We start from the raw sequence: 57,671 nt of genomic DNA on the forward strand, positions 1-57,671 counted from the left end.
GCCATCAACAACATTTACTTTCGAATATTCACCAGCCCATCCTGCAGTAGTAATATTCTGTGCTGTCTCGCCATCTGCTAATGCTGGATTAGGAGTAAATGTAGACCCAGGCCATTGTCCAAACTGATCTACCAAACATCCAGGTTCTGATAAAGACTCTTGACTAAAGTAAATATTGTCTACATAAACATCGAACGGAGTAGTGTTGGCAGAACCATCACCATTAAATTGTCCATCGAATTTTAATTGAAAAACTGAATCCCAAGTCATTCCTCCAAAATCAGCTTTAGGCAAAGCAACGCTATTCCAAGAACCAGGTGTTAAAGGAATTTCAACCAAAACTTCTGTTGGTCCTGTTCCATTGTTAATTGGAGTTACTTTTACTTGACGGTCTGTACCATCTGCAACCCAAATATCTACATGTAAAAAATCCATGGCTGATAAATCTAAATTTGAGCCAATATCTGTACCTTGGTAAGTAAAGTTTGGATAAGCTAAAACAAAATCGGTTCCGCTTCCAGTTGGATCAAAAGTAGTGTTTACCAATGTGTGGCCTGGTTGACCCCAGTTTGGATCGTAATTAGCAACAGCTTCATCTGTGTAAGCATCTGAATAAAAAGACACTACATCTGCAGCTTCTGCTGTTGGAGTTGGTGCTGATGTAGTTGGGTTTATAACTACATCCTCATTAACTAAATTTCCTGTCGCGCTCCCTACATCTGAGTTAAGGTTTTGTGCAAAAAAATCTGAAAATCCAAAGACAGATAACACAATGCATGTTAAATACCGAATTGAATTTTTTTTAAGTAAATAATTCTTCATGTTAATTATTTTAATTGTTCAGCGTAAATTTATACTAAATTAACTTAACATGTAAAGAATTATTAAAAAAAATATACAATCAATAAAATAATTAGTATTAACAAGTATGTAGAGATATCAAATTTATTATTATTAAGAAACCAAATTATATAAAAAGCTTCTTACTTCTTTAGGTGAGTTTACATAGTATTTTGCTTTAGTTTTGTTGAGTCCTACTTTTAAACTGATTGTTTTTTCTGGTAAATCTTCGAACATAAATTCATCAGTCCAATCATCTCCTAAGGCAAAAACATGGTCATATTTTTTTTCATTGTAAATTAATGAGCTAGCCCGACCTTTACTTACTTTACTACTTTTTAATTCAATAACTTTATTTCCTTCTAATAAGGTTAAATCGGTATTCGAAATAAAGCTTGTTAAAACGGTTTTAATTTCAACTAATCGGCGCTGTGCAAGTTCTGGGTCTGCTTTTCTATAATGCCAAGCTACAGAAAACTTTTTCTCTTCTAAAATAGTTCCTGGTGTATTATCTACAAATTTTTCAATTACAGGAATTACATTTTCTTTCCAATCTGTTTTTAAAGTTTCAAGATTTTTCCATTCTTTTCCTTTTGGTAAATAAGAAACACCGTGATCTGACACTAAGCTAACGGGCAAATCGCCTAACCAAGTATTTAATGTTTTTTTATCTCTTCCACTTATAATAACTATATCTGTATAGGGTTGTTCTGTAAGTTGTACAATAAGCTGTTTAAGTTCTTCATCGGGTATAGCATCTTGTGGATTTTTCTGAAAGCTAACTAAAGTACCATCGTAATCTAGAAACAAAACTTTACTTTCCTTACTTTGCATTATATTTTTGAACTCATTGGTTTTTTGACTAGTAATAGCCTGCGCATCAATAACATCAGCTAAATTCTGTTTTACGTTTTTCAAAGAATTTATAAATTCTCCTGCCCATTTTTCTACACTGTAGCGAGAAACACGTTTCTGCAAAGCTTTCATTCTACGTTTTTGCTCTTCTTTTGGCATTTCTACAGCTTGCTTTATCGTGTTGGCTATTTCACCAAAATTATAAGGATTTATTAGCAAGGCATCATCTAATTCTTTTGATGCTCCTGTCATTTCACTTAAAACCAAAACACCATCTTCTTTTGTTCGCGTGGCAATATATTCTTTAGCCACCAAATTCATTCCGTCGCGAACAGGTGTAATTAAAGCCACATCGGAAGATGTATACAAATCGATTAAATTTTCGAATGGCATGGTTCTGTAAAAATACCAAATAGGCGTCCAACTTACTGTGGAGAATTCTCCGTTGACTCTCCCCACCAACTCATCGGTTTCTTTTTTTAATAATTGATATTGTGGCACTTCAGAACGGGATGGAACTGCTAGCATTATCAATCGGATTTTCTCTTTAAATTGTGGATATTTTTTTAAGAAAAATTCAAATGCCCTAATTCTATTAGGTATTCCTTTGGTATAATCTAAGCGATCTATGGAGAGAATCATTTTTACACCAGCTTCTTCCTTTAGATGCTGATCTAATCTTTTTTGAATTTCAGATTTTTCAACTTCTGTTTGTTTTTGATGCTGTAAAGCTGCATTTTTAAATTTATCGTAATCAATTCCCATAGGAAAAGAGTCTACCTTTATTATTCGATTTCCATAAGAAATTTCATTAAAGTTAACTTCTAAACTTAAAATTCGTTTAACTGAACTCAAAAAATGACGTTCGTAATCGTAGGTATGAAAACCGAGTAAATCTGCCCCTAGCATCCCTTCTAGAATTTCTTTACGCGCAGGAAATGTTCTAAAAATTTCATAAGAAGGAAAAGGAATATGCAAAAAGAATCCGATAGATACATTAGGATTTTTTTCTTTCACCATAGCAGGTAAAAGCAACAATTGATAGTCATGTATCCAAATGGTATCGCCTTCTTCAGCTTGAGCAATCACTACCTCAGCAAATTTTTTATTCACCTCAACATAACTTTCCCAATATCCTTTATCAAATTCGGTATACTCTAAAAAATAATGGAACAAAGGCCACAATGTACGATTACTAAATCCGTAATAATAATTATCTAAATCATTTTCATTTAATTTAACCGCAATACATTGCTCCTTTTCTATAGCTTGATTAACTTTTGTTTCAATTTCTAATGTTAAATCTTCATCTTTAACGCCAGACCAACCAATCCAAATTCCATTGCTATCGCGATGTACCGATTTCATTCCTGTTGCTAAACCACCAACACTAGGCTTTGCAGTAACTTTTCCACTTTCGTTTACTTGAACTTGTAAAGGCAATCTATTTGAAACAATTATTGTTTTATTCATAATAAAAATGGATTTTTTATGTATTATTTTCTATACTTTAGCCAAATGTATAATTTTATTATCGAAAAAACCGAATTACATGAATAATCTTAATTATGGAATTATAGGCAATTGTAGAACGGCTGCATTAATCTCTGAAACTGGCTCTTTAGATTGGTTTTGTTTACCCGAATTCGACTCTGCATCGGTATTTGCCAAGCTTTTAGATGAAGAAAAAGGTGGACAATTTTCTTTCGAAGTCGATTCATCGTACAGCATAAGTCAAAAATACCATGAAAACACCTGTATATTGGTAACTACATTTGCTTCAACTGAAGCATCTTTTGAAATAATTGACTTTTTACCTCGTTATCAAAAAGAAAATCAAAAATACCACTCGCCACCAGAAATTATTCGATTGATAAATATTTTGAAAGGTGAACCTACACTGAGCATCAACTACACCCCAAAATTAGAATATGCTTTTGGTGAAACGAAGACCTATTTAAAGAATAACTTTATTGTGAGTTTAACCGAAGAAGAAAAATTCGATTCGCTTTTTTTATATACTAATTTAGATAAAGAAAAAGTAATACAAGGGAGTAAAATTAAGCTCACACAAAACACTTTTTTCTTATTGAGTTACAATGAAAAAATTGAGTTACCTAATTTGGAAAGTCTACAATTAGAATTGGATCGCACAAAAGTGTATTGGTACAATTGGATAGAAAAAACACCCCAATTTTCTTACTACAACTCAGAAATTAGAAGAAGCGCCATGACCTTGAAGCTTTTGAGTTACGAAAAGTCAGGGGCTATTTTAGCAGCGGCCACCACATCCTTACCCGAAACCATTGGCGAAGTGCGCAATTGGGATTACCGTTTTTGCTGGATTCGCGATGCTTCTATGGTAGTTAAAGTAGTTTCGCAACTCGGACATAAACGCATGGCTAAAAATTTCTTAGACTTTATTGTAGACTTAGTACCAGACAAAGATGAGAAGTTGCAAATTATGTATGGTATAAATAAAGAAAAGGAACTTACCGAAAAACAACTTACCCATTTAAGTGGCTACAAAAATTCTAAACCTGTTCGAATCGGAAATGCGGCTTATGCGCAAAAACAAAACGACATTTACGGTATTTTAATGGATGTAATTTACCAAGAATTTGTCAACTTAAATCAGGAGTTAGAAAATATAGAAGAACTCTGGAACATTACGAAAGGAATCGCTTGGGTAGTTGGCAAACACTGGCAAGAACCCGATAAAGGCATTTGGGAATTTAGAACCGAAGATAGGCATTTTACCTTTTCAAAAGTTTTATGCTGGGTCGCTATAGATCGAGCTATAAAAGTTTCAAAAATTCTAAACAAAGAATCTAAGCTAGAAAGATGGAGTAAATTAGAACAAGAAATAAAAACAGACATTTTAACCCATGCTTGGAACGATAAAAAACAAGCTTTTACCCAATCGTATTTTTCAAGCGATTTAGATGCATCAGTATTATTAATGCAAACCTATGGTTTTATTGAACCTAAAGACCCCAAATTTGTAAGTACAGTAAAAGCCATCGGAAACGAATTGATGAACGACGGACTTTTATACCGCTATAAAAATCAAGACGATTTTGGTTTGCCAAGTTCATCCTTTACCATTTGTACCTTTTGGTACATCAATAGCTTATTTAAAATTGGTGAAGAAACCGAAGCCAAAAAGCAATTCGATAAGCTGCTCTCCTACTCCAACCACTTGGGTTTATTTAGTGAAGACATCGATTTTAAAACCAAGCGATTACTCGGAAACTTTCCACAAGCTTATTCGCATTTGGCTTTAATTGAAACAGCAATGAATTTTGATAAAGGATTGCTGGTTTAGGATTGTTGATTATTGATTTGAGATTGCTGATTTGGGATTGTTGATTTGGGATTGCTAATTTAGGATTTGGAAATTTTGATTACTGATTTGCTGTTCTCGCTTTGCGAAGATTGAATCTTGACTGATCCTGTTTTAAGTCAACGAAAATTGTAATTGGTTAAGCCTGAAAATGAATTTTAAAAACTAATATTAAAAATTTTCTACTTAAATTCGATTTATGGAAATTGATGAATACAGAACCTACTGCCTAAGCAAAGCTCAAACCACAGAAAGCTTTCCGTTCGATGAAGATGTTTTGGTTTTTAAAGTAGCTGGTAAAATGTACGCCCTCGCTTCGCTTAAAAAATGGGAAGCTGGCGAGCACAGAATCAATTTAAAATGCAACCCAGATGAAGCAATTCAACTTAGAGAAAAATATCCAGACGAAGTTTTCCCGGGCTACCATATGGATAAAAAACATTGGAATACTGTGGTGGTGAATGGACCTAACTTATCGCTTCAACAAATTCAAAATTTTATAGATCAGAGCTATGATTTAGTGGTGAGCAAATTGCCGAAAAAGAAGCGAGAAGAAATTCAATTAAAATAAAGATAAATATATGCATACGCTAACTAAGTTTTATCTTTACACATTCAATTTCAACTTATGTCTAATTACATAGATGTTATCTTACCGCTTCCCTTAAAACAACTATTTACTTATGAAGTAAACGATGAAGAAGTAGATAAAATTGAATTAGGTATGCGCTTAGCGGTTCCTTTCGGAAAATCGAAAGTTTACACGGGCTTAGCCATACAACTGCACAAACAAAAACCACTACACTACGAAACTAAACCCGTCGAGCAAATTTTAGATGAAGCGCCTTTGGTTACCAAAAATCAAATGCGTTTTTGGAAATGGATTGCCGACTATTATATGTGTAGTTTGGGCGAAGTAATGAAAACAGCCTTACCAAGCGCTTTTTTATTAGAAAGCGAAACCGTAATAGAATGGAATAAAGAAACTGAAATTAAGGCTGAAGCTTTAGACGATGAAGAGTTTTTGTTATATGAAGCACTTCAAAAACAAAATGTGCTAAAGATTCATGAAGTCATGCAAATTTTAGATAAAAAAACGGTTTTGCCTATGGTAAAACGCATGGCTGAAAAAGGAATTTTAATTTTAAACCAAGAATTAAATATTAAATATAAACCCAAACTTAAAAAATATATTCGCTTAACTGAAGCCAATTCAACTGAACAAAAACTACCCGATTTATTGAACACATTAAGTTCTTCTCCGAAGCAAAAAGAAGCCTTATTAAAGTACTTTAATTTTTCAGCTAAAACAAAAAAACCTATTACGAGTAATGATTTAAGCGAAAAAGCAGGGGTTTCAACATCGGTAGTAAAAGCTTTAATTAAGAAAGATATTTTTGAAGAATACCTCATCAAGCAAGACCGTATTGACTTTGCAGTTGCAAAAACAAGAGCATCTTTTCAACTTTCGGAAGCGCAGCAGGATGCAATGCAACAAATTGAAGAAGGTTTTGAAAACAGAGAAGTTTGCTTATTGCATGGTGTAACTTCTTCTGGCAAAACAGAAATCTATATTCAGTTAATCGAAAAAATGCTTCAACAAGAAAAGCAAGTTCTTTTTTTACTACCCGAAATTGCATTAACTACGCAACTCATTAAACGCTTGCAAGCCTTCTTTGGAGATGAAGTTTTGGTTTTTCACAGTAAATATTCACAAAATGAACGCGTTGAAGTGTACCGACATGTACTGCAGCAAAGCAAGGGTAAAATTGTAATTGGTGCACGTTCTTCTTTGTTTTTACCTTTTAAAAATTTAGGATTAATTATTGTAGACGAAGCCCACGAAGTAAGTTTTAAACAATTTGACCCAGCACCACGTTATCACGCACGAGATGCAGCCATTGTTTTGGCTCATTTTTTTAAGGCAAAAACCTTGTTAGGGAGTGCAACTCCTAGTTTAGAAAGTCTGGCTAATGTAAAAGACCAAAAATACGCTTATGTTCGATTAAATAAACGCTTTGGTAATGTAATGCCTCCTAAAATTGAGTTGGTCGATTTAAAAGAATTAGGCAGAAAAAAACAAGTGAAAGGGCATTTTTCAAAACCACTTTTACAAGCTTTAGAAACCTGTATTGAAAATGGAAAGCAGGCCATATTATTTCAAAATCGTCGTGGATTTTCGCCTATATTAGAATGTAAAACCTGCGGACATTCTCCACAATGCCCAAGTTGCGATGTAAGTTTAACCTACCACAAACATAATAACTCATTACGCTGCCATTACTGCGGCTACAGCATGGCGATGCAAACCAAATGTTTGGCCTGTAGCAGTCCAGACATTTCTACTAAGGGTTTTGGCACCGAACAAGTCGAAACCGAATTACAAGAATTGTATCCTGATTGGCGCATACAACGCATGGATCATGATACCACAAGAAGAAAATATGCATACGATAGAATTATCTCCTCTTTCGAAAATCATGAAGTAGATGTGTTAATCGGTACACAAATGCTAACTAAAGGACTCGATTTTAGAAATGTAGATTTAGTAGGTGTAATGAATGCTGATAGCTTACTCAATTTTCCAGATTTTAGAGCTTTTGAGCGTTGTTTTCAGTTACTTGTCCAAGTAGCAGGTCGAGCAGGCAGAACCGAAAATCAGGGATCTGTATTAATACAAACCTATAATCCGTATCACCAAATTTTGCAACAAGTTACTACCAACGACTTTAAAAGTATGTTTAAAGAACAATTGTACGAACGCAAAAATCATGCATATCCGCCGTTTTATAGATTGGTAAAATTTACCTTAAAAGGAAGGGATTATAACCGTGTAAACGAAGCATCAGATTGGTTGGCAACCTATTTAAAACAAAGTTTTGGAAAACAAGTTTTAGGCCCTGAATTTCCTGCAGTATCAAGAATTAAAAATAAATATCATAAAAATATTCAATTAAAAATTGCTGCAAATCAATCCATAATCAAATCTAAAAAAATTATACAAAAAGTATTAAGTAGTTTTGAAGCTGTTGGTCAATTTAGAAGTATTAGAGTAGTTGTAAATGTAGATCCCTATTAAATTTCCTGTAACTGACGTATTTAATAAATAATTAAAAGTTAAATATATAAATTTCTCTTATAGTTTTTTATTTTTGTATCAAACTTTTGAATTATGACCATTACGCAACTACATTATGTTTTAGCAGTAGCTGAATATAAAAATTTCACCAAAGCAGCAGAAAAGATTTTTGTAACGCAACCTACCCTGAGTATGCAGGTACAAAAATTAGAAGAAGAGTTAGGAGTAAAGATTTTTGACCGATCTAAAAAACCCATTTTACTTACTCAAGTTGGTAAAAACATAGTTCAACAAGCAAAAAATATAGTTAACGAAAGTAATCGCATTAAAGATATTGTAGACCAGCAAAAAGGCTTTATTGGTGGCGAATTTAAGTTAGGAATTATTCCTACAATTATGCCTACTTTGCTTCCTATGTTTCTAAAAAACTTTGTAAACAAATACCCTAAAGTAAATTTAAAAATTGAAGAAATGACAACGCAAGCCATCATAAATGCCTTGCGAGATGGACATATTGATGCAGCTATTGCAGCCACTCCCTTAGACGAAGATGATATTTTTGAAAAACCATTATACTACGAACCTTTTGTAGGGTTTATTCCGCAATCGCATCCGCTGTTTAAAAAGAAAAAAATTACACCAGAAGATTTAGACCCAGACGAATTGCTGCTGTTAGAAGACGGACACTGTTTTAAAAATAATATTTTAAACATTTGTAAAAGCAATAAATTACTGCAAAATGATTCTTTTAATTTAGAAAGTGGAAGTTTCGAAACTTTAATTAAATTAACCAATGAAGGTATGGGTATGACGCTTCTACCCTATTTACACACCTTAGATTTGTCTGAAAAACACCAACAAAATCTCCGAATTTTTGAAGCACCTAACCCAGCTAGAGAAGTAAGTTTAATTCATCATAAAAGTGAATTAAAAATGCAAATTATCGATAAATTACACGAAGTAATTAGTGGAGTTGTTCGTGGAGCTATTGCTTTTCAAAATGTAAAAATTGTGAGCCCAAAAACCAATTAATTAGTTTTTTATGCATCTAACAGAAGCTCCACCAGCTTGTGTGTGACTGGTTACTTGTGCAGAATTTTGGTTAATTCCCATATCAAAAGCGTTTGTATTGTTGCTCTCTGAAGACCAATAATAGCCAAACAAAGCTTCAGATGCAACCACAGCGTTAGTATGACCACGATAACCTGGCATAGTTAACTTTAAAACACTTTGCAATGCTCCATCTGCATTTTGAGAATTCCAAGAATTAATTTCTTCAGCAAATTCATCTGGCGTAGGCAACCTAAAACCACATGGACATGGATTATTAGGCGAATCGATATGCTGCCATACTTGATCATTTCCAGACGTATTCCAAACTAGCATTCCCATAATAAAATCTCCGTGTTCTGGCTGTATTACTTGAGCTTGTTGGTCAGTTGTATTTGCATCTCTTTTTTGATGTCCATCAGCTCTTCTTCCCCATTGATACAAATCGCCATAGGCGCGATTATCGTTCCTTGAAACCGCACTTCGCTCAGCTCCTAAATTTCGATCCATCCATGTTCTTCCGGTTATTGGATTGGTCACTTCAATTACTTCTGTTAACTGGTCCATTCCAACGGAATCAGTTTCAAATACAAGACTATTTCCTTCGATTGCTCTATTGTTTAAATTGGCGAAAATCTTGGCTTGATAGGTGGTTTCCATGCTTAAATTGCAAAGTGAATTAATTTCGTCTGCAGCTACATCAAACCAGATTTCTTCTCCTTCTACAGTAGACAACTTTAATTGAAAAATTGCATCGTTGTTTGCCGATTCTATTTTGGCAAACGCTCTTGTTTGGCTAATGGAATATATTTCTGTTAATTGAAACTCAATAGCAGGTTCATTATTTAATGCATCATCATCAGAATTGCAGGAAATGAAAATTAAACAGCAAATAGATACAACAAAACTGTGTATTATAAATTTTAATTTAGGTTTAAGCAAAGCAATTGTTTTTTATGAACTGCTAATTTACATTAAAAATTTTGAGTAAAGTGAACATCATATAACTGCAAGCCAGAAGCCGGTGCTATATATTCTAATTTTATTTTTTTACTACCATCTAAGCTTTGCTTTACAAAATTTAAATCGATTTTCCCTTTTCCTAAATTAATTAGTACTCCCATCATTAATCGTATTTGATTTCTTTTAAAACCTGAAGATTTTACGCGCAATACATAGGATTTTTCAGGAAAAAAATTTGCTGTATAGATCGTATTTGGTTCAATTCTACAATACGTAATATTTCCCAAAGTTTGAGTCGTGGGTTTGGGTCGAAAAGCATAGGAATAAAAATCGTGTTCACCTTCAAATAATCGGGCGGCTTCTTGCATTAATTCCAAATTTAAATCATCTTGAATTAAGGTTATGAATGGCGCACAGAATGGATGAATTTTTTCTGGGAAAGTAAAAAAATAAAGGTACTCTTTTTGTTTAGGATGTTGAATTATGTTGAATTTTTCGTCTATTTTTTTAATTGAAACGGCTCTTATGTCGCTTGGCAAATTATAATTAAATAATTCAAAAAAATCTTGAGGTAAATCAGCTTCATACACAAACAACTCTACGTAAGTTTTATGTACAGAAACCATGGCGTCTGTTCGCCCAGCTGCAATAACTTTGGTCCTGATGTTTGGTAATACAAAACCTAAAGTTTTTTGAATTTGGTTTTCTACTGTTTTTACTTTGGGTTGTTTTTGCCATCCATGATAGCGAAAGCCAAGGTATTGTAATTCGATTAAATAATAATTCATTAAGCGTTTCATAACCTAAACATTTAAGATGCAAGCTACGTTTTTTACAAAAAATGATCCTACTAAAATTTGGCTAAATTTTAAAGATAAGTTGGACTTAAGCAATGTAATTTTGACCAAAAAAATGAAACTTACTTTACAAATTGCAGCTATCTATAATTTACTTTGGGGAGCTTGGGTAGTTTTGTTCCCAACTCATTTTTTTGAATTAGTAGGTATGGAAATCCCAAACCAATTACTTATTTGGCAAGGCATGGGGATGGTAATTGGCGTCTACGGCTTAGGATATTGGTGGGCTTCTTATTCACCTTTACAACATTGGCCCATAGTTGCCGTTGGGTTTTTAGGGAAAATATTTGGACCCATAGGTTTTGTAATGAATTACGTACAAGATTTAGTTCCTTTTGAGTTTTTTTATACCTTAATAACTAACGATTTTATCTGGTGGATTCCTTTTGGTTACATTTTATGGAAAGTGCATACTGAATACCACTGGAAATTAAAGCATGATTAATTTTAATATCGAAGAAAAAAGCTTCAAATGGATTTGAAAATTTATTTAAACATAATCGATTTTGGATTAGTAGTTCTTATTTTTTTAGTTCAATTATGCATTTATCCTGCTTTTAAATACTTCAATAAGGAAGGTTTAAAAATTTGGCATCGCATTTACACACCTAATATAACTTACGTAGTTTTACCCCTAATGCTAAGTCAACTAAGTTTATCTGGGTATTTAGCTTTTTTTGAAGCTTCCCTTTTAAATGCTGTTCATTTCGGTTTAGTTGGATTAACATGGATTAGCACTTTTGTTTATTTTGTTCCGCTACATCAAAAAATAAATGCAGAAAAATATAATGCTACGTATTTGCATAACATTGAAAAAGCAAACTGGCTTCGGTTGGTTTTATGGACATTAATTTTTATAATTGGCTTGTTAAACACTAATCTTTTTCATCATTTAGTTATCTAATATAAACTGCATATAAGATTACTAGTCAAATGATTACAAATTTTACTTAGTATGAAACCAATAACACTATAAGAAAATATGATGCTAAAATTTGGAATATTGATATATTTTATGTATAATGTCAAACTGTAGTAGAACTATATAAAAAATTTATGAGACAGCTAAAAATTACCAAGCAGGTTACCAATAGAGAATCTAAGTCTTTAGACAAATATTTACAAGATATTAGTAAAGTAGATTTAATCACCGCCGAAGAAGAAGTAGAATTGGCGCAGCGAATTAGAGAAGGTGATCAAGTTGCTTTAGAAAAGTTAACCAATGCTAATTTACGATTTGTTGTTTCTGTTGCAAAGCAATACCAAAACCAAGGTCTAAAATTACCCGATTTAATAAACGAAGGAAATGTAGGTTTAGTAAAAGCAGCTAAGCGCTTTGATGAAACTCGCGGTTTTAAATTTATTTCGTACGCAGTATGGTGGATTAGACAATCTATTTTACAAGCACTTGCAGAACAATCGCGTGTAGTACGTTTACCACTTAATAAAATTGGCGTTATCAACAAAATTAACAAGATGTATTCGCATCTTGAGCAAGTTAATGAACGACCACCTTCTGCTTCCGAAATTGCAAAGGAATTAGAAATGAGTGAGTCGCAAGTAAAAGTGGCTTTAAAAAATTCAGGAAGACATTTATCTATGGATGCACCTTTTAAAGAAGGTGAAAACGATTCGAATTTATACGATGTTTTAAGTTCAGCAGAATCACCAAATCCAGACGACAAGCTAATGCAAGATTCGTTGAGCATCGAAATTAACCGTGCTTTAGATACACTCTCGCAACGTGAAGCCGATGTTATTCGTTTAAATTATGGAATTGGCAATCAGCCAGCCATGACACTCCAAGAAATTGGAGATACTTTTGATTTAAGCAGAGAACGTGTCCGCCAAATTAGAGAAAAAGGAATTAGACGCTTAAAGCATCAGTCTAAAAATAAAATGTTAAAAAAATATCTCGGATAGATTTTTGATTTGTTCCGATGAAAAAGCCTTTTGTTATTTAAACAAAAGGCTTTTTTGTGGAATCTTAGTAAGCAAAAAACTTATTTTAAGTCTGGTCGAGTCGGTCTTACTTCAACTTTACTCGGTAAAGTTCTTGGGTTAATTTTAAACAAATCTACTACCAATTCGCCAATATCTTCGGGTTGAATCTTCCATGCATCCGTCTCATCGGGTGTATTTCCATTAAAATGTGAAGCTACCGAACCAGGCATAATCGTCGAAACTTTAATTCCGTGTTCGCGTAAATCTAACATTACTGCCTGCGTAAATCCAGTGACACCAAACTTACTGGCGTTATAGGCCGAGCCTTTAGCAAAAAAGTTAGTTCCGGCTAAACTCGAAATCGTAATAAAATAACCTTGCGTCTTTTTTAAAGCTTCAACTGAAGATTTTATAGAATAGAAAACGCCTGTTAAATTTGTATCAATTACTTCATTCCATTGTTTATCGGTTAAGTCAATTATATTTTCATAATGTCCTAAACCTGCGTTGGCAATCATATAATTTAGTTTTCCGAATGTGTCTACACATTTTTTAACCGCTATTACTTGATCGGCTAAATTGCGAACATCTGCTTCAGCTCCTATAGCCTTTGCTGAAGTTGTTGAAGCTTCATTTAAAGATTTTGCAGCTTCATCTGCACTGCTTTGTGTTCGGCTAGTTATCAATACATTTACTCCTTGATTTAATAATTCTAAAGCAATTCCGTAACCAATTCCTTTGCTTCCACCAGTTACTATGGCTGCATTTCCATTTAATTCTTGCATAATTTAATTTTTGAATAAATGTACTGCTCAAACAAGAAATGAAACAGCGTTTAAAAAAGATTTAACCTTCAAATGGCTTAACTAAACTTATTGACTAATAAAAAGCAAAATCTAAGGCCTAAAGGTTTTAAAAACTGTTGGGGCTAATAGTGTGAAATTTTAAAATTCAATAGTTCATTAGGCATTAATAAATTTTAAGGCTTTTAATGGATAATTATGAATTTGAATAGCAACATCTTAATCAGTAAAGATTGAATAGGAAATTCATAAAAAAATTTGTATACTAGAGTTGTTTGATGAGATAATTAAAGATACGAAATATGACTATAATTGGAAATATTATTAAGGGTGTAATTAACTTAGGAAGTTCAATTTCTTCTAAGGCAAATCACGTTCAAAATCAAAAAGAAAGTTTGCGATTTTTACTTGAAAAAGCAAAAGAGACTGAGTTCGGAAAGCATTATCAATTTAGCAAAATTCTTCAAAAAAACTCTACTTATCATCATTTCAAAAAACGTATTCCTTATTTTAGTTACAACAAAATGCATACTGAATGGTGGCATAAACTTCACGAAGGAAAAGAAAATATTACTTGGCCAGGCAAACCAGAATATTTTGCATTAAGTTCGGGAACAACAGGAAAAACCAGTAAACGCATTCCTGTTACTGAAGCTATGGTAGAAGCCATTCGCAATGCAGGTATTAAGCAAATTTTAGCCATGAAAAACTTCAACTTACCAGCAGATTTTTTTGAAAAAGAAATTATGATGTTGGGAAGCTCGACTCACCTAGAACAAAACAATAATTATTTAGAAGGCGAAATTAGTGGAATTAGCGCAAGTAGAATTCCATTTTGGTTTCGTGGATTTTATAAACCTGGCGAAGAAATTGCCAAAATAGATAATTGGGATGAGCGCGTTCAAAAAATAGCTGAAAATGCAAAATCCTGGGATATTGGCGCTTTAAGCGGAATTCCTTCGTGGATGGAATTAATGATGCAAAAAGTAATCGATTACCATAATGTAAAACACATTCACGAAATTTGGCCAAATTTAAAAGTATATACTACTGGTGGTGTAGCTTTTAGTCCATATGAAAAAAGCTTTAAAAGATTAACGGGAAAACACGTTGAAGTAGTAGACACATATTTGGCTTCAGAAGGTTTTATTGCCTTACAAACCAGACCTGAAACCGATAGCATGCAATTGCTTACCGATAATGGAATATTTTTTGAATTTGTCCCATTTCAACCAGAACACATCGAACAAGATGGTTCGCTAAAAGCTGACGCACCTTGTATTGATATAGAGCATGTTCAATTAAACACCGATTATGTGTTATTAATAAGCACAGTAAGTGGTATTTGGCGTTACAGCATAGGCGATACTATTCAATTTACGAATATTGAAAAAGCCGAAATTAAAATTACTGGAAGAACAAAATTTTTCTTAAATACAGTTGGCTCCCAACTTTCAGTTCATAAAATGGACGATGCCATGCGAAAGCTAGAAAATGTATTTGATATAGAAATTTCAGAATATACCATTTGTGCAAAACGTGCAGAAGATGGCGAATTTTACCACTTTTGGTATTTGGGGGTATCGAATACGGAACTAGACAAAACTAAAATTGCTGAAAAATTAGATGAAGTATTAAAAGCAGCAAACAAAAACTATAAAGTGGCGAGAACCAAAGCGCTGCATGGTGTAAAAGTAAAATTAATTAAACCAAATGTCTTTTATAATTGGAATGCCAGAAACAAAAAGAAAGGCGGACAGGTTAAAATGGAACGAGTTATGAATGAAGATAAGTTTGCAGAATGGGAAGATTTTGTTTAAAATTAAATTATCGATTTTGAACAATTTGCATAATTTCTTCGGGAGATAAATAATATTTTTGAATGCGTCTTTTGTAATCTTGTTTAACATCAGCGTGATTCAAAATAAAATTTTTGGTCTTTAAAATGTAATCTTCCATTCCTTGAATTACAGCGTAAGTATCAGCTACACGTTCAGCTTCAACAATATGTTTATCGAATAATAAATATTTTATACCAAACCAGATTAAATTTAGTTTTCCTCGATGCTGGTAATCCATTACATGACCCAATTCATGCCCTAACCATCCAATTAAAACATCAGAAGGAATATTTTTTGTAGAAAATTCTTGATCTGATATTTTAAACTTTTTACTGATTAAAATAAAGTAAGAACGATTTTCTCTTGATTTTAAAAGACTCCAAAAACTCGGCTGAGCTTGCATTGTAGACTTTTTAATATCTTTTTTGAATTTAAATGTAATTGCTACGTTTTTAAGTTGTGGGTAATAACTTAAAGCCGTTTCTACTTCGCTTGATATTAAACTTGGATAAATATACTTTTGTGCCATAATAGTGATACTGAAATTAAATAGAAAATAAAATAGAATCCATTTTATAGGAAGCTTCAACAAATTAAATTGAATATGCTTAAACAACTTAGAAACCATATTTCAATGTAAAGTTTTGTAAACCATAATCCATTCAATTTATAAAACATTAAGAAAAAACGGCAGGTATTTTCAAGGCTTTTCTTTCCAAATTAAATCATGCGCTTTTAAATAATTAGGTAAAGTAGCAGAACCATAATAAGGAAAATATTGAGCTGATAAATAATTCTGTTGAATAGCAGCATCGTTTTTTAATAAGGATTTTGCTTCATCTAAATTGGTTGTACTTAAAATAAAAATCCCCCGTAAATCTGAATCATTTTCACCCACAGGACCAGCCACTACCAATTTTTCGTTTTCAACTAACCTATTTATATTTTTCATGTTCGAAGCAAAAGCTAAACTCCTGGTTTCAGTAGTATCTGTATTTTTGCCCGAATGTAATAATACCAAGGTATACATCTTCATTCCGTATGCATCTGCATCAAGCTCTTTGGCTAATTCTGAATTGTAATTTGGATTTGTTTTTTGTGCTGTTAATTGTATAGCAAAAAGAACTACCAAGGTAAAAACATAAACTTTTAAACTATTCATCGGTATACGTTTCGTTTAAAAATTGAATGCTATTTAGACAAATTTCTTTTAAAACAGAAAGTTCGATATCTTCTAAATATTTGATGTTTATACAAGATTTTCCCATTTTAAATTTACCTAATTTTTCTAGCAATTTTTTGTTTTCAGGTGTGTTGTGGTAGACATAAAGCGAAGTATAAGCTTTTCTGGGCGAATAGCCTAATTGAAACCAATCGCCTTCTCTACCACTTTTGTATTTATAATGATAATCGCCATATCCAATAATCACAGAACCCCAAAGTGTAGGTTCTTTTGAAGATACTTTTTTAAAAAAATGATTTAATTTAATACAATCTTGCTTTTGAGTATCGTTTTCTATTTGATTTAAAAAATCAGAAACAGATGCTTTTGTTGGTTGGGTTTTATTACTCATTGTATGTTTTAATTTATGTAGACGAACTTATTAAATTTAACCGATAAGTTGGATTTATAATTCTAACTTAACTTATTGTTCTTTTTTCTATTCCTTTGTTCTTTGTTTCAAGTTTTACATTTAACTAGAGTACCAAAACTAGCGTTTTCCAAAATCAATAACAGCTAAATTCTCAATTTTAGTTTGATTAATTTCAAATTGAAGCATAGTTCGTTTCTGGTGAAAACCATGAATACCAACAGCACCAGGGTTCATATGCAATAAACCTAATTCTTTATCATTCATAACTTTCAAGATATGTGAATGTCCGCTAATAAATAATTTTGGTGGATGGTGATAAATTTGCTTTTTAACTTTGGGTGAATATCGTTTAGGATAGCCGCCAATATGAGTAATCCACACATCAACACCTTCAACTACAAAACGTTGATTTTCGGGAAATTCATTTCGAATAGCATAACTATCAATATTACCATAAACAGCTCGTAAAGGTTTCCGTTCGCGAATAGCATCAGTAACGCTTAAATCGCCAATGTCTCCTGCATGCCAAACTTCATCGGCTTTTTCAACATATTTCAATATGTTATCATCTATATGCGAATGTGTATCGCTAAGCAATAATATTTTCATTCTTATATTTTCAACAAAAATAAGTAAACAGGTTAAGCTATATTATAATGTCAATAGTATATCTAGCTTTAAATTTAGATATTTGCGCAAAAATAGTTTATGCCTCAAGTAATCCTTATCACAGGTGCATCATCTGGAATTGGTAAAATCACAGCTGAATTTTTAGTCGAAAAAAATTTCAAAGTTTATGGTACTAGTAGAAATTCGAATATAGAAAGTCAAAATAAAGTCGAATTTATTCAACTTGATTTGAATGATTCGGTAAGCATTAAAAAAGCAGTAAATCAAATTATACAGAAGGAAGGCAAGCTGGATATTCTTATTAACAACGCTGGAGTTGGTATTACAGGACCTGTTGAAGAAACACCAATTGAAGCAGCAAAAGAACATTTCCAAACTAATTTTTTTGGAGTTATGGAGCTCACCCAAGAAGTTTTACATTATATGCAAAAGCAGCCTAATGGACAAATTATTAATATTACTTCAATTGCTGGCTATATGGGTTTGCCTTTTCGCGGGTATTATTCAGCAAGCAAATCGGCTTTAATTACCTTAACGGAAGCGCTGCGTTTGGAATTAAAAAATACTAAAATTAAAGTTTCATGCCTAGCACCTGGCGATTTTGCTACCAATATTGCTTCTGGTAGATTTACGGTAAAACCGAATCAGGAATCTACTTATTACAAAGCCTACGCAGAGTCTTTAAAACTAATGAACGCCCATGTAAATGAAGCTAACGACCCAATTGAAGTTGCAAAAACCATTTATACAATTATTCAAAAAGAACACCCTAAAGTAAATTATAAGGTAGGAAGCACATTACAGAAATTTTCTGTTTTTTTAAAAGGAATTTTACCGAATAAAGTTTTTGAAAAGATGTTAGCTAAGCATTATAAATTGTAAATTTGTTCAAAATAAAATCAAAATTAAATGAAGTTTTTTATCGATACTGCAAATTTAGACCAAATTAAAGAAGCACAAGCTTTAGGTATTTTAGACGGTGTAACTACCAACCCTTCGCTTATGGCGAAAGAAGGTATTAAAGGTGAAGAAAACGTAACTCAACATTATATTAATATTTGCGAAATTGTAGATGGCGATGTAAGTGCAGAAGTTATTTCAACCGACTTTGATGGAATGGTAAAAGAAGGAGAAGCTTTGGCGAAACTACACCCACAAATTGTAGTTAAAATACCTATGATTAAAGATGGTGTAAAAGCCTTAAAGTATTTTTCTGATAAAGGAATTAAAACCAATTGCACCTTAGTTTTTTCAGCTGGTCAAGCTTTATTAGCAGCTAAAGCAGGAGCCACTTATGTTTCACCATTTATTGGAAGATTAGACGATATTTCTACAGATGGCTTAAATTTAATTGCTGAAATTAGAAATATTTATGATAATTATGGATTTGAAACTCAAATTTTAGCTGCTTCAGTTCGCCATACCATGCACGTAATTGATTGTGCAAAAATTGGTGCTGATGTTATGACTGGGCCTTTATCTTCTATCGAAGGATTATTAAAACATCCACTAACCGATATTGGTTTAGAAAAATTTCTAGCAGACCATAAAAAAAATCAGTAATTTATATTGAATTGATAAACGATAAGCTAGCATAGAATTGCTAGCTTTTTTTATGTTGTACCATCAAGCTATTTATATTCAATAGGCTTTAAGTCTTGCAGTTTCGATTCAATTGTCGTAAACTTGACAACAATTGTAAAAGCCTATGGATAGTCAAACTTCAGATTCTAAAAATCAAGATATTATTCAAAATACCAATTTAAGTACATATAGTGCATTAATTCCTGTTTTTGCATTAGTAAGTATGCTGGCTTATAATGTTTTTGTATTTGGAGATGCTGCGTTAGAAGGCTCCAATCAATTTATTTTATTAATGGGTGCAGCAGTTGCAGTAATAATTGGTTTCATCAATAAAGTTCCCTATAAAAATATGGTAGCCGAAGTTTCACAAAATGTAAAGTCTACTTCTACGGCACTATTAATTTTATTAATGGTTGGTGCACTTTCAGGAACTTGGCTTATTAGCGGAATTATTCCAACTATGATTTATTATGGGTTACAAATTTTAAATCCTACTATATTTTTGGCAGCCTGCGTAGTAATCTGCGCTGTGCTTTCAATTTCTATCGGAAGCAGTTGGACTACTTCTGCAACAGTTGGAATTGCATTAATTGGCATTGCTAACGCATTAGATATATCCTTAGGGATGACTGCTGGTGCTATTTTGTCGGGAGCTTATTTTGGCGATAAACTTTCTCCTTTAAGCGATACTACCAATTTGGCTCCAGCTATGGCAGGAACCGATTTATTTACACACATTCGATATATGACCCTAACCACAGTACCGAGTTTTGCGGTGGCTTTAATTGCATTTATTATTATTGGATTCACACAAGATAGTACTGGAAAAGCTGATACAATTGAAATTTTAGCAGCATTAGATACTACTTTTCTAATTTCTCCATGGTTATTTTTAGTTCCTGCTTTTGTTATTTTCTTAATCATAAAGAAAACACCCCCATTAATCGCATTGCTTTCAGGTACACTTACCGCAGCAGTTTTAGCTTTAATACTACAGCCCAATTTAATTTTAATTGCCGCAGATGAAACAATTTGGAACACAGCAAACGCTTACAAAGGAATTATGAATGCTATTACAGTCGATATTAAGATTCCAACTGATTTAAAAATATTAGAAGAATTATTTGAAGCTAGCGGCATGAAAGGAATGTTACCTACTATTTGGCTTATTTTATGCGCCATGGTTTTTGGAGGCGTAATGGATGCAATTGGTGCATTAACGAAAATTAGCGAAGGATTATTAAAATTATTTAAGTCTACATTTGGTCTTTTTGCTAGTACAGTTTCTAGTTGTTTAGCTATTAATTTAACCGCATCAGATCAATACTTAGCCATTGTAGTGCCTGGGAAAATGTTTAGCAAAGCTTATGAAGAAAAAGGCCTAGCGCCCGAAAATTTAAGTAGAACATTAGAAGATGCTGGAACCGTAACTTCTGTACTTATTCCTTGGAACACTTGTGGTGCCTACCATAGTGGTGTTTTGGGAGTTCCTGTAGCAGATTACTTTTTTTATGCCATTTTTAACTATGTAAGTCCGTTTATGACCTTACTTTTCGCAGCCTTTAACGTTAAGATTAGACAACTTAAAAAAGCATAATATGAAACTAGATATTTTAGCATTTGGCGCTCATCCGGACGATGTGGAATTAAGTTGCTCAGGAGTTCTAGCTAAAGAAATTTCGCGAGGCAAAAAAGTGGGAATTATTGATTTAACACAGGGCGAAATGGGAACTCGGGGTAGTAAAGAAATTCGTACTAAGGAAGCAAAAAATGCTGCTGAAATGCTCGGTGCAGAAATACGAATAAACCTGAACTTTAGAGATGCATTTGTTACTAACGACGAAGCGCATAAACATAAAATTATTGAAGTAATTCGAAAATATCAACCAGAAATTGTGTTTTGTAATGCAATTGAAGACCGCCACATAGATCATGGTAGAGCTAGTGAATTGGTAAGTAATGCTTGTTTTTTAAGTGGATTACGAAAGTTAATAACAAAAGAAAATAGTTCTATTCAAGAAGCTTGGCGACCAAAACAAGTATTACACTATATTCAATGGAAAGAAATTAAACCCGAAATTGTAATTGATATTTCAGGATTTATGGAGAAAAAACTCAAGGTTGTAAAAGCTTATAAAAGCCAATTTTACACACAAAACACAAACGAACCCGAAACACCAATTTCTTCATCTAATTTTTTAGAAAGTGTAACCTACCGTTCGCAAAATTTAGGTCGGTTAATCGGAACTGAACATGCCGAAGGCTTTACCCTTGAAAAATATCCTGCAGTTGATTCTGTTTTTGATTTAATTTAATCAACAAATATTTTTTTCAATCCGAAATTAATTCTAAATTTGCAATCGCTAAGAAGCAAACATGGTGGATGTAGCTCAGTTGGTTAGAGCGCTGGTTTGTGGTACCAGAGGTCGTGGGTTCGAGACCCATCTTCCACCCTTAAAATGCCCCTTTTTTTTTTATAGAAAGGGGTATTTTTTTTACAGATGAAATTCTACACATACATTCTATTTTCTGAAAAATTAAACAAGCACTACATAGGTCAAACTAATCATGTTCAAAACCGATTAAAAAAACATAACAATAGATACCAAAAATTCACTAAAAAAGGTGTTCCTTGGATGTTGATTGCTGCAGTTGGATACTTTATTTTGAAGTTATCCTAAATATTTAATTTTATGCAGGAACGCTTTCGTACATTTTATTCCGTAGTTCTTTAATGGCTTTATCCGACATATACTCGTCGAATGTCATCATTTTATCAATTACACCGTTAGGGGTGATTTCAATAATGCGATTAGCTACCGTTTGGGCAAATTGATGATCGTGGGTGGTAAATAAAATATTTCCTTTAAAGTTTTTCAAGGAGTTATTAAAAGCTGTAATCGATTCTAAATCCAAGTGATTGGTTGGTTCATCTAAAATTACAACATTGGCTCTCATCATCATCATTCTACTCATCATGCAACGCACTTTTTCTCCACCCGATAAAACTTTACAGGTTTTTAATGCTTCATCTCCACTAAAAAGCATTTTTCCTAAAAATCCACGAATATATACTTCTTCGCGTTCTTCATTGGTTTTTGCATATTGTCTTAACCAATCAACTAAGCTTAAATCAGTTTCAAAAAAGGCACTATTATCATTAGGTAAATAGGATTGTGTGGTTGTAATTCCCCACTGGTACTTTCCAGCATCAGCTTCTTGATTTCCTGTTATTATTTGATAAAAAGCAGTTGTAGCTCGAGAATCTCGAGAGTAGATTACGGTTTTATCTCCTTTGTTTAAATTGATATCAATTTTACTAAAAAGCAATTCGCCATCTAATGATGATTGTAAATTTTCAACATGTAGTATTTGGTCTCCTGCTTCTCGCTCACGTTCAAAAATAATAGCTGGATATCTTCTGTTAGAAGGCTTAATTCCTTCAATATTGAGTTTTTCGATCATTTTTTTTCGCGATGTAGCTTGTTTCGATTTCGAAACATTTGCACTAAATCGTTCTATAAACTGCTGCAACTCTTTTTTCTTTTCTTCAGCTTTTTTATTTTGTTGAGCTCGCTGTCTTGCTGCTAATTGAGAAGACTCATACCAAAATGTATAGTTACCAGAATAATGGGTGATTTTTCCGAAATCTATATCTGAAATATGTGTACAAACCGCATCCAAGAAGTGACGGTCGTGAGAAACTACAATAACACAATTATCGTAATTGGCTAAGAAGTTTTCTAACCAAGAAATGGTTTCATAATCTAAATCGTTGGTAGGCTCATCCATAATTAACACATCGGGATTTCCAAATAAAGCTTTAGCCAATAAAGTTCTTACTTTTTGTTTCCCGTCTAAATCTTTTACTGCTGTATAATGCAAACTTGCATCTATTCCTAAATTAGATAGCAAGGATGCAGCATTACTTTCGGCATTCCAACCGTCCATTTCTTCAAAATCTACTTGTAAGACTCCAACACGTTCGCCATCTTTTTCATCAAAATCAGATTTGGCATAAATTTCATCCATCTCTTTTTTAATTTTATACAGGGGTTCGTTTCCCATTAAAACGGTATCCAATACTGTAAAATTATCGTATTTAGAGTGGTCTTGGTCTAATACAGACATACGTTTACCGGGTTCTAAATGCACATTTCCAGAAGTAGGTTCTTGTTTACCTGCTATTATTTTTAAAAAAGTAGATTTTCCCGCACCGTTTGCACCGATAATACCATAACAATTTCCATTTGAAAATGTGGTGTTTACTTCGTCAAACAAAACGCGTTTTCCAAATTGAACCGATAAATTAGAGACTGAAAGCATAGCTAAAATTTTTTGCAAAAATAGACAATTATTTTGGGTTATAGAAACTGATAACAAACTTGTCTTTTAACGGCGGATTAACAACCTTAACTTAATACTAAACATATATTTGCTTTGCTAATAAATTTATATGCGGTTCTTTTTAGTTTTCATTTTATTCCTACTCACGGCTTGTATGGCAGATAATAACGAGCCATCTTCAACAAAAATTTATGGTGAGATTGTTAACCCATTAGACCATACTTTAATTTTTTACCAAAATGGAAATTTATTAGATACTGTTGAACTCCAAGCTAATGGAAAATTTTTTTATGAATACACTCAAAAGAATGAAGCCATGTTTTCTATCAAGCACGGAGCTGAAACACAAATGTTTTATGCAAAACCAGGAGACAGCATTGCATTGCGCATTAATACGCTAGAATTTGACGAAAGTTTAGTTTACGATGCTGACTCTGCCGTTGAAAATAATTTTTTAATAGATAATTTTTTATTAAATGAAAAAAACAACGATTTAATCTTATCCTATTATAAAATTGAAGTTGATGAATTTTTAAACATCACAGATTCCCTTAAAAACATCCAATTACAAAAGCTCAACGAATTACAAAACAAACATGCATTAAGTCCTATGTTTGTTGAAATTGCTCAAAAAAGCATCAATTTTGAGTTTTACGACATGAAAGAACGGTATGCCTTTTTAATTCAAAAGTACTTTAGTTCTAAAGCGCATCAACTCGATGAGTTTAACTTTTTTTCGTTTAGAAAGGAAATCAATTTTAATGAAGAAAATTTAAGTTCTCACTTTGGATATCTTCGTTTTTTAGATAATTACTTAAAAAACAAGTCGATTGAAGATTGCGCTCAAAGTGAAAATAAAAAAGATTGTTTTGAATTAAATTCATTTCAAAATTTGCATAAACGCATAGAATTAGCCAACAAAATTTTTGAAGACAATGAAGTCCGCCGTCAATTTTTAAAACGATTTGTTCGTAGAGAAATTATTCAATCGAACACAGCAAAAGAAATTGAAACAACACTTCGAATTATTGATGGTATTAATCTAGATGAAGAGAATTTGAAATACTATCATCGTTTAGCCGACTTTCAAAAAAATTACCTAATCGGAAACTCGTTAAAAAACCATTCGGTGTATGACGCAGATTTCAATAAAATTAATTTTAAAGAAATAGTAGCTAATAAACCTACCATTCTTCATTTATGGACGGCTAACTCAACTTCTCTTCATCAAAAAAGGTTAACTAAAATAAAAGATTTACGAGCAAAATTTCCAGAAGTTCAATTTATTGGTATAAACGTAGATTACAACAATAGAGAATTATGGGAGCGAACACTTACACAATATAAGTATAATAGAAAATATGAATTTCAGGTCTTAGGAAAAGATAAAGATCGAGATTTATACATTAATTATTTATCGAAAGTATTTTACGTATCGCCAGAAAATACAACTATAAAAAACTGTACAAATTTGTTGTACAGTAACGATCTAGAAAGCAGCATCCTAGCTTTTTTAAACCAATAAAAAAAATCCCAAGTTTACACTTGGGATTTTCACTAACACACTAAGATTAATAGGTTTATCGGAATCGGTCTACAGATTTTACAAGGTCTTCATCCTTTTTAATGGCCTTATTAGCTAAGGCTAAAAAAACGATAGAAACCAAAGGAATTAAGCCCCCAATACCTTTCTCTGAAATTTCCATTTCTCCAGGTAAGTTTAGCGCCGAATACACAAAAAATCCTATTGCAAAAAAGTTTATAAGAATATTTAATCTTCCTAATACAAATTGAAGTTTTCTATTTTTATATAAGAATATACTTATGAAAGCAAAAACAATTGAAACTGATATAGCAATTGTTGTCTCTAAAAAGTTAAATGCATACACCCACTCCATTTCATGGTTTTTCCATAAAGGGATAAAATTGCTTATTAAAAGCCCATTTAAAATAACAACAAATAAAAGATAAAGGCTTTGCTTGCGTTGTATCATGCTTATTTACTAAACTTATTTAGATTGGTGCAAAAATAATAGAATATTTAGGATTACTTGAAAAAAAAGAAAATAATGTTGTATAATTGCATCAGCATGATGGTCGAAAACTTTCAATCATCTCATTCACAAATTATAAGACTCCTTATTAAAGTTTAATACTATTCATTTTCATACATGTTAGAAATATCAGAATTAAAGTCTAAAAAGCTTCCAGAGCTTCAAGCTATTGCACAAAAACTTGAAATCCCAAAATACCGTTATTTAAAAAAGCTAGATTTAGTTTATCAAATTTTAGATTATCAAGCAGCAAATCCTGAAGTGGTAAAAGAAGCAGTAAGTAACTCTGAAGAAAAGCCAGCCAACAAGCAGAAACCTTCGAAACCAGCTGAGAAAACTAAGATTGAACAAAAGCCTGAACATTCTAAAAAAACAGAATCAGCCGATAACAAACAAGCTAAAAGTAACAGGCAGAATCCTTCAAAAAGACCAAGAAAATCTAAAGAAAATACAGAAGGAACAACAGGAACTGATACTAATAAAGGCAATCCTAACAAGACTAAGCCTAGCCCACAAAAATCGGTTTCTTCTAACAAAGCGGAACATCAAAACCAAAGCAACAGAACTGGACAAGGCAAAACACCACATAGTAATAATAATAATAAGCCAACTTCTGAAAAACAAAATCAAGCTACTGCTTCAAAACACAACCCAAAAGATAAAAGGCAAGCACACAAATCTAGCAACGAACAGCAGCCAAAACCACAGCACAAAGAACAAAATAAAAACACCAACCAAAAGTCGAATCAAAACCATTCACAGAACAATCATCAACAAAAAAACAAGTATAAACAACCTGAATACGAGTTTGATGCTATTATAGAAAGTGAAGGTGTGCTAGAGTTAATGCCAGATGGATATGGTTTTTTACGCTCTTCAGATTATAATTACTTATCATCTCCAGACGATATTTATTTATCGCAATCGCAAATTCGATTATTTGGTTTAAAAACAGGTGATACAGTATTAGGTCAGGTGCGACCACCAAAAGAAGGCGAAAAATATTTTCCGTTAATTCGAATTGTAAAAATAAATGGGCTTGACCCGAAAGTAGTTCGCGATCGTGTATCGTTTGAGCATCTTACACCTTTATTTCCAGACGAAAAACTTAACTTAGATGGTAAACGTGCGAGTATATCAACTCGTGTAATGGATTTATTTGCTCCAATTGGTAAAGGCCAGCGTGGCATGATTGTTTCTCAACCTAAAACGGGTAAAACCATGCTTTTAAAGGATATTGCCAATGCCATAGCATCTAACCATCCTGAAGTTTACCAGATTGTTTTGTTAATTGATGAAAGGCCTGAAGAAGTTACCGATATGCAACGTAATGTTCGTGGAGAAGTAATTGCTTCAACCTTCGATAAAGAAGCGCACGAGCATGTTAGAGTTGCTAATATTGTAATTGAAAAAGCAAAACGATTAGTTGAATCTGGACATGATGTAGTGATTTTACTCGATTCGATTACGCGTTTAGCAAGAGCTTACAACACGGTACAACCTTCTAGCGGAAAAGTATTAAGCGGTGGTGTAGATGCCAACGCACTGCATAAACCAAAACGATTTTTCGGTGCCGCCAGAAATATTGAAAATGGTGGTTCTTTATCTATTATTGCTACTGCTTTAACCGATACAGGTTCTAAAATGGATGAAGTAATTTTTGAAGAGTTTAAAGGAACTGGAAACATGGAGTTGCAACTCGATAGAAAAATTGCAAACCGTAGAATCTTCCCAGCAATAGATTTAAATCTTTCTAGTACACGAAGAGATGATTTATTATTGGATGATAACACCATTCAGAAAATGTGGGTGCTACGTAAATATTTAGCAGACATGAATCCTATTGAAGCAATGGAATTTATTCAAGAACGTATTAAACAATCTAAAAACAACGTAGAATTCCTATTTTCTATGAATAATGGTGGTTAATAAAGTTTTTTTTGAAAATACAACCCGATACAAACAAAAATACCGACTCAAATTTGAGTCGGTATTTTTTTGAAAAATTATCAACTAGCAGAAGGTTTTATACATTTTCATAAATATAAACTTCGGTTGCTCCTAAACCGTAAGTTTTATAGTCTGCATCGTAAAAATTAACTTCTTCATCTCTTCGCAAAAGGCTTTCTAATTCAGCTTTTAAAACACCCTGCCCTACTCCATGAATTAAAATTACACGTTTAATGCGCTTTTGTTTAGCAAATTGAATTTGGCGTTTAGCTGTATCGAGCTGAATGTTGAGCATATCAAAATTCGACATGTTTTTTGTGTTGTCTATCAATTCGTGAATATGCAAATCTACTTCTAAAGCTTCTTGTTTACTTTTTTTGTGTTTAACAATCGTATGAAGTGTTTTTTTCTGTTGAAGTTCACTTTTTTTTACATCCTGTAAAGCCTTATTATCAATCTCAAAGTTAATTTGAGCAGGAAGTAAAACCAATTCATTTGCATTGGCATGCATCTCGAAACCTTCGTTCGTTTCAACAACAAATCCATCATTTTTTGAAGCTAGAACTTTACCTTTTAAATCTTCATCTATCCAAGCTACAAGATCGCCAACTGCAAATTTTTTATTAGTCATGCATATCTTTTTTAGGAGATGAAGCTTCTACTTCATCAAATTTTGCTTCATTTGAAGATGTATCATTTTCATTTTCAATTCTATTTTTGTCATTATCACTTGCCCATTGTCGTGTAGATGAATATAAACCAAACATTAAAACAACCAAACCAATCACCTTTAAGTAAACCTCATCGGTTTCAACAGCCAAATCGTAAATTAATAAAGCAGCACCAATAATAATAAAGGCCGTATAAACCATTTGTTTTTTTGTATTGATCATGAAAATATTTTTTTTTCAAAAGTAGTATTTATCTGTTGAATTCCAGACTTACAAATAATGATTGACTATTTTTTTGATTTTATTAAGAAATAAGCTAATTTGGCAAACTAACAAAACTCAAACTCTAAAACATGGAACCCAACAACCCACAAATTCAACCTAAGCCAAATAACCATCTTGCATTAGCAATTATTACAACCATATTATGTTGCTTGCCAGCTGGTATTGTTAGTATTGTATATGCTACTCAAGTAAATTCTAAATACAACGCAGGTGATTACGAAGGTGCGTTACGATCATCAAAGAATGCAAAAACTTGGTGGATTGTTTCAATTATAACTGCCTTAATTATAATAGTTGGTTACTTTGTTGTTGTTTTTATTATAATTGGAGAAAACCCAGAAATAATGGAAGAATTCCAAAAAGAAATTGAACGTCAACAATCGCTGCAAAATCAATAAACATGGAAATTCAAAAGCCTCCACATCCACCCAATCATTTAGCCATGGCAATTATTACCTTGGTTTTATGCTGCCAAATTACAGGCATTGTTAGTGTGGTATATGCAACACAAGTTAATTCTAAGTATGCAATGGGCGATTACGAAGGAGCTCAACGCGCTTCTGAAAATGCTAAAACATGGTGGATTATTGGTCTTGTATTAGGCCTTATTATTTACGTAGGTGCTTTTTTAGTATATGGTTTGGCCTTATTTGGAATGGCTAGCGGAAGTTTTTAAAATGTCTAAAACTTTAAAAATAACTTTATATACAAGCTTAACATTAGTAGGAATGCTTTTGTTAAGCTTGTATTTTTTCTTCAGTCCAGAAAATGTAAGCTTTTTTCCGAAATGTCCATTTCATAGCTTAACTGGTTTACACTGTCCTGGATGCGGTTCTCAACGTGCAATTCATGCCATATTACATGGTGAAATTTGGACTGCTCTACAATACAATTTTCTTATATTACTTGCTTTTTTAGTTTTAAGTTATAAACTTTTCTTGTGGTTATTTCCTTATCGGAAAAAAGACCAAAAACAACGTAAGAACATTTTATATGCAACCGCAACTCCATGGGTTATTTTTGCCTTAATTATCGGGTTTTGGATTTTAAGAAATATACCTATCAAACCTTTTACTTACCTAGCGCCTTAAATTTATAGTCTAAAGCACATAACTTACACTATAAAGTACTAGTTATTTTTGAATCGCTTTAAGTAGTAATTTTAGCTATACTTTCAGAATAAAAAATTCGTAACTAATTATGAAATTGTAGCTTTGTACTCTCAAAATTTAAACTATGAATGAAGCTATAAAAATGCTTGAGCCAAAAGCAATTTGGAACAATTTTGCTAAGTTAAATGCAGTACCAAGACCTTCAAAAAAAGAAGAACGTGTAATTAAATTCATGCAAGATTTTGGTAAAAAATTAAATTTAGAAACCTTAACCGATCAAACTGGAAATGTAATTATCAAAAAACCAGCAACCAAGGGCTTCGAAAATCGAAAAACCGTGGTGCTTCAGTCGCATTTAGATATGGTGCATCAAAAAAATAATGATACTGTATTTAATTTTGATACTCAAGGAATTGAAATGCATGTAGATGGTGATTGGGTTAGAGCAAAGGGAACTACACTTGGTGCAGATAATGGTTTAGGTGTAGCTACCATCATGGCTATTTTAGAAGCAAAAGATATTGAGCATCCTGCCATTGAAGCATTATTTACTATTGATGAAGAAACGGGGATGACTGGTGCGAAATACCTAGACAATGCAATTTTAGAAGGTGAAATTCTATTGAATCTTGATACGGAAGAAGATGATGAAATAGGAATAGGTTGCGCTGGTGGTGTAGATTTAACAGCTTCAAAAAAATATACCCAAGAAGAAACACCAAGTAAATCAATTGCTTATCAAATAACCGTTAATGGCTTAAACGGTGGTCATTCGGGCATGGATATTATTAAAGGACTTGGTAATGCTAACAAAATAATGAATCGCATTTTATTTTTAGGACATTCGCAATTTGGTATGCGTATCCACTCCATACATGGTGGTGGACTTCGCAATGCGATACCTAGAGAAAGTAAATCGGTAGTTGTAATTGACCATGTTAATGAAAATGCTTTTATAAAAGCAGCAAATGAATTAGCCGAAACCATTCAACAAGAATATAAAAGTTTAGAGCCAAATTTGAAATTTTCTTTTGAAGCAACTAAACTTCCTGAGATGCTTATGAATTTAAACGTGCAAGAAACTTTTTTAAAAGCCATTGAAGCTGCTCATAATGGAGTTTATCGCATGAGTCCAAGTGTAGATGGTTTAGTAGAAACTTCGAACAATATTGCAAAAATCAATGTTGAAAATGGAGAGATTGAAATTTTGTGCTTAACCCGTTCTTCGGTTGAGTCTACTAAAGTAAGTTTAGCACAATCTTTAACTTCGGTATTTGAATTAGCAGACTTTTCGGTAGAATTATCGGGTGATTATCCTGGATGGGAACCCAATCCAAATTCTGAAATTTTACAAGTTTTAGATCGTATTTACCAAGAACAAAACAACGAAAAAGCAAATATTGCAGCTTGCCATGCTGGCTTAGAATGCGGTATTTTAGGAAGCCATTACCCAAATATGGATATGGTTTCATTTGGTCCAACCATTCGTGGAGCGCATTCACCAGACGAAAGAGCAAGCATTTCGTCTACTCAAAAGTTTTGGGAACTAACCAAGGAAGTTCTTAAACAAATTCCAACTAAATAAAATATATTTGAACAAAAGATATTATTCTAAAAGACCTGTTTGTAAACATAACAGGTCTTTTTTTGTATTAAAGCTTTACAATAAATTAATAAAAAGTAAAACTAATAGCTGTAAGTCCTAATAGAAAAAGAATCAGTGCTAAGGGATAACTAATAGCAATTACAATTGTTTTTATAAAACTAGCCAATTTAGAATGGCTATAAAAATTCCTAACTGACTTATAGGTGTAATAAAAGACGCCAAGATTTACAATAGCTTTAAACCAGACTGTTTCTATGTATAAACTTATAAAAAAGTACATTGCATAAATCACTAATAAAAAACTACTTAAACTAAAATTAAAAATAATATGCTCAGCAAATGTTTTTTGTCTTCCAAAAAATAAAAGTAAATAACCAAGACTAAAAAAAGGAATAAAAAAGAACATATAAAAAGGTATTTTTGGTAGCAAAAAACTTACAAAACTAGAGAAGTTTTGTTCTGATTTAGCTAAGCCTCTCAAAAATCGAAACTTTAGCCATCCTAAAAAAGAATCATCTACAAGTTCTTGGTGAATAGCTTCTTCGTATTTTAAGTATTTATTTTCTAGCAAAGCTTTTTCTAAAGAAGTTTTATCATTATCCTGAGCATGACCAAGCAAAATGATGCTAGGTTGATCTAAAGCAGCTTTTTCCTTTTCAATAATATCTTCCAGTTCGGCAATTTGTTTTTTAATTTTTTCTCGACCTTCCGATTCATCTAATTTTTGTAAATCCTTTTTTAAATTGATTAATGTAATCGAATCAGCTGTTCCACTGTTTGCTTCTTTAACACTGTCTAAAAAATTAATTTTATCCATCTTTTCGTAATCTACATATTGACTAACTACGAGGAAAAAAATAATAGCAATACTCAAAAAAAAGCGAAAGGGATTTGTGAAATGCTTACGTTTTCCGTTAGTATATGCTAAGGCGAGTTCACCTGGCTTTAAAAACATATATTTTATGCTTTGCCAGAGTTTAGAGTCATAAGAAATCAAAGAGCTAAACAATTCTTCTATTAAATCTTTTAAGCTTAATTTTTTGGTAGTATTTCTTTGGCCACAATTTGCGCAGTAAGCATCACTCTTATCTAATGCATGATTACAATTTAGGCATTGTTCTCCTCTATATTTCAGTGAAAAGCGTTTTGGTCTTAAGCTAGGTAAAAATTTCATTAGTAAAATATTATACTAAACTAAAGAAAAAAATGAAATCTTTAACTGATTATTTATTTGAAAATTAGTGACAAAAAAAGGTGAGTCTGTAAAACTCACCTTATCAATAGTATAAAAAACTTAAATTATTCATCATAAATATTTGAATACTTACCGTCGCTGGTTTCAAAAAACTTTCCATTTACATACCGAAAATGTTTATCAAGTGTTTTGAGTGCTTCATGATCTTCTTGCATTAAAGCTAGATTTTCACTGGCTAAATTTTCTTTTATTCTACCTTCATTAGTCGATTTTGGAATAACAGCTGTTCCACGGTCTACTGACCATTTAATTAAAAATTGCGCTACGCTTGCATCACGTTTTTCTGCAATTTTTTTAACCATTTCGTTGTCTAATAGCGAAGGTTCGTTTTCTGCTTTCATTTGCGGTGTTCTATCGCTGCTACCTAAAGGTGAATAAGCCGTTAAAGCTATTTGGTTTTCTTTGCAAAATTTAACCAATTCGTCTTGATGTAAATACGGATGCAATTCTACTTGATTCATCTCGGGTGCATCTTCTGTTTTACTTATTAAGTCTTTCAATTTTGCAACACTAAAATTAGAAACTCCTACATGTTTTACTAAACCTTGTTTTTTGGCTTCTAACATAGCTTCCCAAGTTTCAATAATTGGCACTTCTTCTAGCGATAAAAAATCATCATCACTTTCTGGAAAACCTTTTAAATCGGGTTTAAAAGCAACAGGCCAATGCATTAAATACAAGTCTAAATAATCTAATTGTAAGTCTGATAAAGTTTGTTTTAATGCAGGTATAACATCTTCTTTCATATGTGCTGTATTCCATAATTTAGAAGTTACCCAAACATCTTCTCGATTGATATTTTCACTTGTAAAACTTTCTGCAAAAGCTTGACCCACTTCTTTTTCATTTTGATAAACCGCTGCACAGTCAATGTGTTTATAGCCTGCTTTTAAAGCTGTTTTAACGGCCTGACTTACTTTTCCTGGGGCAGATTTCCATGTTCCTAAACCTATGGCTGGCACCTCGGCTCCTGTTCTTAATTTTATTTTTTTCATATAAATTCAATTTTCTTAAAAATACAAGATTTAAGATTAGGGGTTCACTATTCGGCTTGCTTTAATCTAAGTTTAACATGCTCTAAAAGATGCAATCTGCACAATTATTTATTAAAAAATCTCTGATTTACAAAAAGATAAAAAAGAGATTTTTAGAAAAGAAAAACACTTTAAGCTGAATTTCTACTGGCATTAATATTCCCAAATAAAGTGCGAACTACCATTTTTTCGTAGGTTACTTTATCTTCATCGTTATCCTGAATTTTTTGGAGCGCAAATTGCTGTATAGTAAGTAAAGGAAGTATTATTTGTTCGCGCATACTAATAGAACGTTTTGCTAATTCTTCATTATCCATCAACTTTTCTTGTCCTGTTAACTTCAAAACCAATTCCTTAGTTAATAGATATTCTCTACGGAGTTCTTTCCAAAATTTACCATAAACTGGATCATTTTTCATGTATGATGTTAACGGAAAATAGGACTTTTTCATAGACATAATGCTATTTAAAATTAAACTTCTAAAAAAAGTAGATTCATGATATAGTTCTTCTATTTTAGAAAAATCATCTCTGTATTGATCTAAAGCCGTTCCTAGACCGTAATAACCTGGTACATTTTGGCGAATTAAACTCCACGAGCCAACAAATGGAATAGCACGCAAATCTTTTAAAGTTAACTTAGCATCTTTATTGCGCTTTGTTGGTCTACTTCCAATATTCGTTGCTCCATAATATTTTAGAGTGGTCATGTCTTCTAGATAAGGAATAAACAAATCATGACTTTTTAGCTCTATATATTTTTGATAACTTAAATCAGCTAATTTATTCATTAAACTTTTATGCTTAGGGTTCCAAGCTTTTCTTCCCTTGGCTTTAACTCCTGCTAGTAACAATTGTTCAAAATTATAAGTAGCTTGCTCTTGCGTACCGTAAACACTAGTTATAGTTTGACCTTGAATAGTTAATTGAATTTTTTCTTTAGCAATATCATTGCCTTGCGCTGCATAAAATTGATGCGTTTTACCTCCTCCACGTGCTGGCGGTCCTCCTCTACCATCGAAAAATACAACTTGATAACCTTTGTTTCTAGAAAGAGCTGTTAAGCGTTCTTTAGTTCTGTAAATTTCCCAATTTGCCTTTAAATAGCCACCGTCTTTGGTTCCGTCCGAAAAGCCTAACATAATGTGTTGTTCTTTTTTACGACCTTGTAAATGAGCTTTATAAATCAAGTTTTCGTAAAGGGAATTCATTACTTCTTCAGAATTATCCATTCCATCCATAGTTTCAAAAAGCGGTACAATGTCTATGTGAATATCTTTGGGTGCATAACCACAATATTTAAACAAAGCATATACATGTAACACATCAAAAATACTTTCAGAATTCGATATAATGTAACGGTGTAGACCGCGTTTTCCATTTAATTTTTGAATTTCTTTAATCTGGTATACATTTTTAATGGTATCTACTACTAAATCGTCTGAATAGTTTTCTGGGTTTATTTGAAGCGATTTTTCGGTTAAATAATACAGTTTATCTTCATTGCTTAAATCATCATAATTTACATTGAATTCTTTTTTGAAAATGCTTTGCATAATTTCTAAATGCACACTGCTATCTTGGCGAATATCTAAGGTAGCAAAATGATTTCCAAAAAGATGTACACGACCGATATAATCGTCTATTAAATCAACATTTAAGGAATTATAATCGCTTACTACAAGTTTTCGAACCTTGTACATTATTTTTAAAATTTCATCAGAATTCAGACTGTTTTTTTTCTTAAAAATTTGCTTGTAGAGTTTCTTTTTTAATTTTTGAAGTGGTTCTTCAACCTTACTAAAAGTTAATTTACGCATTAGCACTTTTAGGTGATTGTAGTAACACTTCATAATAGTTACACGTAACTGAGATGCTACTTCCATGGTAGTTTCTGCAGTTACGAAAGGATTTCCATCTCGATCGCCACCAGGCCAAAAACCTAATTCTAATAAATTTGGATTGAAATCGGGTTTTAAATTAGCCCGTTTTGTTACATTATGATAAATGCCACCTAAGGTATCGTAATACACATACCGCAAGTAGAAAATAATACTTTGGGCTTCATCGAAGGGAGTAGGTTTTTTTCGATTTATAAATGGAGTAAATGCCAATTGTTGCAAGGTGCTATCGATTTTGGTTATGCTATCGGCTTTGATTCCCAAACGCAGTTCGTGCATAATTCCTTGTACATTGTTAGAATAAAATTGGGTTGGATGAGCTGTAAAAACTACCCTTGCTGAAAAATTTTTAAAATGTTCGACTAAATCTTCAAAAGAATTATTTCTGGGTTGGAGCACTTCTTCTAATTTTTGCTTTTTCAAACTCTTAAAAGCAGCATCTTCAACACTATCAAACAAAACAACCTGGCGTTCAATATACTGTATCATTCTAAACAATAAATCGAATTGTTCCTGTTTAGTAAGGTGGTCGGTATGATTCTGAAAAAATTGTTCAATAATTTTTTTGGGTTCTACATCTTTCGCGTAGCCTTCTTTACTTAATTTATGTAAAAGTGGGATAAAAATTCCTGTATGCGAAGTATTTTCGTTAGGCAAATTTAAAAATAAACTATTGTAAATTAAGTACTTATTTTTTACCAATTGTCTAAATTTCTCTAAACGTTCTAGGTTTTGCATAATGTGCGTATTATAGGTTGAAAAAAAGGAATTGAAATTCAATTCCCCCAAATTTACTAAAAATAAAGCTTATCGCTTAACTCCACTACGCTTAAACTTAACCACAGCAAATAAAAAAATAAATAAGGCTAAAAATTGAGCTATTCGAGCCAAATAGTCGCCAGTTTGTACATAAAACGTTGTTTTATTATATACAGGAACTTTAGTGCTTATTACTGTTTTTTGGTTATATGCAGTTTTTTTAAACACGGTACCATCAGCATCTATAAAACCAGAAAAACCAGTATTAGCCGATCGTACTACTGCTTTTCGTGTTTCTAAAGCACGTAATTTTGCATAGCTCCAATGTTGTTGATGTCCTTGTGTTTCGCCCCACCACGCATCATTAGTCATGATGCCTAATATTTGTGCTCCATTTTTAACATAACCGGTTACAAATTCGCCATAAACCGATTCGTAACAAATGATTGGAGCTACTTTTACATCATTACTTAACGCAAAAGCTGAACGATCGGATTGTGTAGTTTTCATAGCAACTGTTCCGCCTAAATCTAACATTACATCACCTAAAATAGGACGCAAAACTGACTGATATGGAAAATTTTCTACCCCAACGACTAATTTAGATTTGTAATAAAATTCAGGTTGCTTATTAGCTTGTTCAAAAAAGGCTGCGTTGTAATCGTTATACCAAAAACCACGCTGATGCCAATTGGACTGATGCGATTTTTGTGTTTCATTTGCTAAAATATCGTAAGCAGAAATACCACCCAAAACCGATACATTTGGATAATTAGAAATAAGTGATTGCGAAAATGAATGCGCTTCACTTAACTGGTATTTACCTAATCGAGTTCCCTGAGCAAAGACTGTTTCGGGCAATAAAACTAAGTCGGTTGATGCCTTTATTTTAATGGATGCTAATTCTAATAACTTTGTTTTCATAGCTTCATCATCCGTGTGGTATTTCTCACTATACGGATCGATATTGGGTTGTAAGGCAACCACTTCAATATAATCTTCAGCTTCTGCTAAATTTGCTCGAATAACAAACGAAGCTAATATTGGCAAACCGATTAATAAGAATAATTTAAAAGCATTACGAACTAAAATTGATTTTTCTTTATGTTGTTGAAATAACAAAACAGTTTTAAAAATTAACACGTTGCTTAGCAAAACCCAAAGTGTACCACCAAAAGTTCCTGTGTATTCGTACCATTGAATTAAAGCTGTATTTTCTGAAAAAGCATTGCCTAGATTTAGCCAAGGCCAAGAAAATTCCCAATGTAAGTGAAGGTATTCAAAACAAATCCAAATAGCTACAAAAAAAGAAGAAGCAGCCGTAAAATTTACGCGTTTCGCCACTATATGGTAAAGCAAAAACACCAAACTCATTAACAATGAATTTACCAAAACTGCAAAGAACATTCCGAATGCATCGGAGTAATACAACCAAGATGTAGTAATTAAGTTCCAGATTAGAAAAGCTACATATGCATAGCTAAACAGTTTTAATTTGGTTTTTGATGTACTTTTTTGACGGAGTTTAAATTCAGCTACAAACAAAGGAACGAAAGCAAAAAACAAACAAAAGACAAATCCATAAGTAGGCCAAGCTACGGCTAATAAAACTCCAGAAGTTAGTGCTAATAATATTTTAGAGATATCCATTAATTTAATTTTAAAGTAGTGTTTATTAATTTACGAATTGGTTTTTGGTATCTTCTGCAGCACGATGACCGCTTTCCATATCACTAATTTGAATATTTAAGGCTTTTACACTAATTTGTATTTCAATAATGGATAAGACTAAAGAAATCATTAATAAAACTAAGGAAATTCCAAAAATAACACTTCCAATATCAATCCAAGATTCGTATAAAGCAAACATACTTACTACACAGAGTAAAAGTGAAACAATACCAAAAAGCTGCATATTTTTTATTAAGCTTACGCGCTTCTTTAAATTAGTAATCTGCGCTTTAATATTTTGGTTTGGTGCTGCTTTATATTGTTTATATAAATTCCGAATAAGTCCAGCAATGGTTAAAAAGCGATTGGTATAAGCTAATAAAAGTAGAGATATTGCAGGGAAAAGTAAAGCTGGGGTTGTTAAAGAAATTTCCATAATATTAAATTTAAAAAGGATATCCAATTGCGAAGTTAAGCACAGGTTGGTCGTATTCAAAATTCCAATTTTGAGCAGGATTTTTTAAAGGTGCTGCTAAATCGAACCGAATAACAAAACCCGTAATATCTACACGTAATCCAAGACCAGATGAAAAGCCAAATTCTTCTGCAAAAGATGAAGTAAATTTTCCACCGGGTAAAGCAGGGTTTTCATTCATAAGCCACACATTACCTGCATCGGTAAATACAGCTCCATAAATGTATTCAAAAATAGGAAAACGATATTCTATATTCGCTTCTAAGCGAATATCTCCTGCTTGATCGAAAAAGGAAGTTATACCTTCTTCTGGCTCATAAACTCCTGGTCCTAAAGAACGTATACCAAAACCTCGAACACTGTATGGACCACCCGAAAAATACTGCTTTACAAATGGCAAAGAAGTAGAGTTTCCATAAGGTAAACCTACACCTGCAAACAAGCGAGTAACTAATTTATTCCCATGTTTGTTAAAGGCAAAATGTTGTCTAAAATCGAAATCTGCTTTTACAAATTGGGCATACTCTAAGTTTAAGAAAGTTTGTGGTCTTTCGCCTGAACCTGTAATAAAATCAATACTGTTTCCTGCTGTTTCAAAATTAAAATTAAAATAAACTCCATCGCTTTTTAATTGGTCGGGTATAGCGTTGTAGGTAAAAGAATAGGTTAGACCTGCAATAAATTGCTGTTCAAAACTTCTTCTTAAAAACGGATTGTTTTCTAAAATTTCTTCAAAAGCATTACTGGTATTTTGTAAACTTAAATATTCTAAATTAATGGGTGTAATGCTATGGTTTACATACGTATTCCCTTCCCATGAATAGCCAAAAGAAGTATTAACTGAACTTAAAGTATAAAGATTAGTTCGATCTAATACATCTAAACCTAAACCTATATTTGTTTTAGGAACTGCATATTTAAACCTTGAGCTTACATCGATAGGAAATAACAATCTTGGTAAACTTAAATTACCTCGCAAGCCTAACTGAAGACTACTTAAATCATCTTGGTTGCCTCCTAAAAACTGACGTTCGTAACCTACACTTGCATTAAGTCTTAACTCTTCGCCAGATTTAAAAAGATTTCTATTAATATATGTCAAGCCCAAACTAGGACCTGCAAAATTATTCGATTTGGTTACCGCCTGAATTTCGAAACGAAGAGAACGTTTATTTAATGGTGAGAGATAAATTTTAGCATTGAGAAATCGATTGTTTTGCTGTGCTAAACTATCTACTTCTTCATATTCAATATTTACAAATTTATAGGTGTTTAAATTTCCTAATCTACGGCTTGTATTTTTCGAAAGGCTTGGCTGATATACATTTCCTTCTTCAATTAAAATGAATGGACGCAAACGTTTGGGCTTAAAATATAAACTATCTTGGTAAAAATTTATGCCTTCAAGCCTTGTCGACTTTAAATTTTTAGTTTCTGTATTTAAACTTACATTTGGGTACACATCTACTTGATGAATTGTATATGGAATTAAAGCTTCTGCTGGCACTTCATTTTTTAGCCGTAAATACAAATCGTATTTATGATTTTTGTATTGATTGGTATCGGCTTCAAATAAAATAAAATTTGAACTGAAGTTGTAATATCCTTTTTCTTTTAAAAAAGAATGAATACGCTCTCGCTCTGCCTTCATTTTACTTAAATCGAATTTAGAAGATTTGGTAATTAAGCTATTGGTAATTGCTAGTTGAATATCTTTAAAAATAGCCAAACTGTCGGCCTGTGCTGAATCAAGTTGAAATGAGTTTAAGGTATATGCTTTTTTTAATTGAATTTGATAGCTTATCGATTTATGGCGTTTACTAGAATCGATTTTAATTTTATGCGAAATTTCACTAGAAAAATGACCTAAATTTTCAAGTCTATTTCGAATTATTTTTTTTGTGTTTTCTATATCTACATCACTAAAATATACAGGATCTTCTCCTACTTGTTTGTAGAAGAATTTACTTAAAAAACCTGGTTTTTCTTCTTGCATTTTATAATAAAAATGCAATCCAGGTCGCATCCATAAAGAAGTAGAATTGGGTTTTGGAAACAAAACTTCATTTACTTGTTGCTGCAAATACTTTTGGTTTGTTAAATCTGCTTCAGTCTGTAAATCAATTGTTCCTTTGGTGTACAAATAAGCATTTTCTGGCATGTACTTTTTTACAGCACAGGCATTAAGTAAACTTAGTATGGCTACAATAAAAAGTAGTTTAACTTTATTCATTTTCTTGTTTGGTGCTTATTTTTTTGGTTCTTCTCGTTTTTTATCTTTTTCTGATGCATTTTCATCTACTTCATTATCGATAAAAGTTTTCCAAAGTTCTTTAAATCGATTAAACTCTCTGTTAAAAATAAGTGCAATTCCACTAATAAATACCTGACCATCAATTACACTTTCATACTCGCTTTTTCTGAAGCCTTTAATTTTCCATCGGCCATCTTCGGTAAGCAAATATTGTACACTTACATTTCCTAATGCTACGTTAGATTCGCCTGGTCTTAAATCTCCTTCAACATTTACTTGGCTTCCAGCTTCAACAATTAAGCGATCGTTAAGTAATTTTTTTTGTACACTTACATCTACATCGGTTCGGTTATTGCCTTGTCCACTTTGGTAATCGGTATACGAATTTACATCGAAATTTAATTGAATACCTGTATTTCCGGTTAGTTTATTAGCATAAGTATTTAACTGATCGGACAAGGCTTGGTTAATGTTATTTCTTGCTATGCTAGCCGCTCCACCTTGGCTACCATCACTTCCAGAATTAGGATAAAAACGATTTAACACCAGTAAGGAAAAAACATGCTTATTGAGCTCATCTTCTTGTTGATTAATTTGTAAAACTCGATTGTACACAGTTCCATTAATTGCAGCTTTATTTGCTTCGGGCATATCTAATTTAAAGTTGAGTTCTGGAGAATTAATCTCTCCACCAACATCTAAATACACCTCGAAAGGCAATTGTTGTCGGTATTGATTTTGTACTGCACTAGATTCTGCTGAAATTTGTGAAGCCATTAAAGAAGATGCAGAAGTTTCTATATTGTAAATAGCTCGAATATCTATATCAGCATTCATAAGGTCGCCCGACCAAGCTACACTAGAACCTTCAGCAATTTTAAATTGTCTTTTTACTAAATTGTAAAAGTTAAGTTCCAATTGTCCGTTTTTAACTTCGTATTTTCCTTGCAAACTCATATCCCCATTTCGAGCCATTTTATACTTTAAATCGCCTCCACCTTGTAATTGAACATAATCTCCTGTTTTTGGGTTAAGTATAATTTTTGCTTTTGTAGCTGGATTTATTTTTAGCAATACATCTACTTCAACTTCAGAAATATTAGCGTTATACCGCTCTTGATTGGGTTGCGTAACAATATCGTCTGGATTTTTTTTGTTTACAAATAAAACTACACCTTCTCGTTCTATTGTTCCTGCTTGAACTTGTGGCATAATGTAGGTAAAGTCGGTTGTTTCTTTAAATGCTAACTCACCTTCAATTTTTGGAAAATTTAAACTACCAAGTATTTGTAAATCTGCATCGAAATTTACTTTACCATAATATAAATCATTGTCGTCTTTAGTCGAGTTGAGTGCTTCAAAATTATCGGCTTTAGCTGTTAATTGAAAATCTGGATTGCTTAAAGATGTTGTTTCTATTTTTCCATCGACTACAAAAGCATTTTTTTGAATATCGTTCAATTTAAAATTTGAAAAATAAATACCTTCTTTATTAAAATCAATTTGTTCATCTCCTAAGTAAAACAAGGCATTTAAAGATTTTACCCGCAATGCTGCATCTTTAAATGCTAAATCGCCTTGATAAGTGAAATCAGTTTCAGTACTATTTAAATTGAAATTCGCCGAAATTTCTCCGCTAGCATCTGAAATATAATCCGTTGTAAAGGCTTCAATTAATGGAAGATTAAGTTTAGTTAAATTTGCTTGTAAACTATATTTAGGTGTTTCTAAAGATTGGTTAATCTTAGCTGAAGCTTCAAAATCGACTTGTTCGCCTATTAGATAGAGTTGAAGTTGGTAAGTTTCATCTACAGTAGAACTTGCATTGAGATTTAAGTTTCCTATGGCATTTTCTAAAATCGATAAGTTTTCAATCTTTAAATCAGATATAAATCCAATTTTCTGAAATGGGTCTACAGCAATTACATCGCCAGAAATGATTCCACTAGCAAATTGTTTTTCGGTGTTTAAATAGCTTGTAAATGTAGCTAATTTGAAATCTTTAAAATCTATTCCTAGGTGGTTTTCTTCAATTTCAAAATTGTTTTTTAAAGCTATATATTGCTGATTACGTGTAATTTCAAAATTGTTGATTCGAATAGATTTTGCATTTACATCTCGATTTATTTTTATAAAATTGTCTTCAGGAATACGCCAAACTACTTTATTAAGAATTAAATTTTCAGGTTGAATTGAAAAATGTATTTGATCTTCTGTAAAATTTACGTCCGAATGTATATCGAAAAATGCTATTTCATCTTTATAAGCTTCAAAATCTAATTGAAACTTTTGGTCTTTAAAAGAACCTGCGAATTTTGTTTTAGCAACATCCAAAACTCCAGAACTTAAACTTTGAAAACCTAAGTTAAAATCAGCTTGATTGCGAGATGTGTTTAAATTAAAGGCTAAACTGTCTAACTCAATTTCATTGTAATTTAATTTAGGTAAGTGTAATTCGGTTTTTAATAATTGTTCTTTTTCCTGAAAGCTTAACTTAAATGATAATGTATCTAGTTTTTGAATTCCTGGCGCAACAACTTCGGTAATAAAGGGGCTGGCATACAGTTGAAAATCTGCATCTATTTCAACAAAATCTTCTGTATTTGCTTTTGTTTGTTCACCAATAAGTTCAGCTGTAGATTCTTTTTGATAATACGATTTTAAATGAGTTTTTAAAGCTTCAACAAAGACACTTGGATGTGCATTGGCTTGAAAATTAGACTGCCAAAATCTAGAATTGCTAGTAAATATGGTTTCTTGTTGGTTTACTTTTACATTTAAATCGATACTAGGTACATGGTAAGCATCTTGTTCATGAACCACCAATGTGCTATCCATTTTAGATTTAAATTCAAATTGATTGGTGTTTCCAGAAAACTGAGCACTAAATTTGGTCTTAGCTCGAATATTTCGTGGAGTTATACCTAATTTTTTAAAATTTGCTCCTTGTAAATCCAATTGTAAATTGGCTGTTGGATTAATGCTATCGAGTACAATGTCGCTTTGCGCTAAAAACCGTATATCTTTATGGTCGAGACCTAAATTAAATTCCACATTTTTGTAATCTAATTTGCCCGAAAATTGCAAATCAGATAAATCGAAATCAGCATAATTTAATTTTTTAAACTTAGAATTAACTTCACCTTTTAAAGCTAACCAATCTTTTCCTTCAACATTAGCGTTGAGTTGCCAACTAACAGGAGCTAAATTAGGTTGATTAAATAAACTTCCTAAATCCATTTCTACCAAGGCTAAATCTATGCTTAGCTTAATTTTATCTTGCTGTTGAAAATCTGCCGAAAGCTTTATTTCTCCTTCTGGAATTTGCAAGCTGCTTTGCGTTTGAAAACTTTGTAAACTACCATTGGCATAACCCGACAATTGAAGCCATTCTGGACTGTTGAAACTTTGCTCTTCTAACTCAATAAATTTTGAAATATCTTTTTTAGTAGTTGTAAAATTTATTTTATTTAATTGATATTGAAGTTTGTCAACATTTAAAAAAGCATTTAAATTTCCACTCGCTTTAAGCTCAGTTGAAGCCCAGTTTAACTGAAACTTGTCTAGCTGAAGTTGTTGGGTATTGCCTTGAGATTTTAAGCCTAATTGTATCGGATTTTTGGCTGCTTCATCTACGTAAGCTATTTTTCCTAAGGCAGGATAAATTTGAATAAATTCTGCTAAATTTAAGTTCGCATTAAAATTTAAGTTAGACTTTTCAAATAAGCTTGGGTCTTGAATAAATTGTGCTAAATTTTTAAAAGTGAAGTTTACTTTTCCTGCTAAATTATTCTTTGGCGTCTTTAATTGCAGTGCATCAATCTTCAACTTATTCGGATTGAGTTGAAAATTGAAAGCAAACTGTTGAAGTTTAAATCCGCTGGCTTCTGTTAAGTTTAATTTGTTAATTTGAAAACGTGCTTTTTCATTTTTGTTGAAATTGAAATCGCTTACATTAAAGTTAAAATCTTGAATACGAATGTTCTTATGGTTGAAACCTTTTTTTGATGTTGGTTGATTCCCCTCTTGGTAATTAATGGCATTGTTTGTAAAAGCTAAGCCATTTATTTCAATTTGAAGATTTGGCCAAGAGAAACTGTTTTCTAATGAATTTTCTTTTTTTACTTGCTCATCTTGTATTTCGGGCAATTGCAATTGAATAGTTGAATTGGCTAAAACTATATTTTTCAGTTTAAACTCAGATGAATTGGCATTAGCAAAAGCTTCATTAAGCTGAAAATCGGTTAAATTAGCTTGGTATTGTACTTTTTCATTAAAATCTTGATAAACTAAGTTTACCTTATCAAAAATTAATCTATCCAATTGAAAAATGGGAAGTTGTTCAGAAGCTTCATCTTTTAATTTTTCTTCTTGAGTTGCTAATTTGCCGTTTTGTTCTTTTGCTTCTGTTTTATGTTGAATATACTTAATTTGAGAATTGGAAAGTTTCCATTCGTTTAAATGAAAGTCTAATTCTTCTAAATCAAATTTTTCGAAAATAAGTTCTAAATCTTCAATTTGAACGGAAGCATTTTGGCCTTCAATTGCATCTTTATAACTCAATTGAATATTGTTTAAGTTGATGCTTCCTATACTAAAAAGGTAAGTTGTTGTATTTTCTTCTGCTGTATTTTCTTCATTAGCAAAAGCATCAATAATGTATTGGTAATTGAAATTTTTTGACTCATTTCGATTAATATTAGCCACGAGACCACTCCAATGAAGGTTTTTTAAACGAATTTTATTTTGCTGAAAAATGGGTAAAATAGCAACATTCAATTCTAAACTTTCAGAATATATTAAAGTATCTTGAGCTTGGTCTTCAAGGTAAATTTCATTAATTACTAAGTTTCCATTAAAACTCAAGTAAAATTTTTCAATGTGAAAAGTTGTGCCGATTTGCTCGCTAACATAGTTGGTTACTTTTTCTACAACGATATTTTGTCCCCACGGACTGCGAATAAATAAAACCAAAAGCACAAAAACTAAAAGCAATATGAAAAAGCTTTTTAGAAGCAAACGAAGAATTCGTTTAAGTGATTTTTTTTTAATTTTATTTTTTTTGACGTTCACAGCATTAATAAAAATCAAAAATACAGGAAAGAAAGCCTAGAAAATAATTTTGATGTTTAATTTCTGTTAATATGGTTTAAATGAAGTATTATGATGCGTTTTGATAGTAGAAAATACAACTCATGTAAATGAGATGCGTAGAACAAATTAAAATCCCTTTTAGAAACATTAACTTATAACTAAAAGATTTTTCTAGAGCTTAAAAGCATTTATAACCACAATTTTATGTGCTGAAGAAATTTTGGTGATTTATTTTTACGAAACAAAATAAATTTAGAAAATAGACTAAGTGTGGACTAAAACTAAAATAAAAAAAACCCTAACAAATTGGTTTACAACTGATAGGGTTTTAATAAAGCGGAGAAAGAGGGATTCGAACCCCCGGAGGTGTGACCCTCAACAGTTTTCAAGACTGCCGCATTCGACCACTCTGCCATTTCTCCAAGCAAGCTATCGCTTTTGCGGTTGCAAATATACATCCCTTTTTTAATTTACAAAATATATTTAAAGAGTTTAATTAGAAGTTTTTGCATTTCATAAATTTAATTATAAATTTAAAAGGCATTACACAAAAACACAGTACATTAGTAGCCATTAAATTAAAAAAAATTCATGAAAAATACAGTTTCAATTGCTTTACTCTCAATTTTATTAATAGCTTGTAGCAGTCAACCTAAAGAGACAACTAAAAACACAGCAGATGTCTCTCCTACTCCTTATGCAGAAAGTATTCAGATAAATGAGCTTCAAGAGTATTTATTCGAAATTTCTTCAGATGCCTATCAAGGAAGAGATACTGGAGAAGAAGGGCAAAAAAAAGCTGCTCAGTTTTTAAAGAATTACTATGTTGAAAATGGTATTGCTCCTGGGAACGCTAATTCTTATTTTCAAGAAATACCAAGTAGTTTTTTTAACGAGCGTTTTCCTGATTCAGAAAATGTTTTAGCATTTATTGAAGGTAGTGAAAAACCAGAAGAAATTGTAGTTCTTACTGCACATTACGACCATGTTGGTGTAGATGAAGATGGAAATATTTACAACGGTGCGGACGATGATGGATCTGGTACGGTAGCTTTAATGGAAATGGCAGAAGCTTTTCAATTAGCAAAAAATGAAGGAAATGGACCTAAGAGAAGTATTTTAATTTTACATGTTACTGCCGAAGAAAAAGGGCTGTTGGGATCAAAATTCTACACAGAAAACCCAATCTATCCACTAGAAAATACGGTTAATAATCTAAATATTGACATGATTGGTAGAGTTGATACCAACTACAGCACTAAGCCAGAAAACGAACAAGATTACATCTACTTAATTGGTGCCGACCGTTTAAGTTCAGAATTGCATGATTTAGCAATTAAGCAAAACCAAACATACACAAATTTAGAATTAGATTTTACGTATAACGCTGAAGATGAGCCTATGCGATTGTATTATCGCAGCGATCATTATAATTTTGCTAAAAATAACATTCCTTCTATATTCTTTTTTAGCGGTTTACATGAAGATTATCACCAACCCACGGATACTGCTGATAAAATTGATTTTGAATTACTTCAAAAGCGTACCCAATTGGTATTTTATATTGCCTGGGAAGTGGCAAATCGCGAAGAGCGATTAGTTGTAGATGTTGCTATTGAATAATTAGATGAAACACCATTAAAAACTCCAGCTTGTTTAAATAAGCTGGAGTTTTTTTTAGTTACATATCATTGCTGAAGAAAATTGCATTCATCATTAATTTGCTTGTACCAAGCCAAAATGCTCTAAAATTAGGATTATCTGTAAAATAAATTACTTTACCACTACCTAAGTTAGCTGTTTTAAAAGCAGAAGTATTTTTTAATAAAGCAAGGTTTTCTTCGCTTATATAACCACTTAACAATGGGTTTTCGCTGTATTGAATCGGATTATTAAAACTGTCTTTATCGGGTTCTAAAAACTGAGTCGTATTTCTAAAAACAGCCATTTTAGAAGTAGTAAATCCAAAATTTATTGGATGTGTTCGGTCTAAATTCACTTCAAATATGGCACCACCAATGCGTTGGGCACCGTAATAGTTTCGTCTATTTTCGTAACTTACATTTTTGGCTTCAGTATTTTCTTGTTTTTTTAATTCAGCATTAATTAAGTTGGATGATTTTAACCAGCTTATGCTATTTCTAAAACTGATTAAATGCCCTCCATTTTGCACCCAAGTTTTAATTTGATCGGTATTTGTATTAATTCCATTTCCATAAGCATTGGGAATAATTAAATGCGTGTATTTTGATAAATCTACTCTAGAAAAGTTGCGTGCATCAAGTTTTGTAACTGGTATTTCGTAGCGGTAATCTAATAAATGCCAAATCTCACCAGCATCGCTAACGCTAACACCGTCGCCCACCAACAAAGCAATTTTTGGTTTTTGTAGAGTTTGAAAACTTGGACTTCCTAAGCTTACACCTTCGGTTAGACCAGATGTAATTGGTGTAATGTTTACTGTGTTTTCGGATGCTAAATTGTTTAGTAATTCAAAGATTTCAGAAGAATTGATCACTTGGTTTTGAACGGGAATTAAAATGCTTCCGTAATCAAATTCAGTTGTATCATTTTTGAATTGTTTGTTAGCTACTCTAGGTCGTAAACCTTTATCTAAGAGCGTAAAAAGGACTTTTGGCGCATTAAAATCAGACCAACGCAATACGTAAGCATAATCGCTTTTTCGCAATTGATGTTTAAACTGTGTTTCTAATTCTGTAATTTCTCCTGAAGCTTTTTTCATTGGAAAATTTTGATCTAAAGCAACACCAAAAGAATGTTTAAAACTAAATGCAGAAACATCGTAAAAAAGTGAATCTTTAAATTGTGTTCGGTCTTCGAACATTGCTTCAATAAGTTTTGCTTGCATTTGTTTTTTAGGAACTACTAAAACTTCATGTTTTGGAAACACGTTACCTTTAATAGTAACATCATCGCTGGGACGATGGATTTTTATTTGATGCTGTTGCAGTATTTTTCCTAGTTCGTTCACCAAAAAAGGATCATTTTTTTTAGCGATTAAATACGCATCATCTTCTGCATTTTCAATAGAATTTTTATAGAAATCCCGTTGATAATTCAATAAATTTTCCCTTAAATCTACACTTGCTTTTAAAGTTGATAAAGATGTTAAAAATTGATTTTTTACTGTAAAAGGAAAACTTAAATTACCAAAATCTGTTTCTTGTACATGTCCGCGAGAGCTTGCTTGCTCAAACAAAATACCTACGCTACCATGAATATCTGGAAAAGTAGACCCTTTACCATAATAAAAATCATCAAAACTTTCTTTAGTGTAATAAAACGAGCCTGCTTCATCTAAACTAGAAGCATGAAAATTAGCAATTTTTTGAGTGAGTTCTTGATTTTTTTGTGGAGTTAACGGATGTGTTCGCTCTGGAATTCCAGGTTGAAAAAAGAAAGTAGAATTTGGATACATTTCGTGATGGTCGGTTAACACATTAGGTTTCCATTCGTGAAAAGTTTTTATTCTTGTTTGAGAAGACGGATGCTGAACAGGAAGCCAATCGCGATTTAAATCGAACCAATAGTGATTAGTGCGCCCACGTGGCCAGGTTTCAGAAAACTCTCTATCGTTTGCATCAGGATTTAAAAATTCGCTTTTATTGGTATTTACCCAACTGGCAAAACGTTGAAGCCCATCTGGGTTAAAGCATGGGTCTAAAAGTATAATGGTATGATTCAAAAAATCTTGAATTTCTTCGCCTTCGGCTGCAGCTAAGTAATATGCGTAGACCAAAGCCGCATTGCTTCCACTCGGCTCGTTACCGTGTACCGAATATCCTTGATTAATGACAACAGGGACTTCAGAAATATCCACATCCGATTTTCCGTTGATCAATAAATTTCGATTGTTTTTTATTTCCGCTAAGTTTTCATGATTTTTTTCTGAAGTTATGGTCAGCAAAATTAAAGGTCTATTTTCGTAAGTAAACCCGCGATTTTCTATATGTATTCTCGGACTTGCATCGGCTAGAGCATACATGTATTGTACTAATCTATCATGACTAACATGTTGATTTCCTGGAGTGAAGTGAATAACTTCAGAAGGTTTGGGTATAGCTGAGTTGAACTCTATGTTTTGTGGCAAGTAATAAGAAAGGTCTACTTGAGTTTGTGCTGATAAATAGCTTGATAATAAGCTTACACAGCCTAAAATTAGAATAGATTTTAATTTCATTTGAGAGATTTTGGCTAAAAATAAAGAAACCGTCTCTAAAATAAGAAACGGTTTCATTTTTTACAGAAATTTTAGTCTTTTAGATATCATCAAAACTAACATCGGTAAACTTTTCATTCGATGCTACTTTAGTTTCTGTTTGAAAATCCTTGTCTTTTGAAGGGTCAAAATTAGCTTGATGTCTTTCGCTGATTACCTCTTCTCCTTTCTCGTTAATAATGAAATTTGTAGCTTCATCTAAAGCATTTTGAAAATTCTCAAAATCTTCTTTATATAAGTAAATTTTATGCTTTCGGTAAAAATAAGAACCATCGTCGTTGGTAAACTTTTTACTTTCAGTAATCGTTAAATAATAATCGTCTGCTTTGGTTGAGCGTACATCAAAAAAATAAGTTCTTCTTCCTGCACGGATTACTTTTGCAAAAATTTCATCGTTCTTCACCAGTTCATGATCACTCATAATTTGTATTTGTTTTGATTTAATTGCTTCGTAAAGTCAAAAAAACACAAAAACTAAACAATTACCAAAGATTATTTAACTTTCTTTTTGGTCAAGTTGTTTATCGTATAGCTTTTTATAATATCCATCTTGCTGAATCAAGTCTTCGTGATTACCCTGTTCAAGAATTTCACCTTCATCTAAAATAATAATATGGTCAGCACTTTTAGCAGAAGAAACTCTGTGACTAACCACCACAGCAGTTTTATTAGATGAAATTTCTTGTAATTTTTTAAATATTTCCTCTTCGGTTTCAGTATCTACAGCCGACAAACAATCATCAAAAAGTACAATTCTTGGGTTTTTAATAATCGCTCTAGCAATAGAAACCCGTTGTTTTTGACCTCCTGATAAGGTTATACCACGTTCACCTAAAATTGTATCATATTTTTTTGCAAAGCCCATAATATTTTGGTGAACAGCTGCATTTTTGGCTGCTTCAATTACTTCATCTTGTGTTGCTTCAACATTACCAAATCGAATATTATTAGCTATGGATTCACTAAACAAAAATGCATCCTGTGGCACATAACCAATACTTTTACGTAAACTTTCTAAGTTTATCGCATCTGTAGGTTTACCATCGATTAAAACTTTTCCTTGTGTTGGGTCGTACAGCCTTCCTATTAATTCTAAGATAGTAGATTTGCCACTTCCAGTTTTACCCATAATAGCCAAAGTTTCTCCCGTTTTTACTTCGAAAGAAATATTTTTTAAAGCAGTTATATTGGTATCTTCATAGGTAAAGGAAACGTTTTTAAATTCAATTCCGCCTTTAATTTCTTCTTTTAAATTCGAATAATTTTTAATGCTTGGTTCTTGGCTTAAAAATTCATTAATTCTTTTTTGTGATGCAGCAGATTGTTGTACCATAGATGTTATCCAACCTACTGAAGCTACTGGCCAAGTTAACATGTTTACGTATAGTAAGAATTCAACAATTACGCCTAAAGATTCAATTTCACCATCAATATATCGTGTACCGCCAATATAAATAACCAATAAGTTGCTTACTCCTATGAGTAAAACCATTAATGGAAAAAAGAAAGCCTGTACCTTAACAAGATTAATGTTTTTCTGACGACTATCGTTAGACATTATTTCAAAATCAGACGAAACTTGGGGTTCAATTCCATATGATTTAATTACGCTAACCCCACTAAAACTCTCTTGTGTAAACGTATTTAAACTCGATAAGATTTGTTGCACAATCGTACTGCGTTTATTAATGGCAACACTCAATTTATAAATAGCTACCGAAAGAATAGGTAAAGGAATTAAAGTATATAATGTTAAGATTGGTGCTGTAGAAATCATGTATGAAACTACGACTACAAAAAGTGTAAAAGTCATTACACCATACATTAAGGCTGGACCAACATACATGCGCACTTTAGAAACATCTTCGCTAATGCGATTCATTAAATCTCCTGTTCTGTTTTTTTTGTAAAAATTTAATGAAAGTTTTTGGTACTGCTCGTAAATTTCATTCTTTAAATCATATTCAATTTGCCTTGAAACAACAATAAAGGTTTGGCGCATAAAAAAGGTTAAAACAGCCGATAAAGCTGCTGTAGCAATAATAACGCCAATATTAAAAAGCAATTCTGATTGAACTGCTGATGCATCTGTAATTTCTCCATCGCTCCAAGCTTTAATTACATCGGTAGACTTACCGATAAATCGAGGTGTAAACAAAGTGAAAATTCGAGCAGCAACGGTTATAACAAAACCTAAAATTAACTGCCATTTATATTTTATAAAAAACTTATTTAAGTATTTTAGTTCTTTCATTAAGTAAATTTGATAGTGGACAAAGGTAAACTAAATTGAAAAAGGCAAAGCTGTGATAACAATAATTTACAAAGCCTTAAAAACTCCATTACAATACTAAGGCCTTTTTAATTATATGAGTAATATTTTGATTTTACTAAACTTAAAGCCTAGGTTTAGATTAGCTTGAAAAAAAAGAAATATACTAGTTCTTTTGTTGATTAAAATATTAATTTTGCCGACTTAAATTTTACGCTCTATTCATGTTAACTAGAAGACATATTCGCGCCAAAGTAATGCAATCTATCTATGCTTTTAAACAAGGTAAAAACGACCAATTAAGCACAGAAGAAAAATTTTTAAGAAAAAGCATGGATGACATGTACGATTTATTTCTTTTAAATTTCGAATTGCTAATTGCTGTGCAAGAAAAGGCAAAGAACTACCTAGAATTGGTTCAGAAGAAACACTTAGCTACAGCCGAAGAGCGTGATCCAAATCCCAAATTTTTAGATAATTTATTGCTTAAAAAGCTAGAAGACTCAACAATTTTAAGCAATGAAGTTGAAAGAAGAAAGCTGAATCATTGGAAGTTAGATGACGAATACCCTTCATCGATTTGGAACAACTTAAAAGATTCAGATTTATATAAAGAATATGTACAAACCAAAGGCAACGACTTTAAAGAAGACAAAGAATTTATTATCCAGTTTTTTAAAAAAATAGTTGCACCTACCGATCAGCTATACGATTATTACGAAGACCAAAAACTTACTTGGATAGACGATTTACCAATTGTAAACACAAGTGTTTTAAAATTTCTTCAAAAAATAAAACAAAAAGATGAGGATATAAAAATACCAAACTTGTTTAAGAACTTTGATGACGAACAATTTGGAAAACAACTTTTTCATAAAACCATGCTGAATGAAAAAGAATATTTAAAAGATATAGAAGGAAAAACACCAGGCTGGGAACAAGACCGATATGCCGAAATCGACAAGATTTTGATTACCATGGGTTTGTGTGAGTTTATTAAATTTCCGAGTATTCCTGTGAAAGTTACTATAAATGAATACTTAGAGTTAGCCAAAGAGTATTCTACTCCTAAAAGCAGTATTTTTATAAATGGAGTTTTAGATAAACTGGCTAAAGAATATAAAGAAAGTGGTAAAATCAATAAAATAGGACGCGGCTTAATGTAATCTTTAAAATATTATTACTTTTGTGCTTAAATTAAATTAAAATAAAAAAACATGAAAAAATTATTGTTATTAGGAATGGCTATTGCTACTTTTTCTTTTACTTCTTGTCAAGAAGAAGCTTCTAAAAAAGTAGATGACGAAAAAGTTGCTGAAGCAACAGAACGCGATGCACAACAGGCTAAGTTTCCAACGATGGATTTCGAAGTAAAAGAACACGATTTTGGAAATGTAGAAGAAGGCGATGTTGTAGAGCACGTTTTTAAATTTACCAACAATGGAGATGCACCTTTAATTATTACTGATGCTAAAGCTTCTTGTGGTTGTACGGTACCAAGTTACCCAAAAAATGAACCAATTGCTGCAGGTGAGTCTGGCGAAATGACTGTTAAGTTTAATACACGTGGTAAGCCAAACCAACAAATGAAGCAAGTACGTATTACTGCAAATACTGAATCTGGTAGAGAATCAATTAGAATCAAAGCTTTTGTTAATCCTAAAGGAGGAAGCAAAGCGACAGGATCTCCAGTACAATAATTTAATATGGAAAATATTCAAAGTTTACTTCCATTCGTCTTAATTTTTGTTGTGGTATATTTCTTTATGATTAGACCACAAATGAAAAGACAAAAGCAAGAAAAACAATTTGCCGAAAGTCTTAAAAAAGGTGACAAAGTAATTACCAAAAGCGGTCTGCATGGTAAAATTGCAGATTTTAGCGAAAAGTTAGATGCTATAATTATTGAAACAGGAGCTGGAAAAATGACATTTGATAAATCGTCTATTTCTCATGAGCTTTCTGCTAAATTGAATGCGCCTAAAGAAGAAAAGAAAGACAAGAAGTAAAATTAAGTAGATATTAAAAAAGCCATTTCTTAATTGAAATGGCTTTTTTAATTTATAAAAACTTATGTATCTATGGTTTTAACACCACTCTAAATCTAGATTTATTTTCTATCATTTTTGTGTAAGCATCGTTTACATCTTCAAGCTTAAATTCTTCTACCATAGTTTGTGTACCAAATAACGAGCTAAAACGCAAAGTATCTTCAGAATCTGTTGCAGTTCCACTTGGCCAGCCAGCAACCGATTTTCTTCCCATTAACATTTGCATAGGATTTACTTCTACTTTTTCTGGCGTTGCTCCTACCATTAACAACTTCCCATCAATTCCTAGACCACCCAAAACATCAGTCATTGCCTGACCACTTGGTGCTGTTCCTAAAATTAATTTGGCTCCACCTAAGTTTTGTAATTTTTCTGCAACATTTTCAGATTTGGCATTGATGAAATGATGCGCACCAAGTTTACTTGCTAACTCCTTTTTATCGTCGCTTGTAGAAATCGCTACCGTTTCCATTCCCATTTTATGGGCATATTGAATGGCTAGGTGTCCTAAACCGCCAATACCTTGTATAGCTACCAAATCTCCAGCGGTAATTCCAGAATTTCGTAAAGCATTAAATACAGTAATGCCAGCACACAATAGTGGAGCTGCTTCTATTGATTTTAAATCGTCTGGTACGGCAACTAAAGCTTCTTGTGGTGCGCACATGTATTCGGCATAACCACCATCATAAGAAATACCACTAACCTTTGCGTTTTCGCAAGAAATAAAATCGCCTCTGCGACAGGGTTCACATTCAAAACAATGTCCGCCATGCCAACCAACTCCAACGCGTTGACCTACTTTCCAATTATTTACATTTTCAGCAACTTCTTCAACTGCTCCTATTACTTCATGACCTGGAACTCTTGGGTATTTAATACCTGGAAAGGTCCCATCTTTTACAAAAGCATCTGAATGACATATTCCACATGCTTCAACTTTTATTATAACTTCATTAGCTTTAGGAGTTGGTTTTTCTAGATCTACTAAATGAAAATCTCCTCCTGCTTTTTTAATTTGTGCTGCTTTCATTGTATGACTTTTATTGTTATTAAAAATATAGAGCAAAAAAATAGCTCTAAATACTACAATCTTGAAGTTATAGTTTTTAGAGCTATTAAAAGTTAATTTGCATTTAAAACTTAAAATCAAGCCATAATTAATCCTTTATAAAAGCTTCAACAAAAGTTTTACCGTTAATTATCACTTTTGCAAAATATTGACCACTTTGTAGATTACTAACAGGAACAGCTACCAAATTTTGGTTATACTTTTGTTTGTAAACTTGTTGACCTAACATATTGTAAATAATGATATCTTCAATATTTTCGGGTGCTTCAACATTAAGTATATTATTAGCTGGGTTTGGATACAGGCTAATTTGAAGCTTATTAAAATCTTGATTTGAGAAATTAGTTTCTAAAGATATTTCAAAAGTACCTTCATTGGCTGCATCAAAATTTACTTGTATATAATATGTTTCCCCTTGTGTTAAGCCCGAAGGAGAAACCATGGTTTGTTCTCCGGTTCCCATTCCAACAGCACAAGCTACTTCAACTAAGCTTGTTAAGTCTGTACAGTCTTCAACGGCTTCGTACACGGCTACATTTGCAATTCCTGTGTTTGCAAGAGCTGATATAATGATATCACTTTCACTTGAGCTAGGAGCAACGTAAGTAAACCAAACTGTACTTTCGATGTTAGAAGAAAAACAGCTTGCAGTTGGCTCATTGGTTTGCACAGTTGCGTTGGTGTTATCGCCAATTACTGTTGAAAACTCAGGAATCATTATAGCATTACATATATCATCATTGGGTGGTAAATCATTAACATCTAGCGTTGTAAAAGCAAAACTTTCACCAGGAATTCTAAATTGTGTACCACAATCGGTAACTACATTAGCTAAATATTCGGTGTTGGGTTCTAAATTATCTATCGAAACTTCGGTAACAGAAGGATCTACAAATCCAGATGAATAAATAGGAAATCCTGTTACAGTTTCACGAATAACCCACTCATATTCAACTACGGGGGAATCTGCGGGTGGATTCCAAGTTAAAAATATAGAAGTTTGAGAAATATTACTTACCGTTATATTTTCGGCAGGTTGACAAGCTCCAAGCGCGTCGGTAGTGGTAAACGTAACCGGTGCACTTAAATTACTATCATCAAGTTCACAATTGGCTTGCACATAGGCTTGATAAGTAGTTTCAGGAATTAGATTTGATACATCAACAAAAGTATCGTTAGTAGAACCCGTAAATACTGGCACATCTGTTCCTGGAATATCACCATCATTATAAATAAACCAAGTGTAACCATTAAATTCCATAATAGGAGAATCAGCGGTTTCATTCCAAGATAGTGTTGCGGTGCTATCCGTTATTAACGTAACTCCAAGATTATCTGGTGTTTCACAAACCAAATTTTCTGTAACAAACTGAATTGGAGTAGATAATTCACTAAGATTCAGATCGCAATCACTCTGTAATACCACTTGGTAAGCCGTATCTTCAGAAAGACCGTCGATTACAACAGAAGTCTCTTCAGAATCTACAATTCCTGTATCAAGCGGAGAGTCTGTTTCTAGATTAGCTTCATCATCAAAAATATACCAAACATAACCATTAGTTGCTAAATCAACTCCACTCCAAGATAAAGTGATTTCATCTTGACTAATGTTAGTTATAAGAATATTTGAAGGCACTTCACACTCAGGATCCAAAGTAGTAAATGTAAATGGTCCTACAAAATCGCTAAACCCGAATGAACAGTTGTTACGGATATAAACATCATAGGTTGTACCTGGTTCCAAATCGTCTGAAAATCCGTTTGGTGTAGTTGTAATCCAGGAGGTTATAGCCGTAGAAACATCTGGACCTTCACCTTGAGTATGTACAACATAAGAATAAGTACCTGGATCTTCTAAAGATGCAGACCAACTAAACAATACAGAAGTTTGTGTAACTTCATCAATTTGGAAATCAACTCCATTAGGCTCTACACAATCTCCAATTGTACTAAAAGGAATCGCTAGGCTAAAATCACTTTCAACTACATTACAATCAGATTGTATATAAAAATTATAATCTGTAAGTTCAGTTAAACCGGTAACCGTAACAGATGTTTCACCAGCAGCCAAAGTACCACTAAAAGATGGTGTAGCCGTTTCTTGGTCTTCACTAGATAAATAAACTTCCCAAATGTAACCATTTAATGCGTTGGTAAAGTCATCCCAACTAAAGGTAACTT

The 57,671-nt window shown here is 32.4% G+C and carries 47 protein-coding genes, 2 tRNA genes and 1 pseudogene (1 of these 50 running past the window's edge); 24 read left to right on the plus strand and 26 right to left on the minus strand.

Features of this window, described 5'->3' with window-relative positions; genetic code table 11:
* Both IEV63_RS05655 and IEV63_RS05660 read right to left on the minus strand, forming a co-directional pair.
* Positions 1-822 (minus strand): annotated as a pseudogene (locus tag IEV63_RS05655) (hypothetical protein); the annotation flags it as partial.
* A gap of 132 nt (positions 823-954) precedes the next feature.
* A complete protein-coding gene (locus IEV63_RS05660; RefSeq protein WP_188405825.1) occupies positions 955-3,168 on the minus strand; it encodes a bifunctional alpha,alpha-trehalose-phosphate synthase (UDP-forming)/trehalose-phosphatase in 2,214 nt (737 codons plus the stop codon).
* Positions 3,169-3,247: 79 nt separating this feature from the next.
* On the opposite strand from IEV63_RS05660, the gene IEV63_RS05665 reads away from it, so the two are divergent.
* The 4 genes from IEV63_RS05665 to IEV63_RS05680 all read left to right on the plus strand — a co-directional run bounded on the left by IEV63_RS05665 (position 3,248) and on the right by IEV63_RS05680 (position 9,152).
* Complete coding sequence (locus IEV63_RS05665; protein ID WP_188405826.1) at positions 3,248-5,023, plus strand: glycoside hydrolase family 15 protein; 1,776 nt, start codon at positions 3,248-3,250, stop codon at positions 5,021-5,023.
* A gap of 217 nt (positions 5,024-5,240) precedes the next feature.
* Positions 5,241-5,612 carry an MmcQ/YjbR family DNA-binding protein gene (locus tag IEV63_RS05670; protein ID WP_188405827.1) on the plus strand — a complete coding sequence of 124 codons (372 nt, stop codon included), beginning with the start codon at positions 5,241-5,243 and terminating at the stop codon, positions 5,610-5,612.
* Positions 5,613-5,669: 57 nt separating this feature from the next.
* Positions 5,670-8,120, plus strand: a complete 2,451-nt coding sequence (gene priA / locus IEV63_RS05675) for a replication restart helicase PriA (protein WP_188405828.1) — start codon at positions 5,670-5,672, stop codon at positions 8,118-8,120.
* Positions 8,121-8,213: 93 nt separating this feature from the next.
* Entirely contained in the window at positions 8,214-9,152 is a 939-nt protein-coding gene (locus IEV63_RS05680; protein ID WP_188405829.1) for a LysR family transcriptional regulator, read from the plus strand.
* Here the strand turns inward: IEV63_RS05680 and IEV63_RS05685 are convergent, their stop codons facing one another.
* Together IEV63_RS05685 and IEV63_RS05690 are read right to left on the minus strand one after the other, a co-directional pair.
* Positions 9,153-10,112, minus strand: a complete 960-nt coding sequence (locus IEV63_RS05685) for a fibrobacter succinogenes major paralogous domain-containing protein (RefSeq protein WP_188405830.1) — start codon at positions 10,110-10,112, stop codon at positions 9,153-9,155.
* Between the two features lie 32 nt (positions 10,113-10,144).
* Positions 10,145-10,933 (minus strand): tRNA pseudouridine synthase A, encoded by a 789-nt coding sequence (locus IEV63_RS05690; RefSeq protein ID WP_188405831.1) that lies wholly within the window; start codon positions 10,931-10,933, stop codon positions 10,145-10,147.
* 16 nt (positions 10,934-10,949) lie between these two features.
* On the opposite strand from IEV63_RS05690, the gene IEV63_RS05695 reads away from it, so the two are divergent.
* The 3 genes from IEV63_RS05695 to IEV63_RS05705 all read left to right on the plus strand — a co-directional run bounded on the left by IEV63_RS05695 (position 10,950) and on the right by IEV63_RS05705 (position 12,913).
* Positions 10,950-11,435: an alkyl hydroperoxide reductase gene (locus tag IEV63_RS05695; RefSeq protein WP_229737190.1), complete on the plus strand. Its 486-nt coding sequence runs from the start codon at positions 10,950-10,952 to the stop codon at positions 11,433-11,435.
* Between the two features lie 27 nt (positions 11,436-11,462).
* Entirely contained in the window at positions 11,463-11,894 is a 432-nt protein-coding gene (locus IEV63_RS05700; protein WP_188405832.1) for a hypothetical protein, read from the plus strand.
* A gap of 152 nt (positions 11,895-12,046) precedes the next feature.
* Positions 12,047-12,913: a sigma-70 family RNA polymerase sigma factor gene (locus tag IEV63_RS05705; protein WP_188405833.1), complete on the plus strand. Its 867-nt coding sequence runs from the start codon at positions 12,047-12,049 to the stop codon at positions 12,911-12,913.
* 80 nt (positions 12,914-12,993) lie between these two features.
* On the opposite strand, the gene IEV63_RS05710 is transcribed toward IEV63_RS05705, so the two are convergent.
* On the minus strand, positions 12,994-13,719 hold the full coding sequence (locus tag IEV63_RS05710; RefSeq protein WP_188405834.1) for an SDR family oxidoreductase: 726 nt from the start codon (positions 13,717-13,719) through the stop codon (positions 12,994-12,996).
* A gap of 320 nt (positions 13,720-14,039) precedes the next feature.
* Between IEV63_RS05710 and IEV63_RS05715 the strand changes: the two genes are divergently transcribed.
* Entirely contained in the window at positions 14,040-15,557 is a 1,518-nt protein-coding gene (locus tag IEV63_RS05715; RefSeq protein WP_188405835.1) for a GH3 family acyl-acid amido synthetase, read from the plus strand.
* A gap of 7 nt (positions 15,558-15,564) precedes the next feature.
* On the opposite strand, the gene IEV63_RS05720 is transcribed toward IEV63_RS05715, so the two are convergent.
* From IEV63_RS05720 to IEV63_RS05735, 4 genes are all read right to left on the minus strand, one after another.
* On the minus strand, positions 15,565-16,107 hold the full coding sequence (locus tag IEV63_RS05720) for a hypothetical protein (RefSeq protein ID WP_188405836.1): 543 nt from the start codon (positions 16,105-16,107) through the stop codon (positions 15,565-15,567).
* 171 nt (positions 16,108-16,278) lie between these two features.
* Entirely contained in the window at positions 16,279-16,740 is a 462-nt protein-coding gene (locus tag IEV63_RS05725) for a YciI family protein (protein ID WP_229737191.1), read from the minus strand.
* A complete protein-coding gene (locus IEV63_RS05730; protein WP_188405837.1) occupies positions 16,733-17,152 on the minus strand; it encodes a DUF1801 domain-containing protein in 420 nt (139 codons plus the stop codon). Before IEV63_RS05730 ends, IEV63_RS05725 begins: the two co-directional genes overlap by 8 nt.
* A 138-nt stretch (positions 17,153-17,290) precedes the next feature.
* Positions 17,291-17,782, minus strand: a complete 492-nt coding sequence (locus tag IEV63_RS05735) for a metallophosphoesterase family protein (protein ID WP_188405838.1) — start codon at positions 17,780-17,782, stop codon at positions 17,291-17,293.
* 99 nt (positions 17,783-17,881) lie between these two features.
* Here IEV63_RS05735 and IEV63_RS05740 point away from each other — a divergent pair, with 99 nt between their 5' ends.
* The 6 genes from IEV63_RS05740 to IEV63_RS13120 all read left to right on the plus strand — a co-directional run bounded on the left by IEV63_RS05740 (position 17,882) and on the right by IEV63_RS13120 (position 22,068).
* Entirely contained in the window at positions 17,882-18,685 is an 804-nt protein-coding gene (locus tag IEV63_RS05740) for an SDR family oxidoreductase (protein ID WP_188405839.1), read from the plus strand.
* A gap of 27 nt (positions 18,686-18,712) precedes the next feature.
* Positions 18,713-19,366 (plus strand): fructose-6-phosphate aldolase, encoded by a 654-nt coding sequence (gene fsa / locus IEV63_RS05745; protein ID WP_188405840.1) that lies wholly within the window; start codon positions 18,713-18,715, stop codon positions 19,364-19,366.
* A 145-nt stretch (positions 19,367-19,511) separates the two neighbouring features.
* Positions 19,512-20,984 (plus strand): Na+/H+ antiporter NhaC, encoded by a 1,473-nt coding sequence (gene nhaC / locus IEV63_RS05750; RefSeq protein ID WP_188405841.1) that lies wholly within the window; start codon positions 19,512-19,514, stop codon positions 20,982-20,984.
* A gap of 1 nt (position 20,985) precedes the next feature.
* Positions 20,986-21,702 carry a bacillithiol biosynthesis deacetylase BshB1 gene (gene bshB1, locus IEV63_RS05755; protein WP_188405842.1) on the plus strand — a complete coding sequence of 239 codons (717 nt, stop codon included), beginning with the start codon at positions 20,986-20,988 and terminating at the stop codon, positions 21,700-21,702.
* Between the two features lie 63 nt (positions 21,703-21,765).
* Positions 21,766-21,841 (plus strand) — tRNA-His (locus IEV63_RS05760).
* Positions 21,842-21,888: 47 nt separating this feature from the next.
* On the plus strand, positions 21,889-22,068 hold the full coding sequence (locus IEV63_RS13120; RefSeq protein ID WP_188405843.1) for a GIY-YIG nuclease family protein: 180 nt from the start codon (positions 21,889-21,891) through the stop codon (positions 22,066-22,068).
* Between the two features lie 10 nt (positions 22,069-22,078).
* On the opposite strand, the gene IEV63_RS05770 is transcribed toward IEV63_RS13120, so the two are convergent.
* Positions 22,079-23,713, minus strand: coding sequence for an ABC-F family ATP-binding cassette domain-containing protein (locus tag IEV63_RS05770; RefSeq protein WP_188405988.1), 1,635 nt, complete (start codon positions 23,711-23,713; stop codon positions 22,079-22,081).
* A gap of 175 nt (positions 23,714-23,888) precedes the next feature.
* On the opposite strand from IEV63_RS05770, the gene IEV63_RS05775 reads away from it, so the two are divergent.
* Positions 23,889-25,259 carry a TlpA family protein disulfide reductase gene (locus tag IEV63_RS05775; protein WP_188405844.1) on the plus strand — a complete coding sequence of 457 codons (1,371 nt, stop codon included), beginning with the start codon at positions 23,889-23,891 and terminating at the stop codon, positions 25,257-25,259.
* 55 nt (positions 25,260-25,314) lie between these two features.
* On the opposite strand, the gene IEV63_RS05780 is transcribed toward IEV63_RS05775, so the two are convergent.
* The gene (locus IEV63_RS05780; RefSeq protein WP_188405845.1) at positions 25,315-25,728 is read right to left on the minus strand and encodes a DUF4293 domain-containing protein; all 414 of its coding nucleotides are present in this window, start codon (positions 25,726-25,728) and stop codon (positions 25,315-25,317) included.
* A gap of 177 nt (positions 25,729-25,905) precedes the next feature.
* On the opposite strand from IEV63_RS05780, the gene rho reads away from it, so the two are divergent.
* Complete coding sequence (gene rho / locus IEV63_RS05785) at positions 25,906-27,717, plus strand: transcription termination factor Rho (RefSeq protein ID WP_188405846.1); 1,812 nt, start codon at positions 25,906-25,908, stop codon at positions 27,715-27,717.
* A 97-nt stretch (positions 27,718-27,814) separates the two neighbouring features.
* On the opposite strand, the gene IEV63_RS05790 is transcribed toward rho, so the two are convergent.
* Together IEV63_RS05790 and IEV63_RS05795 are read right to left on the minus strand one after the other, a co-directional pair.
* Positions 27,815-28,369, minus strand: coding sequence for a Smr/MutS family protein (locus IEV63_RS05790; RefSeq protein WP_188405847.1), 555 nt, complete (start codon positions 28,367-28,369; stop codon positions 27,815-27,817).
* Positions 28,362-28,631, minus strand: coding sequence for a hypothetical protein (locus IEV63_RS05795; protein WP_188405848.1), 270 nt, complete (start codon positions 28,629-28,631; stop codon positions 28,362-28,364). Before IEV63_RS05795 ends, IEV63_RS05790 begins: the two co-directional genes overlap by 8 nt.
* A 131-nt stretch (positions 28,632-28,762) precedes the next feature.
* Here IEV63_RS05795 and IEV63_RS05800 point away from each other — a divergent pair, with 131 nt between their 5' ends.
* The 4 genes from IEV63_RS05800 to IEV63_RS05815 all read left to right on the plus strand — a co-directional run bounded on the left by IEV63_RS05800 (position 28,763) and on the right by IEV63_RS05815 (position 31,391).
* Positions 28,763-29,092 (plus strand): CD225/dispanin family protein, encoded by a 330-nt coding sequence (locus IEV63_RS05800; RefSeq protein ID WP_188405849.1) that lies wholly within the window; start codon positions 28,763-28,765, stop codon positions 29,090-29,092.
* A gap of 2 nt (positions 29,093-29,094) precedes the next feature.
* Positions 29,095-29,370, plus strand: coding sequence for a CD225/dispanin family protein (locus IEV63_RS05805; RefSeq protein WP_188405850.1), 276 nt, complete (start codon positions 29,095-29,097; stop codon positions 29,368-29,370).
* 1 nt (position 29,371) lies between these two features.
* Positions 29,372-29,785 (plus strand): DUF2752 domain-containing protein, encoded by a 414-nt coding sequence (locus tag IEV63_RS05810; protein ID WP_188405851.1) that lies wholly within the window; start codon positions 29,372-29,374, stop codon positions 29,783-29,785.
* Positions 29,786-29,930: 145 nt separating this feature from the next.
* Positions 29,931-31,391, plus strand: coding sequence for an aminoacyl-histidine dipeptidase (locus IEV63_RS05815; protein ID WP_188405852.1), 1,461 nt, complete (start codon positions 29,931-29,933; stop codon positions 31,389-31,391).
* 85 nt (positions 31,392-31,476) lie between these two features.
* Here IEV63_RS05815 and IEV63_RS05820 read toward each other — a convergent pair whose 3' ends face one another.
* From IEV63_RS05820 to IEV63_RS05855, 8 genes are all read right to left on the minus strand, one after another.
* Complete coding sequence (locus IEV63_RS05820) at positions 31,477-32,586, minus strand: DUF3667 domain-containing protein (protein WP_188405853.1); 1,110 nt, start codon at positions 32,584-32,586, stop codon at positions 31,477-31,479.
* 125 nt (positions 32,587-32,711) lie between these two features.
* Positions 32,712-33,662 (minus strand): aldo/keto reductase, encoded by a 951-nt coding sequence (locus IEV63_RS05825; protein ID WP_188405854.1) that lies wholly within the window; start codon positions 33,660-33,662, stop codon positions 32,712-32,714.
* 170 nt (positions 33,663-33,832) lie between these two features.
* The gene (locus IEV63_RS05830; protein ID WP_188405855.1) at positions 33,833-36,340 is read right to left on the minus strand and encodes a phosphoenolpyruvate carboxylase; all 2,508 of its coding nucleotides are present in this window, start codon (positions 36,338-36,340) and stop codon (positions 33,833-33,835) included.
* Positions 36,341-36,409: 69 nt separating this feature from the next.
* Positions 36,410-38,011, minus strand: a complete 1,602-nt coding sequence (lnt, locus tag IEV63_RS05835; RefSeq protein ID WP_229737192.1) for an apolipoprotein N-acyltransferase — start codon at positions 38,009-38,011, stop codon at positions 36,410-36,412.
* Between the two features lie 25 nt (positions 38,012-38,036).
* Positions 38,037-38,468 carry a DUF2721 domain-containing protein gene (locus IEV63_RS05840; RefSeq protein ID WP_188405856.1) on the minus strand — a complete coding sequence of 144 codons (432 nt, stop codon included), beginning with the start codon at positions 38,466-38,468 and terminating at the stop codon, positions 38,037-38,039.
* A 10-nt stretch (positions 38,469-38,478) separates the two neighbouring features.
* Complete coding sequence (gene tamL / locus IEV63_RS05845) at positions 38,479-40,740, minus strand: translocation and assembly module lipoprotein TamL (protein ID WP_188405857.1); 2,262 nt, start codon at positions 40,738-40,740, stop codon at positions 38,479-38,481.
* Positions 40,741-40,755: 15 nt separating this feature from the next.
* A complete protein-coding gene (locus IEV63_RS05850) occupies positions 40,756-45,834 on the minus strand; it encodes a translocation/assembly module TamB domain-containing protein (protein ID WP_444544428.1) in 5,079 nt (1,692 codons plus the stop codon).
* Between the two features lie 358 nt (positions 45,835-46,192).
* Positions 46,193-46,277 (minus strand) — tRNA-Ser (locus IEV63_RS05855).
* A 169-nt stretch (positions 46,278-46,446) separates the two neighbouring features.
* On the opposite strand from IEV63_RS05855, the gene IEV63_RS05860 reads away from it, so the two are divergent.
* Positions 46,447-47,478 carry a M28 family metallopeptidase gene (locus IEV63_RS05860; protein ID WP_188405859.1) on the plus strand — a complete coding sequence of 344 codons (1,032 nt, stop codon included), beginning with the start codon at positions 46,447-46,449 and terminating at the stop codon, positions 47,476-47,478.
* Positions 47,479-47,536: 58 nt separating this feature from the next.
* Here the strand turns inward: IEV63_RS05860 and IEV63_RS05865 are convergent, their stop codons facing one another.
* From IEV63_RS05865 to IEV63_RS05875, 3 genes are all read right to left on the minus strand, one after another.
* Positions 47,537-50,056, minus strand: a complete 2,520-nt coding sequence (locus tag IEV63_RS05865; RefSeq protein ID WP_188405860.1) for a M14 metallopeptidase family protein — start codon at positions 50,054-50,056, stop codon at positions 47,537-47,539.
* 79 nt (positions 50,057-50,135) lie between these two features.
* Entirely contained in the window at positions 50,136-50,516 is a 381-nt protein-coding gene (locus IEV63_RS05870) for a PUR family DNA/RNA-binding protein (protein ID WP_188405861.1), read from the minus strand.
* A gap of 75 nt (positions 50,517-50,591) precedes the next feature.
* Positions 50,592-52,349 (minus strand): ABC transporter ATP-binding protein, encoded by a 1,758-nt coding sequence (locus IEV63_RS05875; RefSeq protein ID WP_188405862.1) that lies wholly within the window; start codon positions 52,347-52,349, stop codon positions 50,592-50,594.
* A 242-nt stretch (positions 52,350-52,591) separates the two neighbouring features.
* Between IEV63_RS05875 and IEV63_RS05880 the strand changes: the two genes are divergently transcribed.
* Genes IEV63_RS05880 through yajC form a run of 3 tightly spaced genes read left to right on the plus strand, consistent with a single transcriptional unit; the run spans position 52,592 to position 54,376 of the window.
* Positions 52,592-53,533 (plus strand): transcription antitermination protein NusB, encoded by a 942-nt coding sequence (locus IEV63_RS05880; protein ID WP_188405863.1) that lies wholly within the window; start codon positions 52,592-52,594, stop codon positions 53,531-53,533.
* A 51-nt stretch (positions 53,534-53,584) separates the two neighbouring features.
* On the plus strand, positions 53,585-54,067 hold the full coding sequence (locus tag IEV63_RS05885; protein ID WP_188405864.1) for a DUF1573 domain-containing protein: 483 nt from the start codon (positions 53,585-53,587) through the stop codon (positions 54,065-54,067).
* A gap of 6 nt (positions 54,068-54,073) precedes the next feature.
* Complete coding sequence (yajC, locus tag IEV63_RS05890; protein ID WP_188405865.1) at positions 54,074-54,376, plus strand: preprotein translocase subunit YajC; 303 nt, start codon at positions 54,074-54,076, stop codon at positions 54,374-54,376.
* 70 nt (positions 54,377-54,446) lie between these two features.
* Here yajC and IEV63_RS05895 read toward each other — a convergent pair whose 3' ends face one another.
* Positions 54,447-55,451 carry an alcohol dehydrogenase gene (locus IEV63_RS05895; RefSeq protein ID WP_188405866.1) on the minus strand — a complete coding sequence of 335 codons (1,005 nt, stop codon included), beginning with the start codon at positions 55,449-55,451 and terminating at the stop codon, positions 54,447-54,449.
* A gap of 127 nt (positions 55,452-55,578) precedes the next feature.
* Positions 55,579-57,671, minus strand: the 3' portion of a protein-coding gene (locus IEV63_RS05900) for a fibronectin type III domain-containing protein (RefSeq protein WP_188405867.1). 5,293 nt of this gene lie beyond the right edge of the window; 2,093 of the gene's 7,386 nt are visible here — the last part of the coding sequence; its start codon lies off the right edge, out of view; its stop codon occupies positions 55,579-55,581.

It is taken from the genome of Psychroflexus salis (assembly GCF_014640175.1).
Taxonomy (GTDB): Bacteria; Bacteroidota; Bacteroidia; order Flavobacteriales; family Flavobacteriaceae; genus Psychroflexus; species Psychroflexus salis.

Excerpts from the sequence above, each read along its gene's own strand:
- IEV63_RS05680 (WP_188405829.1), top strand. The coding sequence starts at position 8,214 with ATGACCATTACGCAACTACATTATGTTTTAGCAGTAGCTGAATATAAA.
- IEV63_RS05660 (WP_188405825.1), bottom strand. The coding sequence starts at position 3,168 with ATGAATAAAACAATAATTGTTTCAAATAGATTGCCTTTACAAGTTCAA.
- yajC (WP_188405865.1), top strand. The coding sequence starts at position 54,074 with ATGGAAAATATTCAAAGTTTACTTCCATTCGTCTTAATTTTTGTTGTG.
- IEV63_RS05790 (WP_188405847.1), bottom strand. The coding sequence starts at position 28,369 with ATGACTAATAAAAAATTTGCAGTTGGCGATCTTGTAGCTTGGATAGAT.
- IEV63_RS05880 (WP_188405863.1), top strand. The coding sequence starts at position 52,592 with ATGTTAACTAGAAGACATATTCGCGCCAAAGTAATGCAATCTATCTAT.
- IEV63_RS05830 (WP_188405855.1), bottom strand. The coding sequence starts at position 36,340 with ATGCAAAACCTAGAACGTTTAGAGAAATTTAGACAATTGGTAAAAAAT.
- IEV63_RS05665 (WP_188405826.1), top strand. The coding sequence starts at position 3,248 with ATGAATAATCTTAATTATGGAATTATAGGCAATTGTAGAACGGCTGCA.
- IEV63_RS05815 (WP_188405852.1), top strand. The coding sequence starts at position 29,931 with ATGAATGAAGCTATAAAAATGCTTGAGCCAAAAGCAATTTGGAACAAT.
- IEV63_RS05720 (WP_188405836.1), bottom strand. The coding sequence starts at position 16,107 with ATGGCACAAAAGTATATTTATCCAAGTTTAATATCAAGCGAAGTAGAA.
- IEV63_RS05870 (WP_188405861.1), bottom strand. The coding sequence starts at position 50,516 with ATGAGTGATCATGAACTGGTGAAGAACGATGAAATTTTTGCAAAAGTA.
- IEV63_RS05895 (WP_188405866.1), bottom strand. The coding sequence starts at position 55,451 with ATGAAAGCAGCACAAATTAAAAAAGCAGGAGGAGATTTTCATTTAGTA.
- IEV63_RS05885 (WP_188405864.1), top strand. The coding sequence starts at position 53,585 with ATGAAAAAATTATTGTTATTAGGAATGGCTATTGCTACTTTTTCTTTT.
- IEV63_RS05735 (WP_188405838.1), bottom strand. The coding sequence starts at position 17,782 with ATGAAAATATTATTGCTTAGCGATACACATTCGCATATAGATGATAAC.
- IEV63_RS05690 (WP_188405831.1), bottom strand. The coding sequence starts at position 10,933 with ATGAAACGCTTAATGAATTATTATTTAATCGAATTACAATACCTTGGC.
- IEV63_RS05715 (WP_188405835.1), top strand. The coding sequence starts at position 14,040 with ATGACTATAATTGGAAATATTATTAAGGGTGTAATTAACTTAGGAAGT.
- IEV63_RS05770 (WP_188405988.1), bottom strand. The coding sequence starts at position 23,713 with ATGCTTTCAGTCTCTAATTTATCGGTTCAATTTGGAAAACGCGTTTTG.
- tamL (WP_188405857.1), bottom strand. The coding sequence starts at position 40,740 with ATGAATAAAGTTAAACTACTTTTTATTGTAGCCATACTAAGTTTACTT.
- IEV63_RS05800 (WP_188405849.1), top strand. The coding sequence starts at position 28,763 with ATGGAACCCAACAACCCACAAATTCAACCTAAGCCAAATAACCATCTT.
- IEV63_RS05700 (WP_188405832.1), top strand. The coding sequence starts at position 11,463 with ATGGATTTGAAAATTTATTTAAACATAATCGATTTTGGATTAGTAGTT.
- IEV63_RS05695 (WP_229737190.1), top strand. The coding sequence starts at position 10,950 with ATGCAAGCTACGTTTTTTACAAAAAATGATCCTACTAAAATTTGGCTA.
- IEV63_RS05820 (WP_188405853.1), bottom strand. The coding sequence starts at position 32,586 with ATGAAATTTTTACCTAGCTTAAGACCAAAACGCTTTTCACTGAAATAT.
- rho (WP_188405846.1), top strand. The coding sequence starts at position 25,906 with ATGTTAGAAATATCAGAATTAAAGTCTAAAAAGCTTCCAGAGCTTCAA.
- IEV63_RS05840 (WP_188405856.1), bottom strand. The coding sequence starts at position 38,468 with ATGGAAATTTCTTTAACAACCCCAGCTTTACTTTTCCCTGCAATATCT.
- IEV63_RS05740 (WP_188405839.1), top strand. The coding sequence starts at position 17,882 with ATGCCTCAAGTAATCCTTATCACAGGTGCATCATCTGGAATTGGTAAA.
- IEV63_RS05825 (WP_188405854.1), bottom strand. The coding sequence starts at position 33,662 with ATGAAAAAAATAAAATTAAGAACAGGAGCCGAGGTGCCAGCCATAGGT.
- IEV63_RS05725 (WP_229737191.1), bottom strand. The coding sequence starts at position 16,740 with ATGAATAGTTTAAAAGTTTATGTTTTTACCTTGGTAGTTCTTTTTGCT.
- IEV63_RS05705 (WP_188405833.1), top strand. The coding sequence starts at position 12,047 with ATGAGACAGCTAAAAATTACCAAGCAGGTTACCAATAGAGAATCTAAG.
- bshB1 (WP_188405842.1), top strand. The coding sequence starts at position 20,986 with ATGAAACTAGATATTTTAGCATTTGGCGCTCATCCGGACGATGTGGAA.
- nhaC (WP_188405841.1), top strand. The coding sequence starts at position 19,512 with ATGGATAGTCAAACTTCAGATTCTAAAAATCAAGATATTATTCAAAAT.
- IEV63_RS05780 (WP_188405845.1), bottom strand. The coding sequence starts at position 25,728 with ATGATACAACGCAAGCAAAGCCTTTATCTTTTATTTGTTGTTATTTTA.
- IEV63_RS13120 (WP_188405843.1), top strand. The coding sequence starts at position 21,889 with ATGAAATTCTACACATACATTCTATTTTCTGAAAAATTAAACAAGCAC.
- IEV63_RS05875 (WP_188405862.1), bottom strand. The coding sequence starts at position 52,349 with ATGAAAGAACTAAAATACTTAAATAAGTTTTTTATAAAATATAAATGG.
- IEV63_RS05865 (WP_188405860.1), bottom strand. The coding sequence starts at position 50,056 with ATGAAATTAAAATCTATTCTAATTTTAGGCTGTGTAAGCTTATTATCA.
- IEV63_RS05710 (WP_188405834.1), bottom strand. The coding sequence starts at position 13,719 with ATGCAAGAATTAAATGGAAATGCAGCCATAGTAACTGGTGGAAGCAAA.
- IEV63_RS05670 (WP_188405827.1), top strand. The coding sequence starts at position 5,241 with ATGGAAATTGATGAATACAGAACCTACTGCCTAAGCAAAGCTCAAACC.
- IEV63_RS05805 (WP_188405850.1), top strand. The coding sequence starts at position 29,095 with ATGGAAATTCAAAAGCCTCCACATCCACCCAATCATTTAGCCATGGCA.
- fsa (WP_188405840.1), top strand. The coding sequence starts at position 18,713 with ATGAAGTTTTTTATCGATACTGCAAATTTAGACCAAATTAAAGAAGCA.
- IEV63_RS05810 (WP_188405851.1), top strand. The coding sequence starts at position 29,372 with ATGTCTAAAACTTTAAAAATAACTTTATATACAAGCTTAACATTAGTA.
- IEV63_RS05860 (WP_188405859.1), top strand. The coding sequence starts at position 46,447 with ATGAAAAATACAGTTTCAATTGCTTTACTCTCAATTTTATTAATAGCT.
- IEV63_RS05795 (WP_188405848.1), bottom strand. The coding sequence starts at position 28,631 with ATGATCAATACAAAAAAACAAATGGTTTATACGGCCTTTATTATTATT.
- lnt (WP_229737192.1), bottom strand. The coding sequence starts at position 38,011 with ATGGATATCTCTAAAATATTATTAGCACTAACTTCTGGAGTTTTATTA.
- IEV63_RS05775 (WP_188405844.1), top strand. The coding sequence starts at position 23,889 with ATGGCAGATAATAACGAGCCATCTTCAACAAAAATTTATGGTGAGATT.
- IEV63_RS05730 (WP_188405837.1), bottom strand. The coding sequence starts at position 17,152 with ATGAGTAATAAAACCCAACCAACAAAAGCATCTGTTTCTGATTTTTTA.
- priA (WP_188405828.1), top strand. The coding sequence starts at position 5,670 with ATGTCTAATTACATAGATGTTATCTTACCGCTTCCCTTAAAACAACTA.